The organism is Photorhabdus antumapuensis (genome assembly GCF_020387775.1).
Taxonomy (GTDB): domain Bacteria; phylum Pseudomonadota; class Gammaproteobacteria; order Enterobacterales; family Enterobacteriaceae; genus Photorhabdus; species Photorhabdus antumapuensis.
In genome coordinates, this window is record NZ_JAHZMK010000024.1 from 131,026 (window position 1) to 188,696 (window position 57,671).

Sequence of the window (57,671 nt, forward strand, 5' to 3'; positions counted from 1 at the left end):
TCCAGCACTTTCGCAGATAGCACGACGGCGGTTTACGGGTTGATCAACAGGAACTGGGACATAAACGGCGCCGATATAAAGTATCGCCAATACCGCAACAATTTGTCCGACGCCTTTTTCCATGCTAATGGCAACCCGATCTCCCGGTATAACCGACATTTTTTGCAACACGGTTGCTAACCGGCGAGCGGCCAAACTTAATTCACCATAACTGATTTCCTTATTATTAGTCACCAAAGCAACAATATTTGGTGTACGTTCTGCCTGCAAAAACACACCTTCATGCAGCAGGGCATCCGGCAAAGGTTCAGTTGTGTTATTGATCTGATACCGAAGCTGGTATTGCGATTCAGGCATCAAATCCGGTAATTCTTTACTCCACTGGGTGGCATTTTCCGTTAGGTTGCCAATGAACCTCTGATAGGCGGTAAATAAGGTATCCATTAACCCATCAGGGAAGAGTTCATCGTTACTATCCCACTGAATATTCAGCGTATTTTCATGTTCAAACGCAACGAAATCCAGCCATACCTGAGGTGTTTGTGATATTCCCCAACTTGGTTTTCCCAGAACATCACGGGTATTTTCACCATATAAAGGTCGGCCTAAATTGCTGGTAAACACAATTGGCGCACCATGTGGATGGCTGCCACGTTTTTTAAGTTCACGTAAAACTTCTACACCAGACCAGTGGCGATGTTCGTAAGCTTCGGCAAATGTTGCCTGCGCATCTTTAGCCAGTTGGCAAAACGGCAAATTATCAGCAGGAATATCTAATAGCAGAATATTAGTAAAGTCGGCCAGCAGGCTATCAACTGCGGTGTGCAACGGTGCTCTATCAAACAATGTCAGGTTAAACAACAAACGGGGGGCATGATTCCAGCGACATAATAAACCAGCAAAGGCGGTCGCCAATGCCATCGTTGGCGTAACACCATTTTGTTGAGCAATTTGTTTAAAACGTTGCCAATTTTCAGGAGCCAAGCAGAAACATCTGCGCTGAATGCGGACGTTTTTTATTAGGGAAGGTTCCTTAGCCAGCGGAAGTTGCGGGGCAGGGGGAAGAGTATCTAACCGGTTACGCCAGAATATCTCTGCTTCTTGTCGCGCCTGCACAAATTGCGCCTGATATTGCGCCAAATAGCGGCAAAAATCGTAGTCAGAAGGGATAACCGGCAGGTTGCGTTTAGCAATTAACGCCGCCAGTTCAGTAAAGAACAGGCTAAAACTGGCGGCATCCATGATCAGCAAATCAATATTAGCGTGCAACCGATGTTGATTCTCACCAAACAGACTTAGCTGAATATCGAACGTTTCCCCTTGTTCAACCTGTAATACCCGATGGCTTAGTTGTTCGCGTATATTATTCAGCGCGGGTTGCTGTTCGTCTGCTGTCAAGCGGCGCAGGTCATAAACCGTTAATTTTTTCCAATAAGCATCTGTCATACCTTGCTGACGACCATCTGGCAAAAACCGTACTCGTAACATCGGATGTCGCTGAATCAACCTATGAATTGCCGCTTCCAATTGTTCAGGTTCCAGCCCGATACCGTCAAATTCTTGATATAAATGGCAACCTACTCCTCCCAACGTCTGTTCCGGCGAACGCCCAACAAAATAAGCATGTTGTACTGCGGTCAATGGGAACGGACGAGCATCTGCAATCAGTGGTTGCAAAGCGGCGTCAGGTTTAGGTGCTGTGTGAGTGACAGGCGTATGACGTTGCAGAAGCTGGTTCCAGGCATGCAGTGTGGGTTTTTGATAAAGTTCACGAAGGGTGACGCGATATCCCTGCCGCCTCAACTGGTTTAACAATGCCATCATTTGCATTGAGTCCAGCCCCTTGCGAATTAAATCATCGTTATCATCCACCAGTGTATTTTTTTGAGTAAACAGGCCAGATATTATCTGGCGCAGTGAATCTGGAGAGACAAGATCCGTATGCATGAAGATATCCTATAAATAATGACGGTTACGAAACGGTGGGCTACACCTTATTTGGCGTATTTGGGTAAATCCATAGGGTATAGATGCCAGTGCTCCTCTGAGCCAAGATGGTTTTCCCAAAGGGATTGATAAAGTGAACAACGTCCTAACAATTCGTCGTGAGTGCCGCTATCACAAAGGGTTCCATGATCCATCACCAATATCTGGTCAGCGCGAGTTATCGTGCTCAACCGATGAGCGATAACAAAGACCGTTTTATTCTGGGTAAGGGAATCAAACGCCTGTTGTATCAACTGCTCATTTTCGGGATCGAGAGAAGCCGTCGCTTCGTCAAGGAATAAAACCGGAGATTGCTTTAAGATGGCGCGTGCAATGGCAAGGCGCTGACGCTCGCCACCAGACAGCGTACCGCCATCCACCCCTAGCGGGGTATCGTACCCTTGCGGTAATGCCATAATCGTATCGTGAATATTGGCAAGGCGAGCAGCTTGCTCCAGTTCTAACTGGGTTGCATCGGGATCACCCAACCGGAGATTGTTAACGACGGTATCCTGAAATAGTGCAGTTTCCTGAAATACCATAGTCACGGTGTCATACAGTGCCTGAGTTTGGTAATGATGAATATCGTTTCCACCCAAACGGATTTCCCCCTTATCCAATTGATAGAAAGAGAGCAGCAGATAAGCCAGTGTGGATTTCCCACTGCCACTGGGCCCGACAATAGCGGTCATACTGCCTTGCGGCGCATAAAACGACACATTTTGGATAGCGGGTTGATTTGTACCTGGATAGCTAAAAGAGATGTTATTCACTTCAACATCATATTTGGCTGGCGCGGCTAATGGCCCGGAAGCTTGCGTTGCAACAGCTTCTATCTCTGCAATATGGGTTTCACCTACTTGTGTTAAGGCCGTGATATTGAGCAGGGGGATGATCCCACGTAGCGGGGTAATCGTGGCAAACAACAACAGAATAGTGATCAGCATTTCCGAGAGTGTTAATGCTTCTGGTGAATTAAAGCGCAGAGCGCCAGCCAGAATGCCAACAACCACGCTGGTATCAATGATGATGTAAAACAGGCTCAGTAGAGGAATACTTCTGAATACCCCACGGCGGAATGCAACCCGTAATTGGTCGATTTCGCGGTCAAAACGCTGTTCTACCGTTGTGGTCGCTGCCGCAGCACGAATAAAGGACATACCTTGGGCGTACTCAACGATAGCTTCGGATACATCAGCCATCATAGTGGCACGCAAGCGCAATATTTCATTCAGTTTTTTACGGATAGCCCCCAAGATGAACATCCCAACCATCAGCACTAATAATGCACTACCGGCAACCACCCAATCGAACCAGAATAAAGCCAGGTAGATGAGGGTCAGCATCATCACCTGACAAGCGATTTGCGGTGTGGTATAGGCTGACTGATTTTCCTGCCATTGCACATCTTCCGATAACGTCAACGCTATTTTTCCAGCACTCAATCCCCGAATCGTGGCGATAGACATACTGACAAGGCGTTGTAGCAGAGCGCGACGAATTTCTATGCCCAAACTATAAGCGGCAATAGTGAGTTTACGTAATGCACGAGCCATAAAAGTAAATCGCAGCAACAGTAAAATAACCAGTAATCCCAAAGTGATAAGCGGCAACATAGGATTGTCACTTTCCCCTAGATGGGTAATCGCCCAGGCAGCAATAGCAAGTTGAGCCATAATCGCAACGGTATCAAACTGTTTATATAACAACCCTTTGAACCAAACTCTTTGCAGTTTTGGTGATAGATGTTGCTGGAGACGATTAAATAGCCCCATGATAATTTGCTCCTGTCCCGGTTTTTTCTCCCCGCCAAGCAGCCCACTGTCTGGCGTATGCCCCTTGCTGTGCGACCAGTTCTTCATGGGTTCCTTGTTCGAGAATCTGTCCTTTATCTAAAACCATTATTCGATCAAGATGACGGATAGTCGGTAGACGATGGGCAATGACAATCACTGTCTTATTGCGGCATAAGGCATTGAGGGCCTGTTGCATCTCTTTTTCACATTCTGGATCGGTATAGGCTGTCGCTTCGTCCAATACAAGAATTGGCGCATTTTTCAGAATAGCGGCGGCAACGGCAATACGCTGTTTCTCACCTACCGATAAACTCACGCCACCATTCAGTACAGTGTCGTAGCCTTGTGGTAATTGCTGAATAAATTGATGTGCTTGCGCTGCGTTAGCAGCCGCTTCAACTTCGGCCCGTGAGGCATTAGGACGGGCTAGTCGTATGTTATTAGCCACCGTATCGTTGAACAGAAACACACGCTGGAAAACAAAAGAGACGTTATTGCGTAGCGTCGGTTCATCCATATTACGGATATCAACACCGCCAATAGTCACCTGACCATGCTGAGGGTCCCAAAGACGTGCGATAAGACTCGCTACAGTAGATTTACCCGAGCCACTGGCACCGACCAAGGCTAATGAACTTCCCGCCGGTATAGAAAATGAAATGTTATTTAATGCATTCTCCTGCTCATCTTGGTAGGAGAAACTGACATTGTGCAGAGCGACGCTGTGATCGGCTGGTGTTTGGCTTTGGGTACAAGGCGCTAGTTCAGGCTGATTCATTAACCAACGATAGCGTGTGATCAACGCCTCTTGCTGTTGCAAACGTGTCATCACAGCGAACATGGATGAGGCAATATTGCCGAATGCCATTGCAGCCAAAATAAAGAAAGTGAATTCGAATAAAGTGATCTCTTGTCGGTTCAATAACCAGACCGCCAAAGGGAGGACAAACAACAGATTAGCGCTGGATAACACGAAAAACCGGCTGGATTTGACCTGCACTTTCTCAACCCAAACATCAATAATCCGAGTCAGGGCGGTAAACGCTTCCTCAGCGCGTTGCAACGCAACCTTGCCGCCTGAATAGGTTTTGACTACCGGAATCGCATTAATAACTTCACCCATTGTTGAAGCAATACGGTTTTGGGCTGCATAAAAACGCTGAGTTGTTGTTTGAACTTTTATCTGAATATAGACAAATAACAAGCAGGCACCCAAAGTTGGCGCGAATGCCGCCAAGGCTAACCGCCAATCAATGGCTAGCATGACGCTCAGTGCGATCAATGGGCCAAACAAAGTAGCAGACATCTCTGGAATGATATGGGCAATACCCTCTTCAAGCTGTTCGACGTCATCTAGCATCATCTTTTTTATTTCGGTGCTGTCGGTCAGCATGAAAAAACCCAAAGGCACCGACTTCAACTTACTACTGATATTGCGGCGAACATCAGCTTGCACATCAGCGGCAATCAAATGCGCAAAAAACGTTGAACCACTAAAGGTCAACATAGCGGCAAAGGTGAATCCCAATAACATGACGCCATAATTCAATAGCGTGTCATATTGCCCGTCATAGATAGATTGGGTGATGAGCCCAGCCACTGCCGCCGGCAATATTTGCAGGCCGGCGGAAAGAATAGCAAGCCCAATTGCAACGTAACTCAGCGTGCGGTATGGGCGCATCATATACCATAACTCTTTAATAACGCCGGCATCAGCCGCACGCTGCTCCGGCGAACTCTGAACAGAAGTATCATGATGACGCATTCACGCTCTCCTTGTGGAAATCATGGAATTTACGCAATGTCCAGAACAAGGCAATGAAGGTGAAGAGAAGTGCAAGAACGAAAAGGGCAGAATAGCTTGCTTTGGTCACAATCAATCCACCCAACACTGAACAGATAATGGCAATACCCATATCTGCGGATTGCATCAACGCAAAATCCACACCGGACTGAGCACCTGCGGCGAGCGACATCATCTGGGTATACAGCGCCACAAATTTAGCGGCGGTGATTAAGGTGATGAAGACATATGCGGCTGAAAGCAGGGATAACGGCGCCTCTGGTTGCCGGGCAAGCCAGAAGATACAGGCTAACACGATAGATTCAAGCAGCATGACAGACAGTAAAGTCTGGATAGCACCGAATTTACGTACAATGATGCCACCAAGCAAAACACCCGATAATCCAGCTAATGCACCACCACTGGCGGCAATGATACCGAGTTGAGTTAAATCCACACCGCGATCGATCAAAAACGGTGAAAGCATACCAAGTGAAAGGCGAGTACCGATCATACACAGCAATATCAAAACCAGTGCTTGCCTAACCGGCGACCGACGGAGTGCATTTTTGAGAGAAGGGGCAACTGGGGCTTTTAAAACCGTTGGTGCTTTTTCTACCTGTGTTTCCCGCAAAAATAAGGCAGGTAATGACATCAATAGAATCACTATGGCTAACACCCCGGCGCCAATGTGCCAACCATATAGTGAAACAAGGTATAGAAACAGACCGCTGCCGATGATAGAACCCAAATAACCGCCGCCAACTTGCATAACATTGCACCAAGGGCGGTGCTTTGGGGATAACCGGTCAATAGCGTGACCATCGGTGGTGGTATCCACCACGGTTAGACAAAGGGTGATCAGAAACAGACCGACAATAATCAGCGGCATATGTTCGGCAGGTTTTGCCAGTGACATTGAACAAAAAAGCAAGGTAATTAACAGATTACCGCAAATCATGATACGACGGGGGTTTGTATCCCCCGAACCAGATTTGCGATAGCGCTCTATAATAGGCGCCCAAAGGAATTTAAACGCCCAAGGCAACATCAACAGGTAGAGCAAGCCGATTTTATCCGGGGTTACACCGTGGCTGCGCAAAAACGCTGGCATACTTTGTAACGTTAACATGCCGATAGTACTTTGAAGGGTGTAAACACCCGCCAAAGTTAGCAATAGTAACGATATATGGCGGGGGTGGGAGATATTATGCGTCATAGTGAGACACTCACATCCAGCCCAACATTCAAGCCTTTATTGATCATACTGAGCGTATTTGGCCCCACAGTGAAACTGGAGACACGATACTTTTTATCACCCAGATTTTCGCCATAGAGTTTTACATTAACCCCATGTGCCATTTCTAAACTTAATGACGCGTCATAAAGGGTGTATCCCCCCTGTTCAAGAGTATTCGCTTCATTAAAGTAGCTCTTTGAATAGTAGCGGGCACCAGCATTTAAATAGAGGTTACCGGGTAACAACGTTTGATCAATCAAGTAGTCAAAACTTGCATTGAGCATGACATCTGGCGCATAAGGCAGACGTTTATTGTTATAACTTATACCGCTCTCTGTATCGGTTGCATCAGTGAAGTTTGACTTACCAGCGCTACCACCAAGAGAAAATTTGAGCCCTTTCATTGGTTTGATCTGGCTACTCAACTCAACACCTTTGCTTTCTGCTTTACCGACATTACGTATAAATTGCGCACCTACCGGACCAACATAAATTTGTTTATCTTTCGAACGAATGTAATAAACAGCGCTGTCTAATGTCACTGCGTTATCAAAGAACGAGGTATGCCAGCCGAGCTCATAATTATCTGAGGTTTCAGTATCGTAGGGTTTTCTATCATTGGCGGAGTAGACAATGTTATTGAATCCACCGGGTTTGTACCCTTTCGTGGCAGAGAAATAGAAACGGGTATCTGGCGTCAATTGCCAACCCAGTGCGGCCTTAGGTGTGAACTCATTGCTGGAAACTTGGTTATCAAAAGCGTCGATTGCTACCATGCCAGAACGGCCCGCATAATCTATCTGCGATTTTTCATGGGACAAACGACCGCCCAAAGTAAGATCCCACTGAGCAGCAAACGGCAATTTCACTTCACCAAACAGTGCCAGCGATTTTGCTTTTATTGTGTTAGCGGCATTGCCATAGTAGCCGGGATAACCACTGGTATGATGTTTATTATTTTCATCTGAAAACCAGCCGCCGAGAACGCTGGTAATCCCATTTGAGAAATTGGAGTTCAAACGCAGCTCTTGCGTGGTGGCATAGTGTTTTTCTTTCCATTTACCCCCGATGAAATCACGGTAAATATCGCGATCCTGATAGGAGGTCACACTGGTTAATACACTGTCGCCAAAATCATATTCAGCTTTGAACGCATAACTGTTAACCCGCCGGGTTAAATCGGGGATAGGGCCATCGTATTCTTTCCGGCGAAATTGTTCGTCGCTTAAATAAAGCTCTTCATGGGAATCGAGATCTTCATGAGCAAAGCTCAGTTCAGCACTGAACGAAGAATCTTCCGGTGCAAATGTCAGTTGCCCTCTACCAAGCCAGGTTTTGCTGGAATCAATATTTTTATCACCACGATTTGGCGCATCAATTTGCCCAGGTTCTTTTACCCAACGCAGACTGGTACTCCCATAAAGGAGATCTTCAATAAGCGGTATTGATCCGCTGAAAGAGCCGCCTTGTTTCAGCTTCGAGTAATTCCCGGAAAGGTTTAGCCAGGGGCCGTCTTTCGGCGAACGAGTGATGATATTGATAACACCCGCTTGCGCATTTCCACCATATAAAGTCCCTTGCGGACCGCGTAATAGTTCTACACGTTCTACATTGATTAATTCTTGTGTTAGGAACTGGTGATCCTGAGGAACTCCATCGACATAAATTCGAACAGAAGGCGAATAGAAATCCGGCGAACTAATACCGCGAATGGTGGTTGCTGAATAGGTTCTATTACCCCGTGAGCGGATTTGTAAACCAGGGAAAACGCGCTCAAGATCTTGTACTTGGGTAATACCGGCCTGAACAAGTTCTTCGCCTGTTTTAACCAGAACGCTACCATCCACTTTATTTAATGCTTCTTCCCGTTTGTTGGCCGTCACAATCAAAGCATCTTCTGTCGCGTCAGGAGAATGTTCCGCCCATGCCATAGGCGAAATCAAACAACATAAGACAGACGCCTTAGCGTATTTTTTTCTCATATAAATAACTCGTTATGCACTGTTTAAATCATGTTTTACGAAAATTAAGTGTGGTAAAACAAAAAACATAACGGGAGACTATCGATAGTAATCAGCCATAGCTAACGGAATAGGGACAAAAGTAGCGCATTACGTACTATTGATAATGATTATCATTAATGATAAATTGCGTGATATTTACAATCCGAATATATATATACAATAAAAATATAATGTCTTTAATATACAAAAAATACTGTTTTAAGTACGGAAACAATTTTTAACTGGTGCTGATGCTAATTTTACAGGGGATCTCATGAAGACAATCTATAGTAAAAAACTAGAAGTTTTCACGGCTGACCATTGCAATTGCATGCATTCACATGCAGAGAAAAATAATACAAATACACCTTTACTGATTGAGGAATTATCTGACGGCATTCACATAAACCGGATGCGCTTTGAACTCAACAAGGATGTCACAGAATATTGTGAAGGACCGCCAACGGTATCAATTGCGTTCATTTTAAATGGGAGAGGGAAAATGGCGATTGAAAATGGCGATGCATTAGATATTAATTCGGGAATGATGATATTTTTCCATGCACCTAAAATGACGCGAGGCATGAACTTCTTTGGCCGTGGATCATGGCATATTCTCGATATTCGTTTTTCATTGAGCGAAATTGAAGCTCAGGAATTACCCCCTTTTACTCAATTATCAGCAGGTTTTGAGAAGAACGCCAGTCACAATCATGCATTGATGATGGCATGTCCTATCTATCCACCATTTATGCAGATAGTGAATCAAATAGAAGAGTGCCAATTAAGTGGCAATGTCAGAAAGGTTTATTTAAAGGCAAAAGCATTAGAAATACTCGCTTGTGTGGCGTCTAAAATTTATGATTGTCAATATAATATGATCAACGGTTTACAACGTCGCGCCGTTTATAATGCCATAAAAATAATTAACAGTGATTATCATTACCCTTGGACAATAAAGTCATTATCAAAAGCAGTTGGTTTAAATGAACGCAAATTAAAAGAGGGATTTCGTGCGGTTGTTTTTCGCACTTTCCATCAATATTTGGAAAATGTCCGCATGACGACCGCAGAAGATTTATTGAAAAAAGGCATGAGTGTCATTGATGTTTCTACCGCGGTGGGTTACTCCAGCCCAAGCCATTTTTCTAAACGCTTCCGGCAACATTATTTGATCAATCCTAAAGCATGGCAGGCGAAATATGCCGTTGGTCACACTTTATTAACAGAAAATATCGTAGTCGGAAAATAAATGAAAATCTCTGTTTTGTAATGCTGACTATTCAGTTGATTCTAGAAAAAGATGGCCATTTTGACATGGCCACTTCATGAATAGGGATATCGCATGATTTATATGTTATGCCAGTATTATGTTATCTACCGATAAGCTGTCCATGCTGACGCCAACCAGAGTGACTGAGTTTTGTCCGAAGGTAAACACCAGATCATTATCCACCATAGAAGCATGATCCAGATAACTACTTTTATCACTGCTTCCTTCAGTACCCAGGAACACCAGTTTATCAGTCTTATTGTAGCCATAAATAATGTCTTGTCCAAAATCACCGTTGAACAGGAAGGTATTGTTATTACCCTGACTTTTCATGACATCGTTACCTTCACCACCGACGAAGACATTTCTGTTGCCGAAGCCGATCAACGTATCATCACCATCCAGACCGAACAACCAGCTACCGGAGGTTTTAGAAGTCAGAGTATCATTCCCATCGTTGCCTGTGACTGAATTGGCGTATTTCGTCAATCCACGGCTAGAATACAAACCATCGGCTCTGACTTGAGAATCCACCTGTTTAGTCAGAAACAGCCAGGTACTTTCCTTACTTCTTATAGCCGAGATATCTGTAGCAATGGTGATACCGCCTTGTGCATCACGCATATACAATGTCCCTGCCTGGTCATAGGCTATTTCCGCATTTTTTAGTGACTTCTGTAAGTCAAAGGTATTATGACCTTTCCCACCGGCAATAATGTTAAATCCTCCATCATCACGGAAGATATCATTGCCGTCGCGCCCTTCCAGATAATCGTTTCCTTTACCACCTTTAATTAGGTCGTTGCCGTCAGTACCGATAATAAAAGTACTACCAGTGTGTTTCTCAGCATTCCGGTTTAAATCCTGCACCCAGGTATTTTCACGGGTGACATTGGAAAGGTTGCTGACAACAATAGTAGAGTCTTTATGAGTCAAGTCGTAGAACGTTGACTCCATAATACGTTGCATACCACTCTGATAAAATGGCGTCACATGCGAAACCCAGGTTGACGCATTAGCAATGGAGAAGGGCAACACATTCCACCAGTTTGATGCATAGTGATCGTTAAAATTAACAATATTATTTGTCGCAGAGTCCCTTGGTGTATCGTGAACTCCCGCTGATAATGAATCAACGCTGGTGCCGTTTAATACGCGGAATACGGGATCATTCTCGTATCCCACGTTCAGCACCTTATTACCTTTCTCATACTGTGATGGCGAAGCGAAAGTGATATAGTTCGACTGAGAGTAAAATCCCCCCCATTTCGTATCGCTAGACTCCGCCATACTATTCACAGCTAACCCACCCAAACTATGGCCGCTAACCACAATGTCATTGCCCGTCAAACCGTGAGCTTTGGCATAATTGGCTACATGGTCCAGCAGCCGGCCGAAAGCGTTTGGCGCGTAGTCATTCGAATAGTCTTTCTTACCTAAAGCCACCAGCACATTATTCATAACGTCGCCAAATGTATCGGTAATAATTGACTCTCTAGGACCACTCGTACCGCGAAACGCAATGCCAATAGAAATCAAATTACCATCAGCATCATATTTTCCCATTACCTCTGCTTGAGCAGTGGAATGACTTGATTTTTCGCCGAAAAAAGTACCGCGGGCATCCGTTTTTCCCTGATAACCTAACTCATCAGCACTGATAGTAAACCATCCTGAGTCATTGAGTTTATCTTGTGCCTGTTTTTCTGCGTCCGGATTCCAAGGCAATTTAGGTGTGACGCCCTGCGATGTCGTGCTGCCGAGAAGTGCGGTCAGCAACGTTAATGGCATCCCTAAACCAAAACCATAACTGTAATACCCCTCAGCAAATCCGCTGCCCAGATTATGGTAAGCATACCCGGCGATAGTTTTTGCGTCGGAAAATAACTCTTTGGAAGTATTGTCATCAAAGTCTTTGTACTGAAAAACACCCATGATGCATATCCTTATTAAGTTAAAATAAAGTTAAAAAAGTGTTCTAAAAATATTAACTAACTAGGTAAGTATAGATTGACGCAGATCATTTAAAGAGTAATTATCTAAAAATTTATAAATTAGTGAGCCATAATGAAAATTTAATATTTTTACAAATATTAAATTGAATAAATTTAGTTTATATGCTAAGAGGTCTCGCGGGTGATAATAAATACGCTGACATACCTATTATCACTATTGATAGTTTTTAAAAGTAACTAAATTAATGAATAACTATATTACATGACATGATAAAGAAAGATGATTCCATTTAATATTCTTGAAAAATATAGATATGTGAATTGTGGTAGAAAATTTTTATTGCTGATTCACTTAATTTAATTGATTAAAGAAAGATAATTAAAACCCATTACTCCATATAATTCCTTAACGTTCTTGAATATTAATTCAATACAAATTAATTCATGGTGTTGATATTCACTCTCCATTTATTAAAATAATTTTCCATTACACCATTAATATAAACTCATTAATAACAAACTCACGAATGATTAATTTTTCATTTAAAACAAATGGTTAAATTACTTTTATATGTTTCAATAAAATAAAATGATTACTTTAAATCATATCGCAAGTTTAAATTCAGAGACTGTCATGATTAAAATAGCCATGATGAAAACATTATTAAAAATATCCAAAAATTCATCTTAAATCGGCTAATAGATATATTAGTTACTGTGCTCCAGCCGGTTAAATAATTGGTGATAAAACCGGTGATGGTGATTATTTCTTATTAGCCGTCATCTATCTAATGTTAATATCCGACCTCTTTTTGATGCCGTACAGCAAAAATTGTTGCTGTTTCATCCCCAATCCGGTACAAGGCGATATAGCCACTACTTCCAAAATCAACAAGCCATTCTCGGAATGCTGGATCCATATCATCAACAGGGCGTCCTGCTTCAGGCTGACGTGCCAGCGTTTTCACGCCAGCCCGTATTGCTTTAATGGCTCGACGAGCAGTGTCTTTGTCTTTTTTAGCAAGAAAACCATAGAGCCGCTGTATATCAGCAAGAGCAGACGGAGACCAAATCAAACGTGGCATTCTGGTAACTCCGCATCTTCTCCTGCTTCGAGCTTAGCTAACCAGTCATCCGCTTCTTCAAACGTCAGATGTAGTCCATTCTCTTGATATGCTTCCCAAGCACGCAATGCATCCTGTTTGAAAGATTCACGTTTTTCTTCACGCTCTACATAGTCACGTATAGCTTCACGCATTATCCAATGAGCGGAACGATGTCGCACTTCTGCCAAATACTGGATCCGGCTTTTCAAGTTATCGTCAAGTTTTACTGAGGTTGCCATTTTCTTCCACCTTATATATTAAAAGGTAATACCTTTTAATACTATATCATGAAATCTCCGCTTTGCTACCAGGTAAAGAAAACCTTCGTTTTTCACTTGGTTGGAGCATTGGCTGAACTTGAACGTAATCTAACAAAGGGAAAGGACGCAAGCCAAACTTAAAGCTGCACGAGCCAGAAGGCAAAAAGGAGGAAGAAGATGAATGACTAAAATTTGCGCCCTCTAGCATTATGTAGTAACGTACCTACATAAATTAGCTATTATATCGAGGTGTATCATGTCAATCACAACCTTATCGAGTCGGGAGCTTAATCAAGACGTCAGCAGAGCAAAGAAGGCGGCTAAAAGCGGTCCAGTGTTCATCACAGATCGTGGCAAACCGGCACATGTCCTGCTAACCATTGAAGAATATCAACGAATCACCAAACAGCGTCGAAATATCGCTGATGCTTTAACAATGCCTGGTGTTGAAGATATTGAATTCAATCCACCACGTGTTTCCATCAATAGCCGTCCAGCCAATTTCTCATGATGTATATTCTTGATACGAATGTTGTCTCCGAACTGCGGAAAGTTCGAGCGGGTAAGGCTAATGCCGGTGTAGCTGCATGGGCTGAAAGTGTTGACGCAACAGAGCTCTTCCTATCAGTCATTACCATTATGGAGCTGGAAACCGGCATCTTACAGATTGAACGACGAGACATAACCCAAGGGGCATTATTGCGATCATGGTTTAACCACCATGTAGTACCGGAATTTACTGGACGGATATTACCAGTAGATACGGCTGTGGCTCAGCGGTGTGCCCGGTTGAATGTTCCTGATCCATGCTCAGAGCGTGATGCACTTATCGCCGCAACCGCGCTGGTTCATGGTATGACTGTCGTCACACGAAATGTGATTGATTTTGAATTGACCGGCGTGCCAATATTAAACCCCTGGGTTTAAGGATGATGAAATATTTAAATATTCATGTTTATACTAAGCAGGAAATAAACATGAATATTGATTTTTTATTAAAAATAAAAACGTTTTCATATTTCAAACTTAATGTCATATAAATTAATTTTTCAGAAAAATAGGGAAATAATAATTCATATACATCAATTTGTTTATTCACTCCTTATACAAAAATAATTAACCCTGTAAGTTATAAAAACACTCCATTATTCTTTTTATGAACTAGACTATGATTGGCACCAATGGATAAAGTTATCTGCACGATAATTTAATATATTGATTACGTAAGAAAATTATTTTATTTAGAGGGGTATATGAGCCAAAAAAATGATTTTAAAGCTTTTTCTATTAGTAATAATGCTAATGTGGTAAGTCAAGAAAAATATGAAACAGATAAGAGTTTGCAGGAAGGGTTTCCACCAGAAAATATCTCTACACATGTATTAAATAAGGCATTACGCCAATCATCAACAATAGCCTCTGTGGTGGCTAATTTTATCGCAACACAATCTAGCGATGATGTTCTAGATGATGGGGATATAGCTAAACTCACTGCCAAATTAAATCAAGCGTTAAAACAAAAAGTCACAGCAGAAATTCCCAATGCCTCATTAACACAAAAAGGCGTTGTTCAATTGACCAATGAAACTGGCAATAATGAGACATTGGCAGTGACACAAAAGCTGGTACAGGAAATCGTCAATTCATTGCGTGGAAATATTGATGGCAAAGTCTCCAATAGCCGGAAAATAAATGGTAAAGCGTTGACTGAGGATATTAATCTTAATGCAAGTGATGTGGGGGCATATACTCGTGCGGAAGTATACACTCGAGAAGAAGTAGATCGACTGATTAAAGCAACCAGTGAAATTCCTGTTGGTTCTCCTATTCCTTGGCCGTTGCCTCATCCACCTTTTGGTTATTTCACTTGTAGCGGTGCAGCTTTTAATAGATCACAGTACCCAAAGTTAGCAGAAGCTTATCCTGATGGCAGATTACCCGATTTAAGGGGTGAATTTATTCGTGGTTGGGATGATGGTAAAGGGATAGATCCATCTCGTTCATTATTGTCATGGCAAGAAGGGTCTTATTTGCATAGTGGTGAAAATGATTATGTTTATGCCTTAGCACGCAATGATCGCACAAAATTACAATGGGATATTCCACAACCTAGCAGTATTTCGTTAGCCGTAAAATTTGCTTCCGTAGTTAATGGTTACAATACCACTCCAAGTTATAACTATATAGGAGTGTCAAGGCCACGAAATATCGCCTTTAACTATATCGTAAAGGCGGAATAATAATATCAGAATATATCTTAAATACTGAAATATAATAGCATTAAATTTTTACCATCGTCAAATATTAATAAGGCGCTGTTTTTTAGTCAGCGCTTTGATTCAATAAAAACTCGTAAAGTATTTTATTTTACTTCACAAGTTAAATTAAATCCTAATTCAATCTATATTTCTATTTTTCTGACTCGTCAGATTCTCATTGTTATAAACGATGGTGTGAAAAATAAGACAAGTATGAAAGTGTATTTTTACCATAATGTATCTCGTTAATTTTTCATTATAAATACAATCAGTTACAAAATAATATAAAATCCCCGATATTATATTTCGCCATGAGACTATTGTATTAAGTTAATATTCATGAGAACTTATTCCCCGCCGAAATACGGTGGATTTTAAATATCATTAAATGCGTCACAGCATATTTACTTGCTATATACCTAATAGATTTCGAGTTGCAGCGAGGCGGCAAGTGAACGAATCCCCAGGAGCATAGATAACTATGTGACTGGGGTGAGTGAAAGCAGCCAACAAAGCAGCAGCTTGAAAGATGAAGGGTATAAATAGTATTAATTGATCTCTCCATTTATTTCTCATCCTATTATTCGGCTATTTAATCAGGTTTGGTGCGGTTTAACGTAAGTAAGTTTGCACTTCCTGTCATATATAAAGGTAAAAGGTGCCATGAATACTCAACGTAAGCTTGATAAAGTCAGACCGCCCCGAGTTCAGATTACTTATGATGTTGAATTAGGCGGCGCAGTCGAGAAAAAAGAATTGCCTTTGGTTATTGGTGTTGTTGGGCAATTTGCTGAGCAATCTATTCCCATGCGTGACCGTCGTTTCATGCATATTGATAAAGATAATTTTAATGCAGTGATGGATGGTTTATCACCCTCATTGGAATTACAGGTTGAAAGTGCGCTGCCGGGTCAGAGCGGATTTATTAATATTGATTTGCAATTTAAATCAATGGCTGACTTTGCCCCTGAGAATTTAGCGAAGCAGGTAGAACCGCTGCGCAATTTACTGGAGGTACGCGGCAAACTCAGTGACCTAAAAGGCCGTGCATTGAGCAATGAAAAATTGCGTGACCGTCTGGCGGAAATTCTGGCTGAACATGCAGGTAAATGAAGAAGCAGAAACTGCCGCCACAGAAAAGACAGCAGATGACGTCACTCCGGAAAATAACAATACCCCGGAAAATAACAATGCACAGTGAGGACAGCATGGAACAGAGCGTTGTTGAACAACAAGAATTGAAAACGACGGAAACAAGTGGTGATTTTCTTGATCAGATTATTGATAACACGCAAGCCATTCGTCGGGAAGCAGATCGTGATCGGGTAAAAAGCCAGCTCGACCAGTTTCTGGCCGAAGTCACTTCCGGTTCATTGGTGGTTTCCGGCGATTTGGTAAACAGCATTGAGGAACGTATCGCAGCAATTGATGCGCTGATGTCCGCTCAACTGAGTCTGGTATTGCATCACCCGGAATTTCAGCGTCTGGAATCTTCCTGGGTAGGGCTTAAAGGATTACTTGACCAAAGCGAAACAGATAACACTCAGATTCGTATGTTGAACGCGACGAAAACCGATTTGATTAAAGACTTTAAATCGGCATCGGATTTCGATCAGTCAATGCTGTTTAAAAATGTGTATGAATATGAATACGGTACGTTTGGTGGTGAACCTTATTCAGCGTTTGTCGGTGATTTTGACTTTGATAACAGCCCGGAAGATCTTTACTTACTGGAGCAGATTTCTCACGTGGCAGCGGCAGCCCATGCGCCGTTTATCAGTTCAGTCAATGCGGGCATGTTGGGGCTGAATGATTTTGGTGAGCTACCACGTCCGCGTGATTTGTCCAAACTATTTAACACATCCGATTATCTGCGCTGGAAACGCTTCCGGGAATCTGATGACTCCCGTTATGTCGGCCTGACTTTACCGCGGGTGATTGGTCGTTTGCCTTACGGAGCAAAAACCATCCCGGTTGAGCAATTCTGTTTTGAAGAGCAGGTAAGGGAAGGGAATAGCAGCAGTTATTTGTGGATTAATGCCGCTTATGCACTGGCGGGACGTATGGTAGCGGCATTTGAACAGTATGGTTGGTGCGCGGCGATCCGTGGAGTGGAAGGCGGAGGATTGGTCGAGGCATTGCCAACTCATCATTACTCCTCAGTATCTGGTGAAAAGATGCTGCAATGCCCAACCGAAGTTGCCATCTCTGATCGCCGTGAAAAAGAGTTAGCAGAATTAGGGTTTATTCCTCTGGTTTATTATAAAGGGACTGACTATGCCGCATTTTTCTCGGTGCAGTCACCGAATAAGCCGAGAAAATATAATTCTGACTTGGCAAATGCCAACGCAAAATTATCAATCCAATTGCAATATATTATGACAACATCTCGTTTCGCCCATTATTTAAAAATGATTGTGCGTGACAAAGTGGGCAGTTTTATGTCCCGTGGAGAATGTCAATCTTATCTGCAAAATTGGATCAACCAATATATTGTTGGCTCTGATACTGTTGGCGCAGAAATAAAAGCAAGTCACCCATTACGGGAAGCAAGAGTTGATGTTGTTGAAGTCCCCGGCTCACCGGGAACATATCGGGCTGTGGCCTATTTAAGGCCGCATTTCCAATTAGAAGGATTAAGTATGTCTTTACGGTTGGTGGCTGATTTACCGCCGTCATCAATGGCCTAATTTTTCTATTTATTAATATTTATCCTATTTATTACAACTAACTGGAATAGTTAATTATGAGTTCTTCAATTTTTTTACAAATTGATAGTATTAAAGGTGAGAGTACCGACAGCAAACACAAAGAGTGGATTGAGCTGGAGCATGTCAATTTTGGTGTGTTTAACCACGCACGTATTGCAGACAGTGGTAAACGTAAAATTACCGCTGGTTCAGCGGATTTCCGTACCATTGACTGTGTGAAGGTGATGGATACCAGTTCTATTGGCTTACTGTCTGCCGTGGCACAAGGTACCGCGATTAAGAAAGTGAAACTGGAAATCTGTACGATTTTCAAAGGGGAAATGCACCCTTACGCGGAAATCGAAATGGAAGAATGTATCATCTCTGATATTCATGAAACCTGTACACGTGGCGGTACATTCCCACAAGAACAGATTTCTATCACCTATTCCAAAATTAAATGGACATTCACACCACTCAACCCAAATGGCGATGAAGGCAACAAAGTCGGTCCAGAAGGTTGGGATCTTATCGAGAACAAGAAACAGTAATTTTTACTGCCGGCCTTTGGCCGGCAATTTCTAACCGGAAAAATATGATGATTCAACCTTCATTACTCCATCGCCTGAAAGATGATTATCCACAAGATGAAAAACGGGGTATCACACTTGTCTGGTCACGTCAGGAAGTTGTACAAAGCCTGATTTATGATTTGAGTATGTTATTTTCATCAAGACCGATTTCTGAAATTTCCCCTTTATTTGGTGAGTTACCGAAATCAGTTTTAAATTATGGCGTTTCCGATGTCATTAATGTGGATATTTCCGATGATGAACGTATTGATGCATTAAACAATAATATTTACCAAGCTATTTCCTGGTTCGAACCACGTTTGCAAAATGTCGTTATTACATTACAAAAAAACACGCCAGAAAATATTACCTTCTGGGTAAGTGGAATTTTCTTCAACGAACAAGTGGTGTTTTCTATCTCATGGAACAGTACCGCCTATACCTATTCAATTTCATGGGATAAATAACAAGATGATGTTATTACCACAAAAAATACTGACTTATTACAACCGGGAATTGAGTTATTTAAGACAATATGGCGCTGCTTTCTCTCAGCGTTTTCCCAAAATTGCCAAACGTCTTGGGTTCGCGGAAGGTGTTTCAGAAGATCCGCATGTAGAACGGCTGGTGGAATCTTTTGCATTTTTGACAGCAAAAATCCATCAGCGGATTGATGAAGATATGCCAGAACTCAGCAACGCCATGTTGGAAGTACTGGCGCCACAATTTCTACGTCAGGTACCGTCGGTATCGCTGGTGCAGTTTCAACAGGACCCATTAGCATCCGGTGTGACCGGAATGATGACGGTAGCGCGGCATACCCCGTTGATTTCTCAACCGGTAGGTGATGTGATCTGTCGTTTCCGCACCGTATATCCGCTGGAAATGTTGCCATTAGATTTAACGCACGCAGAACTGATACCAGACCCTTATGATCGGGACTTTATCTTAACGCTAAGTTTTACCCTGTGGCCGGGCGCCAGCTTTCAGACGCAACATATCCGGTTGTACTTACATGGCGCACCAGTGCTGACTCATAGTTTGTATGAATTGTTGTCGGCGCAAGTTAAGCAACTGGAATGTCGGTTGGGCGAACGTACATTCAACCTGAATAACCAGAGTGTTCAAGTGGTAGGCTTCGATCAGCAAGATAACTTATGCGCTGATGATGCATTAATAAACCCGATTCATCACTTGTTTCGTGACTATTTCAGTTTTCCTGAAAAGTTCTTATTCCTGGATATTCCGTTACCGGATGCCGGTTTGATCACCAGTTTATCAGGCAAGCTGCAATATCGTTTCCGGCTTAAGGATTGCGTCGCATTACGCCGTATTGAACGTATGAGCGATAAAGTCAGCAACGAAACCTTCCGGCTAAATTGCGTGCCGATAATTAATCTGTTTCCTCATCAGGCGGAACCCATTATTCCGCTAGAAACGGAACATGAATATCTGGTTCAACCAGATGCGCGTCGCCCACAAAGTATGGAAGTTTATACTATCGATCAAGTCGAGATTGTCAGTCGTCAACAGGAACAATTGAGTTCCAAGCCGGTACCGTCATTATTTGGTATTGAACATACACGGTCTGATGAGCAGTTCCCGTTATTTTGGCAGGCTACGCCGCGTCCCTCACTCAGACATAACGATCTGGGGATGAATATGTTCATCGGTTTCTCTGATAGCAGTGGTGAGCACCTGAAACCCGAAACCGATGTGGTGGTCCTGAACCTGACCTGTACCAACCGTGATATACCGCGGCAGTTGAGCAACGGTCATCCTGATGGTGATTTCGAATCAGAAAGCGCATTGCCAGGGGTAAAAATTCTGGGATTGATCCGTCCTCGATTGCCGGTACGTCCACAACCCAATAGTGCATTGAACTGGCGGTTGGTATCGCAACTCAATTTGAACCAAATGCTACTGAATGGTCCGCAGGGTGTTCAGTGCTTAAAAGAGACGCTAGAACTCTACAACCTGCTTGGCGATCCAGCTATATCGCGGTTGATTGCACAATTACAACAGGTTGCTATTGCGCCAGTGAGTGCACGCCTGAATCCCGCCGACCCTTATTCTCTGGCGCGTGGACTGGAGGTGGCACTGACATTTCAGGCACAAGCAGGGGAATTTGTGGATTTTTATCTGTTTTGCAGCCTGTTAGAACGTTTTATCGCGATGTATGCGCCGATTAACAGCTTCACGCAGACTGTAACACAGCTAGAGACGGTTAATAACAGTACTCACCGTTGGCCTCGTCGCTGTGGGAGACTGACATGGCTGTAGAAAACAAGATACGTTTAGCTGGCGGCCGTTTTTATCAAAATGTCCGTCGTCTGCTCAAACGTTGTCGCCGACGTGGAGAAACGGCAATCACCCCTGATGATGTGGTGCAATTCAGCTCTGTACTGACATTAGATGCGCCAGAAAGGGAAGTCGAGTCGCTATTACCGCCACAAGAGGGATATGAGCAGTATCGCATGGCGGTACATCACTTTGGTTTATTAGGAACCCTTGGCGCATTACCGTTGCGTTATACCGAATGGCTGATTGACAGGCGTTACCGCTATGGCGACGAATCCGCTCAGGCATTTATTGATATTTTTACTCATCGTCTGCTTAGCCTGCGTTTTCAGGCATGGCAGAAATACCGGTTATATATCAATACAGAGTTACAAACCCATCGGGCCTTACCGGCAGTCATTCCAGCGGTTGCCGGTCAATTGATGGAAAACAAAATACAGCGCTCTCATCCAGCTTGTGTCGGATTATTGGCAACACCAGTCCGCTCAATGGTGAATTTGCAACATCTGTTGCAACGGGAATTTAGTATGGCGATCAACATCCAACCTTTTAAAGGGCGCTGGCAATATGCTGAACAGGCGCATTGTTGCTGTCTTGGCCGCAGTTTATTAGGCGATAACCCGATGCTGGGTCGCGCTTATTGGGATATTCAATCCGGGTTTCATATTCAGTTGGGGCCGTTTGCCGCTCGGCGGCGAGCCGCTTTTATGCCGGGAAATGAACAATATCGCAAACTGACACAATGGGTGTGGCAATTTGCCGGACCGTTGCTCCCCTTTTCACTGGAATTGTTGGTACAGCATAGTGGGCAAGGCAATGTATTAAATGGCAGCCGTCAGTTGGGGTGGGATGGTTGTTTGGGGGATACCGGCGAGAGCAATATTCAGCGTATCTATTTGGCTGAATGTACGGGTCCTTACACAAATTAAACCAAAAATTCAGGTAATAAAGAGATGCTGTTAGGGCAAAAGAATCGTTTTTTACAGGTTATTGGTAGCCTGTCAGATATTGTGGCACTGAACAAAATAGAGGGTGAAGAGCACCTGTCGCGGCCTTATTCATTTTCTGCTCAGCTCTATTCCAATGCAGACTGGGATAAGTTGGAGTCTCATATCGGTAAGCCTTTGGCATTTCGTCTGGGTGAAGCGCCGAATCACCGCATTGTGCATGGCCTATTGACTGAATTGCAGCAACAAGGTTTTAGAGACGGCCAGTTTTGTTATCAAGCACGTATTGAACCCTGGCTGAAAATGCTGACATTAACTCATAATTTGCGCGTCTATCAGCGCATCAGTGTGCCGGATATGGTATGTGATATTTTCCGTAAACGTGGGTTTAACGACGTTGAACTGGCGCTAAAAAGCCGCTATCCGAAGCTTGAATATTGTATGCAATACAAAGAATCTGATTTTGACTTTGTAACGCGTCAACTGGAACAAGCGGGGATTTTCTATTTCTTTCGCCATGAAGAGGGACGGCACGTACTGGTATTAGCAGATCACCCTTCAACGTTTATTAACGCTCCCTTAGCGGTATTGCCCTATCAATCGAAAGTAGGTGATCAGCAGGGTTATGGGCTCCGCGCCTGGCATATTCATCGCACAATGATTCCAGGTACGGCGGAAATGAATGGTTATAACGTTAAAAGTGCCGCGGCAATCAGTGCCAGCGCCAAGGCGAACAGCGGCTATTCTACCAATCCCAAGCTTTCTATCTATGATGATCGACGTCAGGAGGAACGTAATCAACTGGAAGTACAGGCAACGCTGTGCATGGAACAATGGGAATCACAGTCCTATTACACACGTGCCGTTAACAATTATCCCAGTTTACAAGTGGGGCATCAGTTTACCCTGAAAGGGCACACCAGTGCCGATGGCCGTTATGCAGTGGGCCACCAGCAATTAAAAGCAGAGAACAACCTGGAAGAAGGCGAATTACTGTTTTCGTCTCAAGTGACCTTATTCCCGGCGAATAAAGCATTTCGCCCGCATCCTTCTGTTACGCGGCCCTACATTTCCGGCGTATTGTCCGCGCTGGTGGTAGGGCCGACATCAGAAGAGATCCATACTGATGAACAGGGACGCATCAAAATCCAGTTTCACTGGGATAAAGAACATAAAAAAGATGATGACAGCTCCTGTTGGATACGGGTGAGTCAGTTCTGGAATGGTGCAAAGTTTGGTGCCCAATTTGTGCCACGTGTGGGCAATGAAGTATTGGTGAGCTTTATTGATGGCGACCCGGATAGCCCACTGGTAACCGGAACGGTTTATAACGGAGTAAAAATGCCGCCATTCACGTTGCCGAAACAGAAAACCCAAAGCGGGATTGCGACGCGCAGTAGTACAAAAGGCACGGTGCAGCAAGGACATCAATTTTGTTTCGAAGATAAGAAAGGTGAAGAATTTATTTTGCTTCACTCACAAAAAGATATGCGCCTGAAAGTGAAAAATGACTTTTCGGCGCAGATCGATCGCAACGTGTTATGGGAAATTCAAGAAAAGCGCGATACCCAAATTAAAAAGGGCAACGACACATTAATTTTGAGCGAGGGCAGCTATGAGATGGCGGTATCCAGAGGCAACGCCAAAATCAATGTGGGTCAGCAATGCACGATTACGGCAAATCAGGGCATTGAACTGAAAGTCGGTGCCAGCACATTATCGATTACCCCGTCCGGGATCACCATCAAAGCGTCATCTGTCACCGTAGAAGGCTTGGGAAAATTGGCGTTGAAGAGCGGCGGCATGGCGGAACTAACCGGAACCACGGTAAAAGTAGAAGGCAGTGCAATGGCACAGCTAAAAGGCGGCATTGTTCAGGTGGATGCGACTGGCATTGCTATGGTGAAAGGAACTTTGACCAAGATTGGTTAATAGCAGGATCAATGAATAATAAGAGTTTGTAGTCATGGTTAAATTACGACACTGCCAACTTTCGCCACAGGCGGAATTGGTACTACAACAACACGCGGCACATGAACAGAATCTATCGGTGCTCAATAAGGAAATGTTGTGGCAAGACGCGGTGTGCTACACCATTTTTATGTTGCCTTACACTCAGGCTCTGGAGCTGGCACTGACATTTATCTCCTGCGTTTATGAACGCGATCTGTTGCAAGAACAGCGATTGCTGTTGCAGCAAGTGCGACGCTGGCGGGTTGATGGTGGAGATCCTCTGCGTCATGAATTGTTCGAACAGGCACAAACAGTCGGGTTCGATAACCCAATCTCATGTCTGGTGCTTTCCGTTTTTTGGAGTGAAGGCAGCATGACCACCCCGGATTTGGAAGCGGTCTATCCACAACCGTGGCAGTCACTGGCGGCATTAGCCAATACGTTGTGCCTGATATTGCACGTTTATGGCGAACAACCGGAACGACAAATGCGGTACGTTGAGCAATTTATCCAACTGGCACACGGTCAACTAAGGCAATTGACACCATCACAGGATCAGGGATGCAAAAACTATCTGTACCATGAAGCCATATTATCAGGAGAACAATGATGCCAATGCCAGCCGCCCGTGTGGGTGATATGCATATTTGTCCAATGGTGTCGCCTGCGGTACCTCCGGTGCCACATGTAGGCGGACCGATTATGCCGCCAGGTGTACCGACAGTGCTGATTGGTGGATTGCCAGCGGCAACAATGGGCTCAATGTTGGTGTGCGTCGGGCCGCCGGATACCGTGGTCATGGGCAGCCCAACAGTATTGATCGGTGGACGGCCTGCGGCCAGAGTCGGCGATCTGTGCGCACATGGCGGCACGATTACCACTGGCTACCCGTTGGTGATTATTGCTTGAAATGGAAGCCACTGTGAACTTAGCCCAAACAGATATCGCGCGTTTTTTACAGCCCATTGCTGCTGACAAACCAGCGGGGTGCGATATCGAATACGAACCTATTTTTGAACAGATAAATGCCGCACGCGAAACCGACGATGATTTTCTCCGGGACGACGCATGGGGGTATGCAACCCGTCAGGCTGATTGGATGCGAGTTTCAACGTTGTGCCAAGAGGTACTGGAAAAACAGAGTAAAGACTTGCAAATAGCCTGCTGGCTAACCCAGGCACAAGGGGAACTGTATGGCCTGGAAGGTATTAATGGCGGTATCACATTACTTGCCCGTCTACTGGAGACTTTTTGGCCGGTACTTTACCCGCCGTTAGATGATACAGAGACAAACAGTGCGGATGCCCGTCTTGGTCGGTTGAGCTGGTTAGATAAGCAATTGGTGAAACAATTGGACAATCTAACACTAACCGATGATGGCAAATTGAGCCTAAACATTTGGCAACGGGTGCAATATTTTGAACAACGCGTTGCCGTTAATAGTGAATTACGCAGTGCCTTGATCAGTGACGGTTATTTCGGTATCGCTGAATGTGACGGCAGTATTCGCACTACGCCAGCCGAACGATTTAACCAACTACTGGTACAGACTGGACAGGTCAGCAAAGCATTGGCAGAACTGCAACACATCATGGCGAGCCTGTTGCCAGATGCCGGTAACAGCATGAGTGCCAGTACGCAGCGGTTGCAAGATCTGCTGGCCTTACTCGAACGGTTTCGTGAAATGGTGACCCCGGAATTAACTCAGGAATATAGCAATGAAGAAATAGTGGCAGGAGAAAATGCACCCAATGACATAAATACGGTTTTTTTAACAGAAAGTCGGGCGCACCATGAAATGCGAGCTATCGCCATTAGACAATTGATCAATATCGCCAATTATTTTCGTCAAAATGAACCTACCAGCCCAGTGCCTTATTTAATCGAACGAGCAGCACGTTGGGCTAATATGGGCATGGCCGAATGGCTGGAAGAAATGATGTCAGAAAATACCTCCGCGCTACAGGAAATTATGCGCGTGATAAAATGATCGGGAATAAATAGAGAGCAAAATGAATAACATAAATTCTTATAGCGTCATTAAACGCCGTTTTTTAATATTGACGATGATTCTTTTAATAAATGGTTGCAGTCATTCTACTTCCAACGATGAAAAACGCTTGCAGGCAATTGAACAAGCCAAACCAATTTATGCCAGCAATGCCATTCACTTAAGAATAACTGCGGTTCCGCAACTGAATGTTTTTAATAACATATCAAACAGTTGCACAATATTAATTGCTCAAGCGGAGAAACGTGAACAATTAGATAAATTACTGGCTAATCCGGTGTTATTACGCAATTTATTTGCTGGCACTGGTGCAACAGAGCATATATTACAGTTGGATAATTACGTAATGATGCCGGGGCAATCGGTATCTTTACATATCGACAGAGCAGAACAAGCGCGTTATATCGCATTAATTGCGGGTTATTACCCGGCGCCAGATAGTCCTCATACACGAGTATTATCACTGCCGCTGCGCCTTGAGCAACATGGTTGGTGGAATAGATCCTGGAGCGCTGAATTTGTTCCCATGCGCATTAATCTGACGCTAGGGCGTTACGCCATTATTCGCAGTGATTTCTCCGCAGGCAACACCGGAGATGAGGTGATTTTCCCCGGACAAACGGCAGAAAATTCAGCCGTGACCGAAGTTCGTTGAGGAAGTAACACTATGTTTGAACATAAACCGATATATTGGTATTCAGGATTATATTTACAGCCACAACACTTTCAAGCCCATGAATTGCAAAATGAATATTGGCAAGGGCGTTATCAGTTACTGACTCAGCCTTATGCTTTTGGTGTGGTGAAACTCGCATTCAATCTGGCCGCGCTAAGTGATGAAATACTGAGTGTTCATCATGCCGCGTTTATTTTTCCCGATGGTTGTTACGTGGATTGTGACGTCAATAGCGTACTCAGCGCCCGATCATTGCGGGATTGCTGGCGGGTACGAGACAAACCACAGCGCATTTATGTTGGCTTGCGTATGTTCAGCCACAATCAGAGTAACGTCACCGGTATCACGGATGCCAACAGTGTCGGTAATATCACCAGTCGTTGGGTAACATGGCCGCAAGAACAGCGTATGCGGGATGCTTTTGGCGAGGGCCCGGAAGCAGAAGTGCAACAACTGACCTATAACTTACGTTTTTTCTTGCACGATGAGATTGCTCAGGCAACGGGTTACACATTATTACCGGTGGGCCAACTGCATTGCACCAGTGACGGTATTGCGCTGGATAACCGCTATCTACCGCCATGTTTAACGCTCTATGCCGTGCCACAACTGGGCCAACGTATTGCTCAACTTTGTCAGGAATTAACCGGGCGGGTCCATCAATTGGAAGAGTTGAAACGCCCGCAAACGCTGGAAGGGGAAATTTATACCCAAGAAAAAAGCACATTATTGCTGACACTACGGACTCTGGCGCGTTATGTCGTGCAGTTGCACCATTTTCAGGAGGCGAGAGATGTTCATCCCTTACAGATGTTTGGATTATTACGCCAACTGATCAGCGAGCTTTCCTGTTTTACCGACCGTTGCTCCTTTTTAGGCCAGTGGAACGGGCAGGAAGAAATACTGGAGAAATATCAGCATCTGGATTTGGCGCTAACGCTTAATAGTTGTGAACAGACAATTGCCGATTTGCTTAATGCATTGGTGCTGGAACCGAACACCGTTATCCCTCTGCAACAGGAAAGCCACGGTTATTATCATGCTGCCTTCAATGCAACGGGCGTCAATGAACAGCAACGGCTCTATTTGGTGCTGCGCTCTGACAGCTTTACCCATCGCGAGCGGGAAATTCCTGACGATCGCTTGATTAAACTGGCGGCGGCGGAACAGATCGACAGCATTATTAATCGTGCTTTGCCCGGTGTACGTCTGTACTACCAGGAAATTGCGCCACATGGTTTACCTAACCGGACAAATACCCGTTATTTCCGGGTAGAAAACCGCGGTGCGTTGTGGCGGCAGGTAGAAGATAGTAAACGTGTGGCGGTGCATTGGGCAGATGCGCCAGACGATTTACAAACAGAAATCGTTATAGTGAGAGCATCATGATGCAGTTGTTGGATTGTTATATTCCAGTATTCACTTGCGTATTACGCATGATCCAGCAGCAGGTGAATCAAGCGGAAACACTGCGGCAAGCCGTATTAGCTGAATTGACACAAGCACAGAATAGGGCGCGTTTGCAGGGTTATGGGGCGCAAGATATCGAAGAAGCAAATTTCACCGTGGTAGTTTGGGCAGACGAAGCTATTCTGTGTGCAGGTCAGAAAGAGTTGAGCGTTTGGCGCCAATCATCATTGCAGGCAGAGCTTTATGACGCTGAACTGGGCGGAAATACGTTTTTTGATCGTCTTGCTGCGTTAGTACCGGATAATTATCAGGTTCGATTAGTTTATGTTTTTTGTCTGCTTGCGGGATTTTATGGTCGTTATGGCAAACGTGATAATCTGGAATTACACAATATTATCCAGCAAGAATTAAATAATCTTCCTGATACGTTGCGTGGTTATCTCTCGTTAGAAAATCACCGATTAATGAATAGGTTCGATAATAAGCTGAAAAATAATCGCCCCAATCATAAATGGCGCAGAAAATTAATATTATTCATGTCATCTCTTACATTAATTTATATTTTTCTTACCGTCTATTTATTAAGTATTGGCCGGTAAACTCGGAAATTAAACATGAAAAAATTACTTTATGCCATTGGCTGGCTTAGCGTGATGGTTATCCTTTTATTACTCAGTTTAACCATTGCTGTGGCATTCTCATGGCCGACAATAGGTGGCTTGTTATTATTTCTTTGCCTACTCCTGCTGTTATTATTGCTGCGTGGGGCAATTACATTCATGCCGCAAATAATGCATAAACTACGCTGGATAAATAAATTCTGGCGGAAAGGAGATAACCGTCTGGAATATTTACTCTATCAGCACTGGCGGCAGGGAGGATATTTACAAAGTTGGCGTCGATTCCATTCACTGTTACACCGTAACGGACCCGTTCCACCGTGGTTTCTGGTGGTAGGGGAACGGGGCAATGGTAAACAGAAGTTGTTAACACGCTGCAATGTGGCGCCCATGACGGGGAAAAATCTGCCGTCGCTGACAACAAACACCTTTACCTGTCGCTGGTGGTTCTTCCGCCGGGCAATGTACATGGTCGTTTCCGGCCGTTATACCGAAGGTCAATCCCTGTACCGGCAAGCCTGGTTGCGACTGATACGCTGGGTAGCGCAGGTGCGTAAACCGGCTGGTGTACTTGTTTGCTTGTCAGTGGAACAGTTGTTAAACAGCGACAATAGAGCACTCTATATCGCCGCACGTCAGGTACGTGCGCAGTTAGAACCATTACAGATACGTCTGGAACGCCGTTTGCCAATCTGGTTGATCCTTACTCATAGTGAAACATTGCCGGGATTTAACCATTGGTGCGCCCAATTGTCAGTAGAACAACGTGCTGAATTGCTAGGCGATTTTATCGAGCATCACACGGTGGGTCATGTCACCGACGTGCTGGATAAGAGCATGAACACCATTGTTAACACGTTAAAAATGATGCGCCTTAAGTTGCTCAATCAGCAACGGCAGCAACCCAATGCGGAAGTCTTAGCGTTACCAGAAACCGTAGCTCAACTGCAACCAGCGCTAGGTTGTTACTTGAATGCACTGTTCGACCAAGATCATTATCTGGAGCATGGTCTGCTGCGTGGCATGTTTTTTACTGCGGAGCATCAAGCCGCTGGCGTTTTCAGCCATCGTTTGTTGGGAGAATCTCTGCCAGACCAAGTTCAACGTAGCGATAGCATATTGCTGACCGGTTGGCGGACATTGACCAAACGCCTATTCGTTAGCCTATTGATTTTGATGCTGGTGTGCGGCGCAGGCAACGCATTGATGACGACCTGGCGTGGTGTTACACAACTTGAAAATATCCATGAGGTAAACCCACTTGAGCGGAGTTATTTGCGTTACCAACAAGTTGAGTACTGGTCACAGGAAACTCTGTCACCTCTGCTTTTTTATCCAGTCAGCCATACGCTGGAACAACGGATGGCGCGGCAGTATCAACAACAAGCACCTGTTGACGTATTCAACCCGGAATCGGTAGCGACGCACTTGCTAGCACATTTTCGTCACGCGGAAGCACCACAAAAACGGCTGCTGGCTTTACACTGGGCTCGTTTCATTAACATCGAACAGGCAATGGCGCATGGCGCTACGTTGGAAACGTTACAGCATATGCCTGCTTATTCAGCTTCACTATTAAGTGGTGAAAACGATCCTTTATCAGCAGAACAACGCGTCGCACTCCGTCTGGCACAATATCGCCAAGGCAACGCACAGCAAGAACAGGATCAGTGGCAAAATGTATTGCAAACACTACTGGAAGATAACAGTAACTGGCAGTGGCTGTTAGCTGACGAACAACCGGCTGGAACGCATTCGCTGACACTGGCTGATTTCTGGCCGCTTACCAGAGAAGATGCTGCCACAATTAACGCGCGTATCCGTGGTGTTTATACCCAAGCTGGTGAGCGGGATATTCAGGCAACATTGGATGAATTAGCACAAGCCCTTAACAGACCGGCATTCTTTGCTCCTCTACAGCGTTCATTTTATCAACAGTATCAAAATCAGCGCCAATCAGAGTGGTTAGCATTCGCCCAGACTATGCCTCAAGGAGAAACATTAGTACGAGGCAAGAAAAACTGGCAAGCGCTGATATTAGCAGCGGGCCAATATGACAGTCCCTATATCGCTTTTCTGACCCAGTTAGAACGTGATTTAGCCACGATAGAGCAGGCGGATCGGCAGCCCTGGTTACAGACACAGCAGCGTTTATGGCAACTGCATGGTTATGTGCAAAAAAGTAGCGTGATGCAACGAGTCTCGCTAGGGAATCTCTCCTTACGCCAGCGCATCATGTCATGGCTTGGAATTTCACCGCAGATCTCGGTACGGCTGGACAACACCGTGCTGACACGCTATCGCGCTTACCGACAGGCGGTACAGTTAAATAGCCAACGCGAGTTGCTTAGTGATATGGAAACCGAGGTATTGGTTAAAAATGCGCTAAGTAACGGGAAAGGAGAGTTGAATGATAACGGTTTACGCGCATTGTTTAACCGTTTCACCCTGTGGCGCCATGAGACCGAAAGCAAGCAAGACGCAGGAATAAATGAAACCTTATGGCGGCTCTATCAGGGTGATGCTCATCTGATACTGCGTTACGCTTTCTTAAGTGCCGCCAGCCGCTTGCAAACCCAGTGGGAAAGTAAAGTGATTTGGCCGATGGAGAAATTGAGCAGACAGGAACTGTTTGATGGCCGGGAATTGAACACGCGTTTGTATGAATACAGTAACGCATTTGTACGGGATACCGCAGAGTATGCGCTGGATATTCGTCCTGAAGGTATTAAACGTCAGGAAATAGAAGATGTGGCCTTTCCGTTTAGCGACGATTTCATTTTCTATATCAATAACCTCATTCAACCAAATGACCTACTTTCAGCGACATCGGATATTCGCCGTCGCCTGCAAGAGAAACTCGCCTTACTGGAAAGCGAGCAGCAACTGGCGACGGTACAACAGGAACCGGAACAAGAGCAGAAGCCATCGGCGGAAGTGACAATTGTCAGCCAGCCAGCAACCGCTAACCGGGGGGCAAGGGTATTGCCAGTGGGGAGCTCAGTGACGTTGAGTTGTGATGATGGCGTACAGCAGCTTAAGAGTATGAATTTCAATGACAGCATGACGTTGCATTGGAGTCCAGGAACATGCAGCAAAGTACAAATTGATGTCTATTTTCCTCGCTTTACCCTAAGCAAAAGTTATGTTGGCCCCGATGGTTTGCTGAAATTTATGCACGATTTTTCCCGTGGCGAACTGACATTGGCAGCTCAAGCGTTCCCGCAACGGCGCGATGAATTAAGTGCACTGGGTATCAATAACATCACTGTGCGCTATCAGGTCAGCGGAAGCAGAGCTGTTGCAACACTCTATCAGCAGTGGCAGCAACATCAGCAACAACAAACGGCGTTGTTGGAGCAACGCAACCGACTGGATAGCCAGTTGTTAAATCTAAGTGAACCGGCAGTAGCAAAAGGAACCCTTTCTACTTTGCCATCACAGATCACCACCTATTGGAACGAATCAAGGAAACCGAAAAGTGAGTAATTATCTTAAACAGATCGTCAGTAAATTAACGGTAGAAGCGCGTCAGTGCCTTGATGAGGCGGTTAATCTGGCAATACGGCGCACCCATCATGAAGTGGAAATTGAACATTTGTTGTTGGCTCTGTTTGAAAAACAGCTTCCGACGATAGAACAAGTGTGTCACCACGGCGGTATTGAGGCCATGACGTTGTTGAATGCTTGCCAACGGTCACTGGCATTATTACGCAGCGGTAATCATCGTCCGCCAGTGCTGTCTACCAGTCTAACTGGATGGATGGAACAGACCTGGATGTACACCAGTACTCACTGGGGAGCATCACAGATTACCGCTCAGGCATTGATTGTGGCACTGATAATGCATCCGTCACTGCACCATTCACTTACCTCAGAGTTACAACAAGCGTTACAGGGTAACACCGATGGAATAGAACAGTGGTTGCGTACACAGACAGAACCGCAACAAATCACGACGCCTGTCAGCGATGATAATCAATCCGCATTGGCACAGTACACGCATCACCTGACACAGGCAGCGCGTGATAACAAACTGGACCCAGTTTTAGGGCGTGAACGAGAGATCCGTCAGTTGATTGACGTGCTGCTACGTCGTCGCCAAAACAACCCGCTGTTAACCGGTGAAGCGGGTGTCGGCAAAACCGCTCTGATCGAAGGGCTTGCTCAACGGATCGTTGATGGCCGTGTACCGAAAGTTTTGGCACAAGCCGAACTATTTACGTTGGATATGGGGCTGTTACAAGCGGGTGCCAGCGTAAAAGGTGAGTTTGAAAGCCGCTTGCAAAAATTATTGGATGAGGTGAAGAGATATCCTACACCGGTGATTCTATTTATCGACGAAGCGCATATGCTGATTGGTGCCGGCGGCCAAGCCGGACAAAATGATGCGGCCAATCTGTTAAAACCCGCGCTGGCACGTGGCGAATTACGGGCGATTGCGGCAACCACTTGGTCTGAATATAAGAAGTACTTTGAAAAAGACGCCGCGTTAGCCCGTCGTTTCCAAGTGATCAAAGTCGAGGAGCCTTCGTTAGAACTGGCAACCGCCATGTTGCGTGCCATGACACCCGCAATGGAAAAACATCATGGCGTCAAAGTACTTGCAGAGGCAGTCACGGAAGCGGTTACGTTAGCCAACCGTTATATCACTGGACGTCAATTGCCGGATAAATCAGTTAGCCTGTTGGATAGCGCCTGTGCCCGCGTTGCAGTTTCACAGACGGATGAACCGGCGCCGATTGAAGATCTGCGTGCCATGCTGACAAACGTTGCTACCGAACAAGAAGCACTACTGCGTGAAGGTGGCCATGAAACTCAGTTACAGAAATTGGCACAGCGTCAGGCCGAATTGCAGGCATCATTGGCAGCAATTTTGCCGGAATATCATGCTCAACAGCAGTTGGTCAATGACATCCTTGCCTGTGAAGAACACGACGAGCGGCGGCTACCTGTGTTACGGGCGGAACTGCATCAGCGCCACCATCAGCATGCTTATGTCTTTGACTGTGTTGATGCCGCCTGTGTAGCGGACATTATTGCCGGTTGGACAGGAATCCCCCTTGGCCGGATGGTAGAAAATGAACGTGATGTGTTGCGTCAGTTGGAAACCCGTCTCGGCCAACGGGTCATGGGACAAGAGCATGCGCTCAGCCAGATAGCACGTCAAATTCGGATTGCTAAAGCACAACTGGCGGACCCGGTCAAACCTACCGGAGTGTTTATGCTCGCAGGGCCTTCGGGTGTGGGGAAAACCGAGACCGCCTTAGCGCTAGCGCATGAGTTGTATGGCGGGGAGCATCATTTGATCACAATTAACATGTCGGAATATCAGGAAGCCCATTCGGTTTCTGGTCTGAAAGGCTCTCCCCCAGGTTACGTCGGTTATGGACAAGGTGGTGTATTGACCGAGGCGGTTCGACGCCAACCTTATAGCGTAGTGTTACTTGATGAAGTGGAGAAAGCTCACCCCGATGTGCTGGAGTTGTTCTTTCAGGTATTCGATAAAGGCATGATGGAAGATGCCGAAGGGCAACAGATTAACTTTCGTAATACGCTGATTATCCTGACCACCAATGCAGCATCAGATTTGGTAATGCAGGCGGCAATGCACGGCGTAAAAGAGCAGGGGGAAAATCGCCCGGCAACTCTTGAAGATATTCAAGAGATTATCCGGCCAGAGCTGCAACGTATTTTTACGCCCGCATTTTTAGGCCGTTTGCAGGTTATTCCTTATCTGCCGGTACATGGCTCAGTTCTGCATGCCATTGTGCACCATAAACTGAATAAAGTTGTCGCACGCTATCGTCAATCAACCCAATGTGAATTGCATTATAGCGACACGCTGGTGGATTTTATCGCTAAAGAGTGCCAGATCGCGGAAAGCGGGGCCCGTGAAATTGACAACCTGTTAACACAGTTTGTTCTGCCGTTGTTATCAGATCAATTGTTACTAGGTGATGTGCCAGTCAATCAGGATGCTTGGATGGATGTTATAGACGGTCAAGTACAGTTACACTCAGACCAAAAGAAACTATTACCATCTAATATTATCAACTAAGGGTAGTAAGAGAACATCTCTGCTATTATTATCTTACGATGTAACATCAGTGTTACGGAATAGATCCCGATGAAAATGAAAAAGATAGTGATCTTCTGGTTTATCTTTACATTGGTCAATTTCGCGCTGGCACTGTTAAGCCTACAGGTACGGGATGTATGGAGTCTGTCATCACTGGTATGGTTTCCGGCAGGCTTGTTACAAGGCATTTTTTGCGTCAGGACGCCACGGTATTGGCCGGTCTGGTTAATGACGAGCGCCTTGATTTCGCTAACTGCCAGTCAGTGGTATGGAAGACCGGTAAATGTATCGCTGATCTTTTCCAGCATCAACGTGATGATGCTGGTGGTAACAGCGTTGATCTGGCAATTTTTTTACGGTGTCATGTGGGCGCCGAAGCGGGCAAGAGACATCATTAACCTGACCGTACTCTGTTCGTTAAGTGGAATCATTGAGCGATTTATCGCGAAATGGATACTTCATCTCTTTGGTTATCCTACCGACATATCGGTTTCATTACCGATTATCGTAGGCTCAGTGTTGAGTTATCTACCACTTACGCTGTGTGTTATCTACTACATCACCCATGAGAAAAATGGGGTTGGGAACTGGAAAATCCATGGCTTATGGCTGGTAGCCCTATTTGCCATGACAGCATTGTTTATTAGTCCACCACCGGAGGCCGGGAAAATTCACTGGCAAGGGATCGCACTGCTGTTTTCCTTTAGTTTGCCGATGCTGCTAGCACTCAGCGGTAATCTGCTGGTATTAAGCAGCTTTTTATCCCTGTGTACGGTGGGGATCGTGAGTGCCACCATTTTTGGTCTTGGGCCATTCTCATCCCCGTTAACCAATCTCCAACAAAATGTGCAGATGGCGGCTTGGTACGGTACAGCGCTGACCTTACCTGCATTGTTATTCTGTAGCTATTTTTATAACATAATCAATGCATTACACCGTCGCAAAGCGCATTTTCTGTTAATGAGAGCCATGTTGGATCAAGAACAGGTTAATTGCTTTCGGCTAAGTGCCAACGGACATCTGTACTGGCATCATAATGGTGCTGCCTGGATGCGGGGCGGAAAAGCACCTGCCTCCTGGTCGCAATTGATGGCTTGGGTACATCGGGAAGATCGGCATAAAATCGAACAGCTTAAAAATTCAGTCTCGCAAATACCACAGACACTAAAAATTCGGATTGCCGATGGCAAAGGCGAATTTAATCTGGTCATTATCGCCTTAATCATCCATGTGGGAGAAAATGCCGGTTTTATTGAAGGAACGATACGTGAAATAGTCAATAGAAAATAATCTGGAGAAATAACCCATGCCCAAACGAGTCATTATTGCCGACGATCATCCGGTATTTTTATTAGGACTACGTACGATATTGGCAACATTGCCGGAGAATTACCAGATTGTGGGGGAAGCCCATGATGTCACTTCACTTTTCTCTCTGCTGGAGGAAAAAGAAACGGATATGCTGATTACGGATTTCATTATGCCGGGTAATAACCAGATCGACGGTCTGAGGATGATTAGCCGAATACGTGAACAGTATCCGAATTTGCCGATTGTGGTGATTACGATGATCAGCGACCGGAAAATCATTGCTTCATTAATTGATTACAAAGTAAAAGCAATTTTGAACAAAAACAGCTTATCCCATGAGCTGGTAAAAGGGTTGTACAGTACAACCGGACGTTATGAACCCTATTTAAGTGAACAATTTCTCGAATCACCGGACGAGGTAGTTGTAAAAACGCTAACCAGCAAAGAATTGGAAGTGATTAAATTGTTGGGACAAGGGTTGAGCGTGAATGATATTGCCGCGCGTTTATACCGTACTAAGCAGACGATCAGCGCACAAAAAATCAGCGCAATGAAAAAGCTCGGGTTAGATAATGAAGCCGCACTTTATAATTATTTGCATCAGATTGGACTGGGGCTATAAGCCATGACGTGCTGGCGCAAAGAATGGCGATGGTTTGCCCCGTTGGTATTACTGTTACCGCTATCTGGCTGGAGTCTCAACCTATTCGAATACCGCAATGCGCAAGAATTGCCTGCCAATGGATTACCAGTGGAGTTTTATTCAAACATCACGCAAGAGTCGCAGGAATTTTTGCCGTTGCCCATTAAAGAACAAGCGGTTCTTCCCTCACGCTTCCCGACATTAAAAGTCGGCATTCTCTGCTGTATCGGTGCGCCATTGGTGATCCATCGTTGGGACGGCAAGTTGGAAGGGATTTATGCTGATTATCTGCGCTTGATTGAAACTGTGCTGAAAAGGCCGGTGGAAGTACGGCTATTTGGTAACTGGGAATCAGCTTATAAAGCGTTGCAACGTGGAGATATCCAGTTGTTATCGAATTCCGCCTCATCACAATCAGGAAATGAAGCAAATGACACTTACCCAATTCTGGTACAACCACTTGCCCTGATCATGCGCAAAGAACAAGTCAATATGCCATTTGCCAAAATGGATATTATGGCGGCACCCAGCAGTGATCCGAATGTCATTAAGCAATTACGTAAACATTACCGCAGTATTTCAGTGGCGAAAAATCAGCAAGAAGGAATACAGGCCGTCGTGGATGGCGAAATGGATGCCTATCTGGATGGACAAAGCCAGATTGCCTATTTACTGGCTTTTCGTCCATTTACCGGATTGACTTACCGCCGGGATATTTCATTCGGGGAACGGTATGATTTTCTTGGTCACAACGGTGATGGCATGGTTGAAGCGGTAAATCTGATTTTGACATCCATTCCTCATGCCATCAGAAATAAAGTTTATGAACGTTGGATTTCTGGACTGGCGTTGGGCAACAATAACGACGCAGCAATATTTTCGTCGCAAGAAAAAGCCTGGATTAAAAGAAATCCTGTCGTCAATGTGGCACTGAATCGCAATGTACCGCCTTATTCCTTTCTGGATAAAAACGGTCAAATCACCGGACTGGATGTAGATATTTTACGTCTACTGGGGGAAAAAAGTGGCATCACCTTTAATTTCATCCCAACAGATGATGCAGTAGGCATTAAAAAACGGTTAGAAGATGGCGAAGCGCAAATGACCTCCATGATCAACACGCCCGAACGTCGCCGTTGGCTCTCTTTCAGTCATCCCTATGGTACCGTGGAATGGGTGATGATCACGCGCAGTGAGCGTAATGCGCCTTATGAGTTTGAACAACTTAAACACCATCGGGTGGCGATTCAACGCGGCAACGCACTTTTGTCACTATTTAAGCAATATCCAGAGATTTCCATCGTGGAAGTTGACAGTGTGATACAAGGTATTGATATGGTGCTGGCCGGAGCAGCAGATGCCACTTTTGATAGCCTGATCAGTGCTGATTACCTACAAGCAAGCCGCTACGGCGCCAATATTTCTATTCAGTCCTTTAAAGGCTCATTGCAACCGGAACAATACGCCATCATACCGGCCTATCCTCAACTGGTTGACATATTAAATAAAAGCATTGATGCACTGCCACCAAATGAACTGCGAGTATTACGGTTGAAATGGTTATCCATGGCGAATGTCACGCCTTATGATGACAATAAAATCTCTCCTTGGGTGAAGCTATGGGGAGGGGCGTTACTTGTGATTGCGTTAAGTTCGGCTTTTTGGGGCAGTTATCTTGCACACCAGATCAGACGACGTAAAACTGCGGAAAGCAACTTACAGAATTTGCTGGCGTACTGGGAAACACTCTTTAATAACATGCCTACGCCAATGTTTGTCTGCGATCCTACCATGTGCATCACGGCGGCTAACCTCTATTTCCGACATGAAATGGGCTCTATTGGATCTGAGGTGATTGGCCGTAGTCTTTTTTCCCTATGCTTTTTAAAACCGGCCGATGAGCAAGAGATCAGCCTAATTTTTCTACGCTGTTTGGAAGGTGCTCCTGTACATTTTTCTGATCGCAACATTGTTATTCAGGGGCAGGATAAAGACGTTTATTTGTGGCTCGAAAGTTATAGCAATACCGAAGGCGTTGTTCAGGGAATCATTGGTGGCTGGTTTGATGTGACCGAGCGTAAATTGCTGGCGCAGGAACTACGCCAGGAACGTGATAAGGCAGAACTCGCCAGCCTTGAGAAATCAGATTTTCTGGCTCACATGAGCCATGAAATCCGCACTCCGCTACAAGCCATTATCGGTATTCTTGATCTGGAGGTAAAACAGCAAACTCAACCATCCACACCATTACATATCGCCTGGCAGGCGGCCATATCCTTGCAAGGAATCATCGGTGATGTGCTGGATTTCTCCAAGATAGAATCTGGGCGGATGGTGCTGAATCTCAAGCCGGAATCATTGCAGGCGATTTTGGAAAATTGTATGGCAACTTTTAGCCATCGAGCAAAGGAAAAAGAACTATTTTTCACCTATCAGTTTGATTTGCCGTCTGAATATTATCATCTACTGGACGCGACACGCGTAACCCAAGTTATCAATAACCTGTTGGGTAATGCCATTAAATTTACCGAACAAGGTGGTGTACAGATCAGCGCCAGCTATCAGCTTATTCCAGAGAGTCACCAAGATGAAATTACGCTGGTGGTTGCTGATACTGGTTGTGGCATTCCAGAAACCATGTATAAAGCGGTTTTACTGCCCTATGTACAAGTGACACAAAATAACGGCGGAAAAACCGGTACGGGATTGGGATTACCTATTTCTGTACAGTTAGTTGAATTAATGGGTGGCAGTCTGAAAATCACGGGTGCGCCCAGTGGTGGTGCACAGGTTACCGTGGTGTTACCGCTTACACGCACTGTTATTGAAAAAGAGGCGATAAGTGAAAAAACCGCAGACATTGAGACGGAACTTCATGAATCTTTGAATATCTTAGTGGTTGATGATTTACCTGCCAATTTACAGGTGTTGTCATTACAGTTAGCACCATCGGGCCATCGTATCGCGCTAACTGAAAGCGGTGAACAGGCCATGAATCTGGTGGAGGAGGGCTATTTCGATATCGTGCTGACAGATTGCCAGATGCCGGTGATGAACGGTTACGAACTGGCTCAGTTACTGAGAAAACAGGAACGATTACGGCAATTACCGCCGTTTATTATTCTGGGATGTACCGCGAACGCATTTTCTACCGAACAGGCTCGTTGCTTGGAAGCCGGAATGAATGGTGTATTGATCAAACCACTGGTGCAAAGCAAATTGCTGGCAGAAATTACCCGTTATTACCGACAAGTTAATGACGAAGCAACATTGAAATTCGATGAAATTCAAGCGTTAGCTCAACAAGATGTGGCTATAGAGCGCCAGTTACTCAGTGCAATACAGCAAGGGATGTCGGAAGATATTGCAGAATTGCAACAACAGGAAAACCAGCAATACCATGAAAAAGTTGTGCATCACGCTCACCGAATGAAAGGCGCTTTTGCGCTGATGCAATATCAGCAAGGAATACGTGTCTGCCTGCGGATTGAAAAAAGTGAACATTGTGATGTGAAAACAATCGCCGTTTTATTAACTCGTGCGGAATATTTTCAACAGCAGATTGAGCAGAAATTGGGGGAATTGCAGGGTTAGAAATCAGATGAAGCGACACAGAAAAATCTTGGCTTTAAAAGATTAAAAGATATTATGTTTATCGCTCTAATGATGATTTTGACCCTAATTTTGAAACACATGTAAATTAATTCTATTAAGCTTATGACGCCATTCTTTGAACAATTTTATCGAGAAGGAGTTAAGGATAGAATGAATAACATCAGTTCACATGAATTTGAGCAAAAAATTAATTATTTTAAGAGTGATAATTTAATTCAAGAAATCGGCATGTCCGAAATATTCATTTCACCAAAAGTGCATGCAAGAGAAATCAACAATAGTCAGATTTCAAATAAGAAGAAAAAAGCATTAATTGACGGAATTATCAATTCTTACAAAGCCGGTTACTATGGCAAGTAAGAAAATTAACTATGAACTTATAAGCACAATGAAGTAAGGAGCAAGAATTTTACCAATTCTAAAGGCCAAATTAGCGGAATGGGAGGCGTTTTACAACTATCACATATTACACCACATGGTGGCTTGAAAGGTAAAACGCGCCTTATGAAACTTTTGTCGATAAAATGAGAGTTTAAGAATAATTTGTCAGTCGAAGCGCCGGAGATCTCACATCTCAATAATTAGATATTCAATCTCAAATTTGTATCAACTAGATCAATCAATGATTTTGGTACACCAAAATCAGCGGCTATCTTACGCCAGGCAGAGACTTTTTCTATGGTTTCATCAATAATTCCATTGACCGTTTTTTTAGTAAACAACGGACTTAGTTTTTCTAATGAATAAAAATCTTGCCGAGTGAAGTTATCTCTTTTACCGTTTAAACTCATCCAGTGACTGTTTACCCATCTACTGTCAGGCTTGTAACTGTAGGCTAAATCGTAGGCCGGGGCCAAATCCCATTTTTTGTTTTTTAATATGAAAGCGAAGTTTTTAGCGTGGTCATCATGATTTCTAGCAATGATATTAAAGCACATTCTTCTTAGTAACTGTTCGGCAGCTTTAGCCGATAATTTTAGCTGCCTAGCAACAAAGAAAAGTTCTGCGTAAGAGAAGGAACCTGGTTTTTTATAATCAACATGTGCAAGTCCATTTAAGGTTTGGACATGCACTTTTTCATTCCCATTGCGATCAAAACGCTGTGTGATAAAGTGGCGCCTGTCGCCTTCTGGTAGTAAATGGCAGGGCATCATATCTATACCGCAGTCTATTGCCATTAAATGGTACACATACTCCATCGCCCCATAACCTAGTGGATCACCAAAGGTTTCTTGGTTTTTGTTGTGCTCACTGACACCATCAAATTTCATAAGATAGTGAGTAAAACCGTTAGGAACTTTAACTTGACCGGAGCGAACCTGAGTGAAGCCCTCATTAAAGGCTAATACAGCTTTGGGCCTAGCTCCGCCAGCACTCATACCAACAGAAAGTAGTGACATCATGGCCTCGAGCTCTTCCCGACCGTTATTAATCAACTCAACAGTAAAATCACCACGGGAATTTAGAATTTCTTGGGCGATAGAAACCAATGAATCTATTTCTACTTGTTTTGAGGAATTAAGATTTCTCATTTTGGTTGCTGGTACGTATTCAAGAGCACCCATCCCTCGTTTCCCTGTATATTGAAGTCGCTGCAAAGGTGTAATGTCGTTAGGAGATCTACCTTGAGCTGCAACCCATGCATTAAGTACAGCGTTGCCAAAGTCGTCCGGTAGTGAATCTGCAATCAATCCAGGTAGTCCTTTAAACGTGTCATAGTCTAGTTCTGGAAAACTGTAGATTTTATTTGTTAAAGGCATTTTCAATGGAGACAGTTCGATCCCTTTAGCGATAAAGCTGGGGTCGTACTGAAATAAACCCAAGTTTTTACTAGAGTCAAAACTCACCGCACCAACTTTATGTTGATTGTAAATTGCGTTGATAACTTCCATTACCATCCTGACGTATCCTCTTCAATATTGTTTTTTCTAAGACCGGATGCTCGTTGTCGTTTTTTTCCCTGAAGTTTAGCTAGTTGGATAGGAGATATGTTTTGTTTGGGAAGAAAAAGATCTAATTGTTCGGTTAAGTTTAACGCTGCCATAATGGCAACAAAAATCTCTAATTGGACTTTACCTTTTTCAGCATTCAGTACAGTTTTTCTTGTGACCCCTGAAAGTTCAGCAACTTCAGCTTGAGTCAGATCATTATTTAGTCGAGCTTGTTTCAAACGTTCTCCCAACTCTTCCGCAATTGCTGAAACTGTTCTTTCATCTGAAATCATAACGCCCCCAAAATGACACATTAAAACTGTTATTAGCTATAATGGATAATTATTAGAACATTATACACTTTAACGGTGATAATGTCCTGTATATATACCTAATAGATTTCTAGTTGCATCGCGACGACAAGGGAGCATAGATAACGATGTGACCGGGGTGAGTGAGTGCAGCCAACAAAGAGGCAACGTGAAAGATAACGGGTATACACCTAAAGAAGGTATTTCCTATGAATACAGCCATAAACACCAAACAGGACCGTATCAACCTCCGACTGAAACATAGCGCTAAAGAAATACTGGAACGCGCCGCAAGCTTCGAAGGCAAGACTGTCAGCAATTTTATATGTAGTCACTCTCCTCAATTATCAATATTGGACATAATCTTATAGGAACTTTGCCTTTAAAATTTTCTTCCAGAAACAGAGGTATAAGGACAGCAGAGAAGACCCAATACATCTAATCCAAAGGACATACTCGAATAATATGACCATCGGGATCTTCAACGAGGAAAGTACGACCAAAGATTTCAGTGTGAGGTTCCTTCACAATCTTGATATCGGGTTTCTTTCGCCATTCCTCAAATAAGCGATCTACATCTCCGCCCGATGGCAACATAATACCGATCTCAGAGAACCGTGGAGTAGAGGCATCTGGCGTTGTTCCTCCTGACCAAATAGCGAATAGTGTTTCGCTACCAGCGGCAAATGCCACATAACGAGGGCTCGAAAACACCGGTTCAGAATTAAAAAGTGTCTTGTAAAAGGCTGTCGAACGTTCAATATCAGATACGTAAACAAGTTGAAGATTAGGTTTAGGGGATAATGTCATCATGTAATTCTCATGTGTTAGATTCAATATTAAGAGAGTAAAAACAAATTGTTATATAACTCAACATGTAATATTTGTTACTGGATTGCGCTTATCATTTTAAGGTAATAATAATCATATGTATATACATACATGTGTAAAGAGATGTCAGAGATGTCATATATAAAGAATTCGCCCGCATTATTCGGGCGATGCTCCTTAAATATGGTGTAAAAATTATTCACTCTACACTGAGTGTCGTCTGAATGGTCCGCTTCCCATACGTGGTTCATATGGGTGATCGGTCCTTAGTGAATGACTCTCTCTAGGATACCAATTTTTTGAACGTTCATTTTTTCCATCATATCGCTCTACATGGAGATATTTAAGTTCTTCAAATGGTATAACCATTTGCAGCCATTTATATCTCTCCAAAATATATTCTCCAGTAGACATAGACATAGACATAGTCATAGCTCTAATGAATGCAATACTATCTGGATTCATAACTGACCATTTACAATGTATTAATGGCTTAGTTGAGTATACTTTCAGAATAGCTGGCCTCTTATTTATTCCTATAAATGGATTGTAATTATAACCTGTTAAAATATTAACTATTTTTTGAAATGTTGACAGCGGCCCAGTTGCACAACCAGCTCCCCAATCCGGCAATGGCCCATTTACTTTAGCAATATAAAATCCACGTCCAATCTGTCCCATTGGAGGCAAGAATTTCGATTGAACACCATTAGTGAGAATACTCCTGGCAGAAGACTCATTAGTTCCATGATAACCTAGAAAATACATATTTGTTCCCTTTTTTTGGCTTTGTAGCGCTAAAATATATAAGCATTCTTATATACCCTTCATCTTTCAAGCTGCTGCTTTGTTGGCTGCTTTCACTCACCCCAGTCACATAGTTATCTATGCTCCTGGGGATTCGTTCACTTGCCGCCTCGCTGCAACTCGAAATCTATTAGGTATATGCCTGTGATTATTTTAAAATAGACAACAACATAGTATAAAATACTTCTCAAGTATTTCTGATTTGTCAGCATTTATCTGAAATGGGCAGATTTATTTCATTGTCTATAAATACCTGTTAATATATTTAAAAAATTTAATGAAAAGCTATCCTACTATCACGCTGATATCTATGAAATGTTAGGTAAAGTAAAAAATCTTTTAATACACACCTCTATTATTTCAATCAGTGAAATTATTACCGTTTGCAGCTATTCTTCTTTATACCAATAAAAACTCTTTTTCTTATAACGTGCAAAATCCCCATTTCCATTATCATCAACATTTACATAAATAAATCCATAAGGAGTTTAATTTAATTATTCTCTTTGAGTTTCATCACATATCTTTTTTCTAAGTTATTCTTTTATTATAAACTACCGTATTCATAATATAGATATTTACATTAAATTAAAGGGCAGGGTAGAAGCCGCTTTTGAAAAAACAAACGTAACGTTATGATGGTTATGGCATATGCCCTGATACACCTACAAACCACTTTTGCCACCATAAAAAGGAAATTTTATGTCTCTCGTACCATTTAAGCAGGTTGATGTATTCACTCACCAGCCTTTTAAGGGAAATCCCGTTGCCGTTGTCATGGATGCTCAAGAACTTTCACCGATACAGATGCAAGATATTGCCAACTGGACCAACCTTTCGGAAACCACTTTTATCCTTCCAGCAGAAAATCCACTGGCAGATTATCGTGTACGGATTTTCACACCCGGTAGTGAACTTCCTTTTGCCGGTCATCCCACAATCGGTACCGCACATGCTCTTCTTGAAGCTGGTTTAATTCAGGCGAGAGAAGGGCGTATTGTGCAGGAATGTGAGGCGGGACTGATTACATTGAACGTGACTGAAATGCAATCTGGACATAAATTAATCACCTTCGAACTACCAGAACCCGCTACCACACTGCTCAGTGTCGAACAGATAGATCACCTTGAAAACATTCTAGGTTGCCAGTTAGATCGCGGGCTAACACCCGCACTGATTGACGTGGGAGCTCGCTGGATTGTCGCTCATACCACAGGAGCAGAAGCCGTGCTGGCAACAGAACCTGATTATGCCAAGTTGAGTGAGCACGACACGAAAATGAACGTCACCGGGGTTTGTCTGTATGGTGCCTATCGTGAGGGAGCAGAGGCTGATATTGAAGTACGCTCTTTCGCCCCATCATGCGGTGTCAATGAAGACCCTGTTTGCGGTAGTGGAAACGGCAGCGTTGCCGCATTTATGCGCCACCACAAGGTCGCCATGATTGACGATAAAATCGTTCATTCATCACAAGGTAAAAAACTTGGCCGTCAGGGAAGCGTGTGGCTCAGCCATTCTGATGGTAAGATTTTTGTCGGCGGCAGGGCTGTAACCTGTATCAATGGCACCATCACGATCTAAAGAAAGAGCTATCAGCCCCAATTTCTAATTAGATAACTCAGGAAGTGCATTTGCAGTGTCGGAAAACAGATGTTTTCCGACAGAATCATATTATGAATTTATATCCTTTCAGTGCCTTAACTGTCATAGGTAAACCCAGTTTCAGCAACATTTCCAAAAACTCCGGCGGGTTCTTTAAGGCTATTCGTTGTGTTTGAACTGCGGCTAACGCTTTTGCGTGATTAAGATCAAACAGGTCAGAAATAAATTCATCAGGGTGCATCGTTTCCATTCCTCCTGAATCCGGTCAGTCCATTTGGCTTGATATAGACCAGCTATTCCCAAATGCATTAATAAGTCACCAATAATGATTTTGAACCCACATTAAATAATTCTATCCGGACATCAAACCAAGATTAAATGATAATAAATCCACGTTATTTGATAATGAAAACGCCCTTTCTTGATGGATATATTAACGATGTATGAGGAAAAAATGCTAATACCATAGAACAGATTTGTTAATTCGAAACCAACACTCTATAAATATATCTATACCTAATAGATTTCGAGTTGCAGCGCGGCGGCAAGTGAACGAATCCCTAGGAGCATAGATAACGATGTGACTGGGGTGAGTGAAAGCAGCCAACAAAGCAGCAGCTTGAAAGATGAAGGGTATATACAGCAAGACTCTAAAAACTCTGTTTATATGTGATGGGCGTTTCAAAATTATAATGAATGGATTGAATTAATCACTATTGAATTAATTACTGTTGGAACATTGGAATACTCAATAAAACATAGGAACAAATCCACTACCATTCAAAACTATCTAGTTACTAACTAAACTTAAGGAATATATATGGATAATAAATTTTTTCCTTTATTTCCGGTCACATTATTTTTTTTCTCCTCGCTTTCTATGGGAGCAATTCAGGAAACGAGAATGATTAATTTTGAAAATAAAATTTCATTACCAAAAAGTACAGAAGAGCAACTATATAAACTTGGGAACGAGCTGTATAGCACATCTGTTGACAAGTTGTACTCTCCAAAATATTGGGACAAATATGGTACTTTTTCAAAGGTTGGTATGGAGGTTCAGGGAAGTTTAGCTTATGGAATGGCTCTGGCTAGTTCATCGGATCTTGACATTGCATTTGTTTATAAATACAACAATGGCGACTCTATGGACAGACTTAGCCCGGTTAAACTAAAGGCTGATGCTGTCAATGCATTCAAAGAAGTTTTTGGTAGTAAATATAATTATACTATCAAGACTCCCGTAGTAAATTTAAGTAACCGTACAGAAGATATCGATATTGCATTTTTCAATGTTCTGAACAAATCAACACCTTTATGTTCTATCTATAAAAGGTGTTCTGAATTGAACTATGGACAAGATGCTGCCACATCAGAATGGTATCGTTCAGAACGTCTGAGCCTATACTCTGAACTTGATAGTGTTTTCAGTAAAAAAACACCCAAAAGAGAGATAATTAATCGCTCAGGAAAAATATTAAAAGTATGGCGGGAGAAAATTTTTTCCGATCAGGATGTGAAAATACCCTCAATTGCCTTAGTTACCATGATGTACGATTTCAGTAAGGACAAGGGCACTACATATAATTACAATAAATCCACAGATACTCTTCGTGATGTAACTAGCTATAGTATTATTAAGTATTTTAAGAATAGTAAATGTGAAGGTGCTTCAAATGCAAAGATTGACTTGCCTGTATATCAGCAAGATCGAAACCTCTTAAGTAGATTAGATTCATCACAACGTATGAATACCTGCCTGAAATTAGTTGAATTTAATAAAGCACTTATAATGGCAACATCAGCTCATGTAAGCGAAACTGAGTCGGTTAAAATCCTTGAACCTTTTATTGGTCAGCTCTGAGTTTTAAAAAAGGTACCCAAAGATACTTATGCAGGTGTGAGATCAGTATCGCAAATAAAACCTCATCTCCGGCTTTGGTGAATAAATCAGTCCAGGAAAACCATTTCTCCTGGACTACATGGAAATCATGCTACCCGAATACTGCCTGGAATACCCTGCGGTATCACTCGGTTAAGCGTTTTTTATCAAATTGGCCCGAAACAGATGATGCTTTTCAACAAAACATCCTACAAAATAATATGGAATATGGAGAAGCTATTTTTTATATATAAAATATAACCAAGTATTCACTATTACAACACCGATAATAACCATACGCATGTATCTTATAAACAATCTTAAATATAATCATATTGTTGACAATTTAACCTCCCAGACCAAATGCCAGTCCCATATCTTTTAATAACAAAACTTGTTAGCTTATAATAAAATAAATAACGACATGATTAATTTATATTATTTAAGTAAAATTGGTTTTTTAAATTCCCTGTACTACTCTTTTTTATAGCAGCTTTGATTTATAGAAACCGCTTCTATCTTTGCAATATAATTAATTGCTGCGACAGATTTATATTATTATCACGGCAAACATAAATAACCTGAACATGTTATTTATAAGCTAATCACATAACCCTAATATTCATTTATGGACTTATAGGTGAAATTATGTCAACAGAATACAAGATTTATATCATCAACCAGCAAGATAAAAAGAAAAAGTTTTGGTGTTTTCTTAGTGAACCACAATCAGAAGTAAGTGATAAGGTGTTTGCTAACTCATCAACTTATATGACATTATCTAAGCACATAAAGGGAGACGAAAACTCCTTTATTATTCCTCTTGAATTTAAATTGAAGGCGAGTTCACACAACAAAGTAGTAGGTATTAGCTCAAAAATATCTACTCATTCTCTTAAAGATATAGAATTAGGTAACATATGGAAGGTAGAATTTGATTCTAGCAACGAACATATAAACCCATCTTTAAGTAAGTTGAGTGAGAAAACTGAACCTAACCAAGTTGGAATTAAAATAAACGGTTTTGACCTGACAGAACAAGAAATTAATCGGTGGTATAGCTGTCTTACATTTGGTATTGAATCAGGAGAGGGTTTTATTGGCTACTCCTGGCTCCCATCACCTAACGACACATACCATATTCAGCCTAAGATAAGATTTTATATTAAAACTGGAGAATACGTTGAGAACCAGCTTATCAAAATGAGTGACGTATCTAGTGATTCCGCACTGATCACTGAAGAAGATTTTGATAAAAGAAAGGAGTGTACCGTTATTTATACGACTCAAGGAAAGTGGGAAGTTAAATCTGGCAAGCCCTCACCGTCACTCCATGATAATTCATTAGTGGAAAATTTAATTTCTGCCCATATTGATTTAACTGCATCTCATGCTGCTTTAATTGAACTGGTCCAAAAAAATTATAGTGAGAATGACTCTAAGCAGGAAAAAAGAGTATCTAATGTTGAAGATCCTACCCTTTGGTATATAAGTGCAGCTATTACCCTTGTAGCCGGATTTACTTACAAGATGTTAGTGCCGATCTTACAGCAAAAAATAGTGAGTTACTTGTATCAAAAGAATTTTGAATTGAAAGAGATAAAGATTGTTGACTCTGGTCTTGAGTTCATTTATGCCTTAAAAGAGGGAGGAAGGGGCATATTAAGAAGTAATAAAAATAATGAACATCTGTTAGATATAACCAAGAAAGCGTTGGACTATGAAGAGGAAGAACATCACATCCAGAGTTATAAGATTACGATCTAAACATGATAAAATGAATTTTTTCATCTTATTATAATTTATAGGGCGGATTTTTCGCCCTATATTACAATCCATTCTATTTTTCTACTTTGACAGCAGAAAATAAGTTGAATTTTCGGATAAAAATAAAAGATTAAAACACGTAGTTAAATATGCCCAACGTTTTTACAGAATAAACTTAAATAACCTATACCCTTCATCTTTCAAGCTGCTGCTTTGTTGGCTACTTTCACTCACCCCAGTCACATAGTTATCTATGCTCCTGGGGATTCGTTCACTTGCCGCCGCGCTGCAACTCGAAATCTATTAGGTATATTTATAATCTATAAGAAACAGTTATTGTTGGCGAAAACAGAGCAATTGAACTAAACTCAAATTTTACTTTTATGAGAGGAACTTAACTATGTCCGAAACCTATTTTTCTGAATCGTTAAACCTAAAATCTCACTGGATGCCATTCACTGCCAACCGTAGTTTCCAACGCGATCCACGCCTCATCGTTGCTGCCGAAGGGCAATGGCTAAAAGACGATAAAGGGCGCCGGATTTACGACAGTCTGTCCGGTCTTTGGACCTGTGGAGCAGGGCATACCCGGACAGAAATTCAGCAAGCTGTTGCTGCTCAATTGAGCACCCTCGACTACTCACCAGGCTTTCAGTTCGGTCATCCCTTGTCGTTTCAACTAGCAGAAAAAATTGCCAATTTAACACCAGGTGATCTCAATCACGTCTTTTTCACCAGTTCAGGTTCTGAGACTTTAGACACCTCAGTCAAAATGGCACAAGCCTACTGGCGTGTAAAAGGCCAGCCCACGAAAACCAAACTGATTGGCCGTGCACTTGGTTATCATGGCGTCAACATTGCAGGTACTAGTTTGGGGGGAATTGGTAGCAATCGCAAAATGTTCGGACAGTTGATGGATGTAGATCACTTATCCCATACGCTACAGGCCGATATGGCATTTACGCCAGGTATGGCGGAAACTGGCGGCGTGGAATTGGCCAACGAGATGCTCAAGTTGATCGAACTGCATGATGCCTCCAATATCGCGGCAGTTATTGTCGAGCCTGTGTCCGGTTCCGCCGGTGCGATTATTCCGCCCAAAGGGTATCTACAGCGTCTGCGTGAAATTTGCGATCAACATAATATTTTGTTGATTTTTGACGAGGTTATTACCGGCTTTGGTCGCATGGGACGCTGGACCGGTGCTGAATATTTTGGTGTGACGCCAGATATTCTTAACTTTGCCAAACAAATTACCAATGGCGCCATTCCTCTGGGAGGCGTAGTGGCAAGCAGTGAAATTTATGAAGCCTTTATGTCTCAGCCACTACCGGAACATTCCGTGGAGTTTAGTCATGGTTATACCTATTCGGCACACCCCGTTGCTTGTGCTGCCGGGTTGGCAACCTTGGACCTGCTGGATAAAGACCATCTTATCCAGCGTTCTGCTGAGCTTGCTCCCCATTTCGAAACCGCTCTTCATTCTCTCGGAAACTGTCCAAATGTGACTGACGTCCGCAACTGTGGCTTGGTGGGGGCAATTGAGTTGGCTGCCCGTGACGGTGATGCCGCTATACGTCCTTTTGATGCCAGCATGATGCTTTGGAACGCGGGTTTTTACGTACGCTTTGGCGGCGATACGCTGCAATTTGGGCCGATGTTCAATGCTGAACGAGCCGATTTGGATCGTCTTTTTGACGCCGTTAGTGAAGTACTACATTACATTGACTAAGGAAGGGGAATGAATTTGACGCTCACTTGATAGGTGAGCGTCACTATGATCGTGGTATTGGTGCTTATCCAAGATAAGAAACTCAACTGCGTGAAGCGTCCAATCATGAACTTACTCCCTGCTAAATATCAGCGGAATATCACAATAAATTGTAAACCTAAATAATATAATTACGGTAATGGTGCAAAAGGGTATACCGATTGGCCAAAAACGAATCCCTTTCATATTGGATTTTCATGTTCTGAATTTTAAACCTTCGAGTTAATTTTGTATAACAAGGAGTAGTTATGAAAACATTAAATATTATAATTTTATCTCTATCGACAGTGATAGCTTCTAATTCTTTAGCCAATGAGATTAGAGCAAGGGATTTAGGCATTCCTTTCTCTGGAGTAACGGGGAAATATAATGCGATTACAGATGTTAGTGGTGTAGAAGTTGGCTATTCAACCATAATAGAAGGCGATGGAAAGCTAGAGGTTGGAAAAGGCCCAATAAGAACCGGCGTAACAGCTATATTGCCAAGAGGAAAGAAATTTAGCCCGGTATTTTCCAGTACATTCTCTTTAAACGGAAATGGAGATATGACAGGTAATCAATGGGTCAAAGAAAGTGGTTTCTTAGAAACGCCGATATTAATAACCAACACTCATAGTGTTGGCGTTGTTAGAGATTCAACAATTAGCTGGATGATTGATAATAATTTAACATCACCACTAAAAGATGATTTATTTTGGTTATTACCCGTGGTTGCAGAAACATGGGATGGAATATTAAATGATATAAACGGTATGCATGTAAAAAAAGAACATGTATATCATGCGTTGAATAGCGCTAAATCAGGAACGATAGAAGAGGGTAATGTCGGGGGCGGAACTGGAATGAACCTTTTTAAGTTTAAGGGAGGCACAGGTACTTCATCAAGAATTCTAGATAAAAAAGATGGAGGATACACTGTTGGCGTTCTTGTTCAAGGCAACTTTGGTGATAGGGATGACTTGATTATTTCTGGGATTCCAGTTGGTAAAGAAATAAAGGATCTCTATCCGATATATCATGGTAACAAGAAAAAAATAAAGGATGCCGGTTCTATAATAGCAGTGGTAGCCACAGATGCGCCATTAGCTCCTCACCAATTAGAAAAAATAGCGAAAAGAGTATCTCTTGGGCTTGCAAAAGTAGGTGGGGTAGCCAGGAATACGAGCGGTGAAATATTTATTGCATTTTCGACCGCAAATAATGATGCATTCTCTAGAAAGGCTGTAAGAGCAATAAAAATACTGCCAAATGACAAACTAGATCCTTTGTATGAAGCAACAATAAATGCAACAGAAGAAGCAATAATTAATGCTATGATCGCCGCCAAAAAAATGGTTGGGAGAAATGGCAATACTTCGTATTCCATCCCTAAAGATAGAGTTAAAGAGATATTAAAAAAACATAATGTCTTAGTATCACCTGAAATGTATAGCTCAGACCCAATCTGACGCTTAGATTTGAAAAGAAACTGGTTCCGATGAAGTGCTTATTTTACAAGCATTGAAAATTGTCTGTTCATCAGAAAGCTATTTTGAATTGCTATGCAATCGAATTAAGCGATTGAACCTCAATCCATGCTCTGAAAAGCCTCTTATTAGAGGCTTTTTGGTAAAACTTTAAACTTCTCTGCCTTCATAATAAGCGGCGTAAGCGGTACTTCCATTATAATCACAAGATCCATAACGCCCTTTAAAATACCATGTAATCGTTTTACCAACGCCAGACTCATACCGAGTAAATACATTAGCAAAATTGTCATAAGGATTAACAACAATTCTAGCATACTTCAAGCCCAAGCTATCTGCCCCTGCTACGCTTACGTCCTGTCCCGGACAACTCGCTGCTAATGCTGTTCCAATTCCTCCAGTTAATGCAATACTCGCAGCTAATACCCCAACTGTTAATAATTTCTTGAACATAAAAATTCTCCTTAAATAGTTTCAGAATTTACATATTTAAACATATTACTTACAAAACCATATGTGATAACGCATACAAAACCTAAATCATCACATCGATGATGTTACAATTTTAAAATTCAAAAACTGCTTATATTTTTCATCCTAGATTGGATTAGGTTGGGAACCTAATTTCCATTTATCATAATAGTACCAGAAATTAAAAATGGCGAATCTAATATATAATGATAATTTGTTGTTCTATAATTTCCCATGAAACTATCTTGAATATCAGTATATTTAACCTTTCTGGAATTTATGATTTATCTCACATATTTATAGGGATTGAAATCTATAAATGTAGCAACCTAGGGCTGTCTTAAATAAGGGGAAGTCGGCACTGACAATTGAGAGAACAAGAAATGCGCTTATATTTTGCTCACTCACACTGGATGGATTTTCTGGTAATAATGTCAACTATCCTGACTCTGGATGATCTTAATTTGATTAAAAGAAAACATTTTCCCTCATTATTTCTTCAAAATAATCATAGTGAAAAAATTCTTTCTATAATTATTGCCCTCAGATGCTATATCTATTAAGTATAATATTTCTGAATAAGTACTCTCATCGTAATTATGTGACTACCCAATAAAAACATGAGCCTCGAAAAAATACCAGTGTATTCATTCATGGAAGCAGGAGAGGGGGGTAACAATATTTCATTGAGCCGAAGGTGAGACTTTTCGGGAACGCCCCTTATTAGCCTTATAGGTTTGCTCCCAAGTTACGTGGAGCAAACCTACGCAACAAAGCTCAAAGACCGAATTTTTCTTTAAGTTTATCAATCTGCTGTTGCTGAAATAATTCAAACTCAGCTCTTGGTTGCTGCAAACGTATAGAATCTAACATTGGATCTTTAACTTCAGTACGAATGCCGCTCATCTGTTCAAGTACCGCCAATCCACAGAATGGTACATAAGACTCCGCATACCCGCCTTCATGAACAACGACTAGTTTTCCGGCGCATAAACTCTCTGCTGCCTGTTGCACTAGCTGGGTCATCTCCCGAAAACTTTCACTATGGAGCTGCATCCTTGCCAAAGGATCCACCGCATTCGCATCATAGCCACAGGCAACAATAATCAGTTCCGGTTTAAAACGTTCAAGCGCAGGAAGTACTATCTGTGTCATTGCATAGATATAGCTATTATGTCCAGCTCCAGCAAATAATGGGATATTCAAGTTATAACCTGTCCCTTCACCTTCGCCGATATCATCTTCACCACTGTATCCTGGAGGGAAACAGCCATCCTGATGTATCGAGATGGTCAAAACATCAGAACGATCCCAATAAATATGCTGAGTACCATTACCGTGATGAACATCCCAATCAATGACCGCAACTCGTTTTAAATCAAAACGCGCTTTTGCCTGTTCAATTGCCAATGGGATATTTGCTAGAAAACAAAATCCCATGGACTTATCAGGCAAACAATGATGACCTGGCGGTCGAGAAAGGCTGTAAGCATTATCAAGCTCACCGCTAAGCACGGCTTCTACCGCAGCACAAGCAAGGCCGGCTGAGAGCTTAGCAATTTCATAGCTTCCCGGTCCCAGAGGAGCTTCTATACCAAGCATTCCTCCACCATTATCACTGAGTTGCTTAAACCGTTTCAGGTACTCTTCCGGATGAATTTTACGTAGTGTTTTCTCATCAATAGGCGATGCCGAAGAAAGGTGCAAAGAGTGGCTCAAGCCTGATACATCCATCAAATTTTTCAACCGCCTTTTTGTTTCCGGCGATTCAGCATGTGCAGCTCCAGAAGGGGGCTGAACCCAACCACCGACCGGCAGCGTCGTTACATGCACGCCAGTACTATGCCAAAAACAATGTTCATCAAAGAAAAAACCCGTTTTTCGTCTCATCATCCTTTCCTTTACATTAAATTAATTAACATAATCAAAATAGTGGCGACCATTTTTCCCATTTCGCTTTCTGTACTGACACCGTCATCCAGAAATTTTACGGCAACGCCTTGTTCATCAAATTATTTTATCAATTGAACCATATCGGCAGTATCACAGCCAAAACTCTGTCGAGTTTTTTGACTAGAATCACATCACGTTTTTCGAAGGTAGGTAAAAAAGGGATATGGCGGATGGAGTAGGTTATTTTGATAATTTTTTATCTAAACATTGTTTCTCCAAATAGTGTTTTGTGTCACCAGCTCTCATTCATGTTTATTTAGATTGTAGTTTTTTATACGCTCGTTGCAACAATGGAATGGCCAGCGGAGGTATCGAACCAAGTTTAGGTAGGGGGGTATTTTTGAAAATCAAAGGGGCCACCGAAAACCAGTCAGAGTCAAATGGAATTGCGACATTGGCCCCCAGATTAAACTTAGTTTCCATTAATAACCCTGAAATTTCCCATCCATCAATTTCAGGCCCAATCAAAAATTCCCCCGGATAAACACGATCAGTTTTCTTAGTGGTTCCATAGACGACAAGTACCGCATGTTCATCGTGAAAGACTTTTAATACTAATGCCGGGCGGGGTTTCAGGCCGGGTGTGCCAATCTCGTAAGGAAATCGGCACCACACGATATCCCCGGCTACCGGCAGGGGTTTAAAGCGGAATTGCATTATTCATCCCCCAACAGCGGAGAACCAAATTCGCTCAGGGTAAGATGGCCGACTGGTGATGCTTTTCGAATGGCAGCAATCTGTTGATCGGTCAGAGGGCCGTCATCCGGCTCGTATGCCGGTATCGTTTTTTTTGCAAGATCTCTTAGCGCTTTATGAACCAACTCGGTTTGATTGAGTGAAAGCTCACTCATTAAACGGTTGAAGGTTGATTCACTTACCCCAAACTCACTATCACGTTCGCGGAGTTTGAAAAGAAATTTTTTGGTTTCCCGGCCTTTGGTCATTGCTGTCATGGTAGACTCCTATACAGGAAGTTGAGTATATATAAAGCATATACTATCGGGTTTTTCATGCAATCAAGTATATACATACTATATACCGAAGATTAACTAAAAGTCCATGGCAGCAGGGGTTAACGGATATGTTTTCGTTTTTGCTTTCATGTTTATCAAAATTATTTAACATAATATACATTAGGCGAACCAATGCACTTGTAGGGAGAATCTGGCCGGAATCGTTATTACTGGCCCTAGCCGTCAACGGACTACTATCATCAATGATGATTCACGTTAACCGTTTCTCCAGACGAACCAGAATCAAATGCAATTAGCACTAATCCTCATCCTCCGTTGGTAAAATAGCATTGGGTAAAGCACTAAAGGTTCCCCAATAGAAGGCAATTAAAGACATCACTGCCACTGCAACGATATCCCAAGGCGCAGGAATAATGCCTTTACCGCCAAATGTGCCTAAATAGGACAGAATGATCATGGCACTGTAGAAACCAATCAACCACAAAGCAGAGGTTATCTGTTGGCGCAGGCTCACTTTACCTATCGGGACTTTATTTTTAAATAACAAATAGATAAAAAACAAGACAATCTGTAATCCAAGCAGCCAAGAAACGGTTTTCCAACCGGACCAGTAAACAATGAAGGCGGAAATAATAAAAGAAAGTGGGCTAATGATCGCAAGCCATTTAACATAAAAAGGACGTTTTATCTCCTTGGCATTACGACGTAAGGCAGAAGCGGTTACTGGCGCTAATGCATAGCTCAAAATTAACGCCGCAGAAACAACACTGATGAGTTTTTCCCATGAAGGAAAAGGTAATGTCCAAAAAACAGAAAGAATAAATGTCAACCAGAGTGCAGGACGTGGTATCCCCGATTTTTCATCGATATGGGTAAACACATTAAATAACGTCCCACTTTTTGCCCAACCATAGACTACACGGGGAGTGGCATTCATATAAATATTCCCGGTACCACTTGGAGAGATTACCGCATCACATACCACCAAAAAAGCGAGCCACCCCGCACCGAGAATTAAGGCTATATCACGAAACGGCAGTGAAAAATATTGCCCAATGTTGTTCCAGCCACCAAAGAGTAGATCAGAAGGTATCCCGCCAAGAAAAGCTAACTGTAATAAAACATAAATGATCGTAGACAGTGAAATAGACAGAATGAGGGCAATAGGAATTGTTTTTTGAGGTTTTTCCACTTCACCAGCAACGGAAATAATGGGCGTTAGGCCAAGATAAGCAAAGATAATACCCCCCGTTGAAACCGCCGCTTGAATACCCGATACCCCAAAAGGAGAAAATCCGTGAACTTGCAGATTATTCGGATTGAAATAATTAAACAGGATAATAATGACGAGCAGCGGAACGATAAACTTGAAAACACTAATAATATTATTGGATTTCGCAAAGGTTTTCACGCT

The 57,671-nt window shown here is 43.0% G+C and carries 47 protein-coding genes and 1 pseudogene (2 of these 48 only partly in view); 29 read left to right on the top strand and 19 right to left on the bottom strand.

The annotated features are described in order from the left end of the window. The 5 genes in view from KZ793_RS10260 to KZ793_RS10280 are tightly spaced (at most 47 nt apart) and all read right to left on the bottom strand, a layout consistent with a single transcriptional unit that may run on beyond the window. Positions 1-1,947: the 5' portion of a non-ribosomal peptide synthetase gene (locus KZ793_RS10260; RefSeq protein ID WP_225815245.1), read on the bottom strand. Its footprint begins 4,173 nt before the window's first position; the window shows 1,947 of its 6,120 coding nt (coding positions 1-1,947); it begins with the start codon at positions 1,945-1,947; its stop codon lies beyond the left edge, outside the window. A 47-nt stretch (positions 1,948-1,994) separates the two neighbouring features. Then, entirely contained in the window at positions 1,995-3,848 is a 1,854-nt protein-coding gene (locus KZ793_RS10265; RefSeq protein ID WP_225815246.1) for an ABC transporter ATP-binding protein, read from the bottom strand. Continuing rightward, positions 3,748-5,547 carry an ABC transporter ATP-binding protein gene (locus KZ793_RS10270; RefSeq protein ID WP_225815247.1) on the bottom strand — a complete coding sequence of 600 codons (1,800 nt, stop codon included), beginning with the start codon at positions 5,545-5,547 and terminating at the stop codon, positions 3,748-3,750. The genes KZ793_RS10265 and KZ793_RS10270 overlap by 101 nt, the downstream gene beginning before the upstream one ends. Continuing rightward, a complete protein-coding gene (locus KZ793_RS10275; protein WP_225815248.1) occupies positions 5,534-6,784 on the bottom strand; it encodes an MFS transporter in 1,251 nt (416 codons plus the stop codon). The genes KZ793_RS10270 and KZ793_RS10275 overlap by 14 nt, the downstream gene beginning before the upstream one ends. After that, entirely contained in the window at positions 6,781-8,787 is a 2,007-nt protein-coding gene (locus KZ793_RS10280) for a TonB-dependent receptor (protein ID WP_225815249.1), read from the bottom strand. Before KZ793_RS10280 ends, KZ793_RS10275 begins: the two co-directional genes overlap by 4 nt. 295 nt (positions 8,788-9,082) lie before the next feature. On the opposite strand from KZ793_RS10280, the gene KZ793_RS10285 reads away from it, so the two are divergent. Then, the gene (locus KZ793_RS10285) at positions 9,083-10,060 is read left to right on the top strand and encodes a helix-turn-helix domain-containing protein (RefSeq protein WP_225815250.1); all 978 of its coding nucleotides are present in this window, start codon (positions 9,083-9,085) and stop codon (positions 10,058-10,060) included. Positions 10,061-10,165: 105 nt separating this feature from the next. Here KZ793_RS10285 and KZ793_RS10290 read toward each other — a convergent pair whose 3' ends face one another. The 3 genes from KZ793_RS10290 to KZ793_RS10300 form a co-directional block, all read right to left on the bottom strand. Continuing rightward, positions 10,166-12,016 carry a polyurethane esterase gene (locus tag KZ793_RS10290; RefSeq protein WP_225815251.1) on the bottom strand — a complete coding sequence of 617 codons (1,851 nt, stop codon included), beginning with the start codon at positions 12,014-12,016 and terminating at the stop codon, positions 10,166-10,168. A gap of 814 nt (positions 12,017-12,830) precedes the next feature. Continuing rightward, entirely contained in the window at positions 12,831-13,121 is a 291-nt protein-coding gene (locus KZ793_RS10295) for a type II toxin-antitoxin system RelE/ParE family toxin (protein ID WP_225815252.1), read from the bottom strand. Beyond that, positions 13,109-13,381: a CopG family ribbon-helix-helix protein gene (locus KZ793_RS10300; protein ID WP_118984895.1), complete on the bottom strand. Its 273-nt coding sequence runs from the start codon at positions 13,379-13,381 to the stop codon at positions 13,109-13,111. Before KZ793_RS10300 ends, KZ793_RS10295 begins: the two co-directional genes overlap by 13 nt. Before the next feature lie 277 nt (positions 13,382-13,658). Here KZ793_RS10300 and KZ793_RS10305 point away from each other — a divergent pair, with 277 nt between their 5' ends. The 22 genes from KZ793_RS10305 (at position 13,659) to KZ793_RS10410 (ending at position 40,851) form a co-directional block, all read left to right on the top strand. Beyond that, positions 13,659-13,913, top strand: a complete 255-nt coding sequence (locus KZ793_RS10305; protein ID WP_225815253.1) for a type II toxin-antitoxin system Phd/YefM family antitoxin — start codon at positions 13,659-13,661, stop codon at positions 13,911-13,913. Further along, positions 13,913-14,329, top strand: coding sequence for a type II toxin-antitoxin system VapC family toxin (locus KZ793_RS10310; protein WP_225815441.1), 417 nt, complete (start codon positions 13,913-13,915; stop codon positions 14,327-14,329). Before KZ793_RS10305 ends, KZ793_RS10310 begins: the two co-directional genes overlap by 1 nt. A gap of 326 nt (positions 14,330-14,655) precedes the next feature. Beyond that, positions 14,656-15,642 carry a phage tail protein gene (locus KZ793_RS10315; protein WP_225815254.1) on the top strand — a complete coding sequence of 329 codons (987 nt, stop codon included), beginning with the start codon at positions 14,656-14,658 and terminating at the stop codon, positions 15,640-15,642. 681 nt (positions 15,643-16,323) lie between these two features. After that, the gene (gene tssB, locus KZ793_RS10320) at positions 16,324-16,773 is read left to right on the top strand and encodes a type VI secretion system contractile sheath small subunit (protein ID WP_225815255.1); all 450 of its coding nucleotides are present in this window, start codon (positions 16,324-16,326) and stop codon (positions 16,771-16,773) included. Between the two features lie 95 nt (positions 16,774-16,868). Further along, positions 16,869-18,350, top strand: a complete 1,482-nt coding sequence (gene tssC, locus KZ793_RS10325) for a type VI secretion system contractile sheath large subunit (RefSeq protein WP_225815442.1) — start codon at positions 16,869-16,871, stop codon at positions 18,348-18,350. Positions 18,351-18,406: 56 nt separating this feature from the next. Continuing rightward, a complete protein-coding gene (locus KZ793_RS10330; RefSeq protein WP_225815256.1) occupies positions 18,407-18,901 on the top strand; it encodes an Hcp family type VI secretion system effector in 495 nt (164 codons plus the stop codon). 44 nt (positions 18,902-18,945) lie between these two features. Then, positions 18,946-19,389, top strand: coding sequence for a type VI secretion system baseplate subunit TssE (gene tssE, locus KZ793_RS10335; protein ID WP_225815257.1), 444 nt, complete (start codon positions 18,946-18,948; stop codon positions 19,387-19,389). Positions 19,390-19,393: 4 nt separating this feature from the next. Continuing rightward, positions 19,394-21,205 (top strand): type VI secretion system baseplate subunit TssF, encoded by a 1,812-nt coding sequence (gene tssF / locus KZ793_RS10340; RefSeq protein ID WP_225815258.1) that lies wholly within the window; start codon positions 19,394-19,396, stop codon positions 21,203-21,205. Next, a complete protein-coding gene (tssG, locus tag KZ793_RS10345) occupies positions 21,196-22,152 on the top strand; it encodes a type VI secretion system baseplate subunit TssG (RefSeq protein ID WP_225815259.1) in 957 nt (318 codons plus the stop codon). The genes tssF and tssG overlap by 10 nt, the downstream gene beginning before the upstream one ends. A gap of 24 nt (positions 22,153-22,176) precedes the next feature. Next, positions 22,177-24,102: a type VI secretion system Vgr family protein gene (locus KZ793_RS10350; RefSeq protein WP_225815260.1), complete on the top strand. Its 1,926-nt coding sequence runs from the start codon at positions 22,177-22,179 to the stop codon at positions 24,100-24,102. Positions 24,103-24,136: 34 nt separating this feature from the next. Continuing rightward, positions 24,137-24,733 (top strand): DUF6931 family protein, encoded by a 597-nt coding sequence (locus tag KZ793_RS10355; RefSeq protein ID WP_225815261.1) that lies wholly within the window; start codon positions 24,137-24,139, stop codon positions 24,731-24,733. After that, positions 24,733-25,032: a PAAR domain-containing protein gene (locus KZ793_RS10360; RefSeq protein ID WP_225815443.1), complete on the top strand. Its 300-nt coding sequence runs from the start codon at positions 24,733-24,735 to the stop codon at positions 25,030-25,032. The genes KZ793_RS10355 and KZ793_RS10360 overlap by 1 nt, the downstream gene beginning before the upstream one ends. A 13-nt stretch (positions 25,033-25,045) precedes the next feature. Then, positions 25,046-26,113, top strand: a complete 1,068-nt coding sequence (gene tssA, locus KZ793_RS10365) for a type VI secretion system protein TssA (RefSeq protein WP_225815262.1) — start codon at positions 25,046-25,048, stop codon at positions 26,111-26,113. Between the two features lie 22 nt (positions 26,114-26,135). Then, positions 26,136-26,789 carry a type VI secretion lipoprotein TssJ gene (locus tag KZ793_RS10370; RefSeq protein WP_225815263.1) on the top strand — a complete coding sequence of 218 codons (654 nt, stop codon included), beginning with the start codon at positions 26,136-26,138 and terminating at the stop codon, positions 26,787-26,789. A gap of 12 nt (positions 26,790-26,801) precedes the next feature. Then, positions 26,802-28,199 carry a type VI secretion system baseplate subunit TssK gene (tssK, locus tag KZ793_RS10375; RefSeq protein WP_225815264.1) on the top strand — a complete coding sequence of 466 codons (1,398 nt, stop codon included), beginning with the start codon at positions 26,802-26,804 and terminating at the stop codon, positions 28,197-28,199. Next, positions 28,196-28,819, top strand: coding sequence for a DotU family type IV/VI secretion system protein (locus tag KZ793_RS10380; RefSeq protein ID WP_225815265.1), 624 nt, complete (start codon positions 28,196-28,198; stop codon positions 28,817-28,819). Before tssK ends, KZ793_RS10380 begins: the two co-directional genes overlap by 4 nt. Positions 28,820-28,834: 15 nt before the next feature. Continuing rightward, complete coding sequence (locus tag KZ793_RS10385) at positions 28,835-32,329, top strand: type VI secretion protein IcmF/TssM N-terminal domain-containing protein (protein ID WP_225815266.1); 3,495 nt, start codon at positions 28,835-28,837, stop codon at positions 32,327-32,329. Then, positions 32,322-34,901 carry a type VI secretion system ATPase TssH gene (gene tssH / locus KZ793_RS10390; RefSeq protein ID WP_225815267.1) on the top strand — a complete coding sequence of 860 codons (2,580 nt, stop codon included), beginning with the start codon at positions 32,322-32,324 and terminating at the stop codon, positions 34,899-34,901. The genes KZ793_RS10385 and tssH overlap by 8 nt, the downstream gene beginning before the upstream one ends. Positions 34,902-34,970: 69 nt before the next feature. Continuing rightward, entirely contained in the window at positions 34,971-36,212 is a 1,242-nt protein-coding gene (locus KZ793_RS10395; protein WP_225815268.1) for a diguanylate cyclase family protein, read from the top strand. A gap of 16 nt (positions 36,213-36,228) precedes the next feature. Beyond that, positions 36,229-36,855: a response regulator transcription factor gene (locus tag KZ793_RS10400; RefSeq protein WP_225815269.1), complete on the top strand. Its 627-nt coding sequence runs from the start codon at positions 36,229-36,231 to the stop codon at positions 36,853-36,855. Between the two features lie 3 nt (positions 36,856-36,858). Then, positions 36,859-40,470, top strand: coding sequence for a transporter substrate-binding domain-containing protein (locus KZ793_RS10405; RefSeq protein ID WP_225815270.1), 3,612 nt, complete (start codon positions 36,859-36,861; stop codon positions 40,468-40,470). Between the two features lie 114 nt (positions 40,471-40,584). Beyond that, positions 40,585-40,851 (top strand): Exc2 family lipoprotein, encoded by a 267-nt coding sequence (locus KZ793_RS10410; protein WP_317987459.1) that lies wholly within the window; start codon positions 40,585-40,587, stop codon positions 40,849-40,851. Between the two features lie 221 nt (positions 40,852-41,072). Here the strand turns inward: KZ793_RS10410 and KZ793_RS10415 are convergent, their stop codons facing one another. Next, positions 41,073-42,389 (bottom strand): type II toxin-antitoxin system HipA family toxin, encoded by a 1,317-nt coding sequence (locus tag KZ793_RS10415; protein WP_225815272.1) that lies wholly within the window; start codon positions 42,387-42,389, stop codon positions 41,073-41,075. Next, positions 42,383-42,715, bottom strand: coding sequence for a helix-turn-helix transcriptional regulator (locus KZ793_RS10420; protein WP_225815273.1), 333 nt, complete (start codon positions 42,713-42,715; stop codon positions 42,383-42,385). Before KZ793_RS10420 ends, KZ793_RS10415 begins: the two co-directional genes overlap by 7 nt. A gap of 227 nt (positions 42,716-42,942) precedes the next feature. Here KZ793_RS10420 and KZ793_RS22865 point away from each other — a divergent pair, with 227 nt between their 5' ends. Next, complete coding sequence (locus tag KZ793_RS22865; protein WP_225815274.1) at positions 42,943-43,104, top strand: type II toxin-antitoxin system TacA family antitoxin; 162 nt, start codon at positions 42,943-42,945, stop codon at positions 43,102-43,104. Between the two features lie 67 nt (positions 43,105-43,171). Here KZ793_RS22865 and KZ793_RS10430 read toward each other — a convergent pair whose 3' ends face one another. Next, the gene (locus KZ793_RS10430) at positions 43,172-43,546 is read right to left on the bottom strand and encodes a VOC family protein (protein WP_317987456.1); all 375 of its coding nucleotides are present in this window, start codon (positions 43,544-43,546) and stop codon (positions 43,172-43,174) included. Positions 43,547-43,768: 222 nt separating this feature from the next. After that, positions 43,769-44,332 carry a hypothetical protein gene (locus KZ793_RS10435; protein WP_225815275.1) on the bottom strand — a complete coding sequence of 188 codons (564 nt, stop codon included), beginning with the start codon at positions 44,330-44,332 and terminating at the stop codon, positions 43,769-43,771. A 741-nt stretch (positions 44,333-45,073) separates the two neighbouring features. Here KZ793_RS10435 and KZ793_RS10440 point away from each other — a divergent pair. Further along, complete coding sequence (locus KZ793_RS10440; protein WP_225815276.1) at positions 45,074-45,952, top strand: PhzF family phenazine biosynthesis protein; 879 nt, start codon at positions 45,074-45,076, stop codon at positions 45,950-45,952. A gap of 85 nt (positions 45,953-46,037) precedes the next feature. On the opposite strand, the gene KZ793_RS10445 is transcribed toward KZ793_RS10440, so the two are convergent. Then, positions 46,038-46,223: a hypothetical protein gene (locus KZ793_RS10445; RefSeq protein ID WP_225815277.1), complete on the bottom strand. Its 186-nt coding sequence runs from the start codon at positions 46,221-46,223 to the stop codon at positions 46,038-46,040. Between the two features lie 570 nt (positions 46,224-46,793). Between KZ793_RS10445 and KZ793_RS10450 the strand changes: the two genes are divergently transcribed. The 4 genes from KZ793_RS10450 (at position 46,794) to KZ793_RS10465 (ending at position 52,841) form a co-directional block, all read left to right on the top strand. Further along, on the top strand, positions 46,794-47,837 hold the full coding sequence (locus KZ793_RS10450) for a nucleotidyltransferase family protein (protein ID WP_225815278.1): 1,044 nt from the start codon (positions 46,794-46,796) through the stop codon (positions 47,835-47,837). A 666-nt stretch (positions 47,838-48,503) separates the two neighbouring features. Beyond that, a complete protein-coding gene (locus tag KZ793_RS10455) occupies positions 48,504-49,622 on the top strand; it encodes a hypothetical protein (RefSeq protein WP_225815279.1) in 1,119 nt (372 codons plus the stop codon). 400 nt (positions 49,623-50,022) lie between these two features. Beyond that, on the top strand, positions 50,023-51,354 hold the full coding sequence (locus KZ793_RS10460) for an aspartate aminotransferase family protein (RefSeq protein WP_225815280.1): 1,332 nt from the start codon (positions 50,023-50,025) through the stop codon (positions 51,352-51,354). Positions 51,355-51,641: 287 nt separating this feature from the next. Next, positions 51,642-52,841, top strand: coding sequence for a DmpA family aminopeptidase (locus KZ793_RS10465; protein WP_225815281.1), 1,200 nt, complete (start codon positions 51,642-51,644; stop codon positions 52,839-52,841). A 168-nt stretch (positions 52,842-53,009) separates the two neighbouring features. Here KZ793_RS10465 and KZ793_RS10470 read toward each other — a convergent pair whose 3' ends face one another. The 6 genes and pseudogenes from KZ793_RS10470 to KZ793_RS10495 form a co-directional block, all read right to left on the bottom strand. After that, entirely contained in the window at positions 53,010-53,312 is a 303-nt protein-coding gene (locus KZ793_RS10470) for a hypothetical protein (protein WP_225815282.1), read from the bottom strand. A 795-nt stretch (positions 53,313-54,107) separates the two neighbouring features. Continuing rightward, on the bottom strand, positions 54,108-55,220 hold the full coding sequence (locus KZ793_RS10475) for a class II histone deacetylase (RefSeq protein WP_225815283.1): 1,113 nt from the start codon (positions 55,218-55,220) through the stop codon (positions 54,108-54,110). 35 nt (positions 55,221-55,255) lie between these two features. Next, positions 55,256-55,425: pseudogene (locus KZ793_RS10480) on the bottom strand (recombinase family protein); the annotation flags it as partial. Positions 55,426-55,535: 110 nt separating this feature from the next. Then, entirely contained in the window at positions 55,536-55,940 is a 405-nt protein-coding gene (locus KZ793_RS10485; RefSeq protein ID WP_225815284.1) for a type II toxin-antitoxin system PemK/MazF family toxin, read from the bottom strand. Continuing rightward, the gene (locus KZ793_RS10490; RefSeq protein ID WP_225815285.1) at positions 55,940-56,236 is read right to left on the bottom strand and encodes a hypothetical protein; all 297 of its coding nucleotides are present in this window, start codon (positions 56,234-56,236) and stop codon (positions 55,940-55,942) included. Before KZ793_RS10490 ends, KZ793_RS10485 begins: the two co-directional genes overlap by 1 nt. Before the next feature lie 319 nt (positions 56,237-56,555). Next, positions 56,556-57,671 carry the 3' portion of an APC family permease gene (locus KZ793_RS10495; protein WP_225815286.1) on the bottom strand. It continues 486 nt past the right edge of the window, so only the last 1,116 of its 1,602 coding nucleotides appear in the window; its start codon lies beyond the right edge, outside the window; the stop codon is at positions 56,556-56,558.

What these genes read in the sequence shown, in the direction of transcription:
- KZ793_RS10265 (WP_225815246.1), bottom strand. Translation starts at nt 3,848, where the DNA reads ATGAAGAACTGGTCGCACAGCAAGGGGCATACGCCAGACAGTGGGCTG.
- KZ793_RS10270 (WP_225815247.1), bottom strand. Translation starts at nt 5,547, where the DNA reads ATGCGTCATCATGATACTTCTGTTCAGAGTTCGCCGGAGCAGCGTGCG.
- KZ793_RS10275 (WP_225815248.1), bottom strand. Translation starts at nt 6,784, where the DNA reads ATGACGCATAATATCTCCCACCCCCGCCATATATCGTTACTATTGCTA.
- KZ793_RS10280 (WP_225815249.1), bottom strand. Translation starts at nt 8,787, where the DNA reads ATGAGAAAAAAATACGCTAAGGCGTCTGTCTTATGTTGTTTGATTTCG.
- KZ793_RS10285 (WP_225815250.1), top strand. Translation starts at nt 9,083, where the DNA reads ATGAAGACAATCTATAGTAAAAAACTAGAAGTTTTCACGGCTGACCAT.
- KZ793_RS10290 (WP_225815251.1), bottom strand. Translation starts at nt 12,016, where the DNA reads ATGGGTGTTTTTCAGTACAAAGACTTTGATGACAATACTTCCAAAGAG.
- KZ793_RS10295 (WP_225815252.1), bottom strand. Translation starts at nt 13,121, where the DNA reads ATGCCACGTTTGATTTGGTCTCCGTCTGCTCTTGCTGATATACAGCGG.
- KZ793_RS10300 (WP_118984895.1), bottom strand. Translation starts at nt 13,381, where the DNA reads ATGGCAACCTCAGTAAAACTTGACGATAACTTGAAAAGCCGGATCCAG.
- KZ793_RS10305 (WP_225815253.1), top strand. Translation starts at nt 13,659, where the DNA reads ATGTCAATCACAACCTTATCGAGTCGGGAGCTTAATCAAGACGTCAGC.
- KZ793_RS10310 (WP_225815441.1), top strand. Translation starts at nt 13,913, where the DNA reads ATGTATATTCTTGATACGAATGTTGTCTCCGAACTGCGGAAAGTTCGA.
- KZ793_RS10315 (WP_225815254.1), top strand. Translation starts at nt 14,656, where the DNA reads ATGAGCCAAAAAAATGATTTTAAAGCTTTTTCTATTAGTAATAATGCT.
- tssB (WP_225815255.1), top strand. Translation starts at nt 16,324, where the DNA reads ATGAATACTCAACGTAAGCTTGATAAAGTCAGACCGCCCCGAGTTCAG.
- tssC (WP_225815442.1), top strand. Translation starts at nt 16,869, where the DNA reads ATGGAACAGAGCGTTGTTGAACAACAAGAATTGAAAACGACGGAAACA.
- KZ793_RS10330 (WP_225815256.1), top strand. Translation starts at nt 18,407, where the DNA reads ATGAGTTCTTCAATTTTTTTACAAATTGATAGTATTAAAGGTGAGAGT.
- tssE (WP_225815257.1), top strand. Translation starts at nt 18,946, where the DNA reads ATGATGATTCAACCTTCATTACTCCATCGCCTGAAAGATGATTATCCA.
- tssF (WP_225815258.1), top strand. Translation starts at nt 19,394, where the DNA reads ATGATGTTATTACCACAAAAAATACTGACTTATTACAACCGGGAATTG.
- tssG (WP_225815259.1), top strand. Translation starts at nt 21,196, where the DNA reads ATGGCTGTAGAAAACAAGATACGTTTAGCTGGCGGCCGTTTTTATCAA.
- KZ793_RS10350 (WP_225815260.1), top strand. Translation starts at nt 22,177, where the DNA reads ATGCTGTTAGGGCAAAAGAATCGTTTTTTACAGGTTATTGGTAGCCTG.
- KZ793_RS10355 (WP_225815261.1), top strand. Translation starts at nt 24,137, where the DNA reads ATGGTTAAATTACGACACTGCCAACTTTCGCCACAGGCGGAATTGGTA.
- KZ793_RS10360 (WP_225815443.1), top strand. Translation starts at nt 24,733, where the DNA reads ATGCCAATGCCAGCCGCCCGTGTGGGTGATATGCATATTTGTCCAATG.
- KZ793_RS10370 (WP_225815263.1), top strand. Translation starts at nt 26,136, where the DNA reads ATGAATAACATAAATTCTTATAGCGTCATTAAACGCCGTTTTTTAATA.
- tssK (WP_225815264.1), top strand. Translation starts at nt 26,802, where the DNA reads ATGTTTGAACATAAACCGATATATTGGTATTCAGGATTATATTTACAG.
- KZ793_RS10380 (WP_225815265.1), top strand. Translation starts at nt 28,196, where the DNA reads ATGATGCAGTTGTTGGATTGTTATATTCCAGTATTCACTTGCGTATTA.
- KZ793_RS10385 (WP_225815266.1), top strand. Translation starts at nt 28,835, where the DNA reads ATGAAAAAATTACTTTATGCCATTGGCTGGCTTAGCGTGATGGTTATC.
- KZ793_RS10395 (WP_225815268.1), top strand. Translation starts at nt 34,971, where the DNA reads ATGAAAATGAAAAAGATAGTGATCTTCTGGTTTATCTTTACATTGGTC.
- KZ793_RS10400 (WP_225815269.1), top strand. Translation starts at nt 36,229, where the DNA reads ATGCCCAAACGAGTCATTATTGCCGACGATCATCCGGTATTTTTATTA.
- KZ793_RS10405 (WP_225815270.1), top strand. Translation starts at nt 36,859, where the DNA reads ATGACGTGCTGGCGCAAAGAATGGCGATGGTTTGCCCCGTTGGTATTA.
- KZ793_RS10415 (WP_225815272.1), bottom strand. Translation starts at nt 42,389, where the DNA reads ATGGTAATGGAAGTTATCAACGCAATTTACAATCAACATAAAGTTGGT.
- KZ793_RS10420 (WP_225815273.1), bottom strand. Translation starts at nt 42,715, where the DNA reads ATGATTTCAGATGAAAGAACAGTTTCAGCAATTGCGGAAGAGTTGGGA.
- KZ793_RS22865 (WP_225815274.1), top strand. Translation starts at nt 42,943, where the DNA reads ATGAATACAGCCATAAACACCAAACAGGACCGTATCAACCTCCGACTG.
- KZ793_RS10430 (WP_317987456.1), bottom strand. Translation starts at nt 43,546, where the DNA reads ATGATGACATTATCCCCTAAACCTAATCTTCAACTTGTTTACGTATCT.
- KZ793_RS10435 (WP_225815275.1), bottom strand. Translation starts at nt 44,332, where the DNA reads ATGTATTTTCTAGGTTATCATGGAACTAATGAGTCTTCTGCCAGGAGT.
- KZ793_RS10440 (WP_225815276.1), top strand. Translation starts at nt 45,074, where the DNA reads ATGTCTCTCGTACCATTTAAGCAGGTTGATGTATTCACTCACCAGCCT.
- KZ793_RS10445 (WP_225815277.1), bottom strand. Translation starts at nt 46,223, where the DNA reads ATGGAAACGATGCACCCTGATGAATTTATTTCTGACCTGTTTGATCTT.
- KZ793_RS10450 (WP_225815278.1), top strand. Translation starts at nt 46,794, where the DNA reads ATGGATAATAAATTTTTTCCTTTATTTCCGGTCACATTATTTTTTTTC.
- KZ793_RS10455 (WP_225815279.1), top strand. Translation starts at nt 48,504, where the DNA reads ATGTCAACAGAATACAAGATTTATATCATCAACCAGCAAGATAAAAAG.
- KZ793_RS10460 (WP_225815280.1), top strand. Translation starts at nt 50,023, where the DNA reads ATGTCCGAAACCTATTTTTCTGAATCGTTAAACCTAAAATCTCACTGG.
- KZ793_RS10465 (WP_225815281.1), top strand. Translation starts at nt 51,642, where the DNA reads ATGAAAACATTAAATATTATAATTTTATCTCTATCGACAGTGATAGCT.
- KZ793_RS10470 (WP_225815282.1), bottom strand. Translation starts at nt 53,312, where the DNA reads ATGTTCAAGAAATTATTAACAGTTGGGGTATTAGCTGCGAGTATTGCA.
- KZ793_RS10475 (WP_225815283.1), bottom strand. Translation starts at nt 55,220, where the DNA reads ATGAGACGAAAAACGGGTTTTTTCTTTGATGAACATTGTTTTTGGCAT.
- KZ793_RS10485 (WP_225815284.1), bottom strand. Translation starts at nt 55,940, where the DNA reads ATGCAATTCCGCTTTAAACCCCTGCCGGTAGCCGGGGATATCGTGTGG.
- KZ793_RS10490 (WP_225815285.1), bottom strand. Translation starts at nt 56,236, where the DNA reads ATGACAGCAATGACCAAAGGCCGGGAAACCAAAAAATTTCTTTTCAAA.